This window comes from Microvirga flocculans ATCC BAA-817 (assembly GCF_000518665.1).
GTDB lineage: Bacteria > Pseudomonadota > Alphaproteobacteria > Rhizobiales > Beijerinckiaceae > Microvirga > Microvirga flocculans.
Genome location: NZ_JAEA01000014.1, coordinates 1 through 56,870 on the forward strand (window position 1 = coordinate 1; position 56,870 = coordinate 56,870).

The 56,870-nt window shown below is 63.2% G+C and carries 56 protein-coding genes (1 of these 56 running past the window's edge); 39 read left to right on the top strand and 17 right to left on the bottom strand.

Features of this window, described 5'->3' with window-relative positions; all coding sequences use genetic code 11:
• Window positions 1-430 (bottom strand): MarR family winged helix-turn-helix transcriptional regulator (locus L879_RS0115575; protein ID WP_027315705.1); only part of this gene is annotated, 430 nt, incomplete at its 3' end.
• Window positions 431-566: 136 nt separating this feature from the next.
• On the opposite strand from L879_RS0115575, the gene hmgA reads away from it, so the two are divergent.
• The 19 genes from hmgA to L879_RS0115670 all read left to right on the top strand — a co-directional run bounded on the left by hmgA (window position 567) and on the right by L879_RS0115670 (window position 22,754).
• Window positions 567-1,922, top strand: a complete 1,356-nt coding sequence (hmgA, locus tag L879_RS0115580; protein WP_027315142.1) for a homogentisate 1,2-dioxygenase — start codon at window positions 567-569, stop codon at window positions 1,920-1,922.
• Between the two features lie 9 nt (window positions 1,923-1,931).
• Complete coding sequence (gene fahA / locus L879_RS0115585; protein WP_027316929.1) at window positions 1,932-3,239, top strand: fumarylacetoacetase; 1,308 nt, start codon at window positions 1,932-1,934, stop codon at window positions 3,237-3,239.
• 11 nt (window positions 3,240-3,250) lie between these two features.
• Window positions 3,251-3,886: a maleylacetoacetate isomerase gene (gene maiA, locus L879_RS0115590; protein WP_027316930.1), complete on the top strand. Its 636-nt coding sequence runs from the start codon at window positions 3,251-3,253 to the stop codon at window positions 3,884-3,886.
• Between the two features lie 431 nt (window positions 3,887-4,317).
• Window positions 4,318-5,514 (top strand): ABC transporter substrate-binding protein, encoded by a 1,197-nt coding sequence (locus tag L879_RS0115595; RefSeq protein WP_027316931.1) that lies wholly within the window; start codon window positions 4,318-4,320, stop codon window positions 5,512-5,514.
• A gap of 72 nt (window positions 5,515-5,586) precedes the next feature.
• Window positions 5,587-6,507 carry a branched-chain amino acid ABC transporter permease gene (locus L879_RS0115600; RefSeq protein WP_027316932.1) on the top strand — a complete coding sequence of 307 codons (921 nt, stop codon included), beginning with the start codon at window positions 5,587-5,589 and terminating at the stop codon, window positions 6,505-6,507.
• Between the two features lie 5 nt (window positions 6,508-6,512).
• Window positions 6,513-8,291 (top strand): branched-chain amino acid ABC transporter ATP-binding protein/permease, encoded by a 1,779-nt coding sequence (locus L879_RS0115605; protein WP_027316933.1) that lies wholly within the window; start codon window positions 6,513-6,515, stop codon window positions 8,289-8,291.
• Window positions 8,292-8,306: 15 nt separating this feature from the next.
• Window positions 8,307-9,029, top strand: a complete 723-nt coding sequence (locus L879_RS0115610) for an ABC transporter ATP-binding protein (RefSeq protein WP_027316934.1) — start codon at window positions 8,307-8,309, stop codon at window positions 9,027-9,029.
• A 29-nt stretch (window positions 9,030-9,058) separates the two neighbouring features.
• On the top strand, window positions 9,059-9,919 hold the full coding sequence (locus L879_RS0115615; RefSeq protein WP_027316935.1) for an IclR family transcriptional regulator: 861 nt from the start codon (window positions 9,059-9,061) through the stop codon (window positions 9,917-9,919).
• Between the two features lie 209 nt (window positions 9,920-10,128).
• Window positions 10,129-10,878, top strand: coding sequence for an SDR family NAD(P)-dependent oxidoreductase (locus tag L879_RS0115620; RefSeq protein WP_027316936.1), 750 nt, complete (start codon window positions 10,129-10,131; stop codon window positions 10,876-10,878).
• 10 nt (window positions 10,879-10,888) lie between these two features.
• Window positions 10,889-11,581 (top strand): EthD domain-containing protein, encoded by a 693-nt coding sequence (locus L879_RS0115625; RefSeq protein ID WP_027316937.1) that lies wholly within the window; start codon window positions 10,889-10,891, stop codon window positions 11,579-11,581.
• 153 nt (window positions 11,582-11,734) lie between these two features.
• Complete coding sequence (locus tag L879_RS0115630) at window positions 11,735-13,471, top strand: FAD-dependent oxidoreductase (protein WP_027316938.1); 1,737 nt, start codon at window positions 11,735-11,737, stop codon at window positions 13,469-13,471.
• Between the two features lie 45 nt (window positions 13,472-13,516).
• On the top strand, window positions 13,517-14,704 hold the full coding sequence (locus tag L879_RS21865; RefSeq protein WP_035459832.1) for an NADH:flavin oxidoreductase/NADH oxidase: 1,188 nt from the start codon (window positions 13,517-13,519) through the stop codon (window positions 14,702-14,704).
• 15 nt (window positions 14,705-14,719) lie between these two features.
• Complete coding sequence (locus L879_RS0115640) at window positions 14,720-15,676, top strand: MBL fold metallo-hydrolase (RefSeq protein WP_027316939.1); 957 nt, start codon at window positions 14,720-14,722, stop codon at window positions 15,674-15,676.
• A gap of 83 nt (window positions 15,677-15,759) precedes the next feature.
• Window positions 15,760-16,425, top strand: coding sequence for an EthD family reductase (locus tag L879_RS22900; protein ID WP_027316940.1), 666 nt, complete (start codon window positions 15,760-15,762; stop codon window positions 16,423-16,425).
• A gap of 59 nt (window positions 16,426-16,484) precedes the next feature.
• On the top strand, window positions 16,485-17,420 hold the full coding sequence (locus tag L879_RS0115650) for a DMT family transporter (protein ID WP_084021074.1): 936 nt from the start codon (window positions 16,485-16,487) through the stop codon (window positions 17,418-17,420).
• Window positions 17,421-17,695: 275 nt separating this feature from the next.
• Window positions 17,696-18,721, top strand: a complete 1,026-nt coding sequence (locus L879_RS0115655) for an AraC family transcriptional regulator (RefSeq protein ID WP_035459834.1) — start codon at window positions 17,696-17,698, stop codon at window positions 18,719-18,721.
• Window positions 18,722-18,872: 151 nt separating this feature from the next.
• Window positions 18,873-21,083: a mechanosensitive ion channel family protein gene (locus L879_RS0115660; RefSeq protein ID WP_245265248.1), complete on the top strand. Its 2,211-nt coding sequence runs from the start codon at window positions 18,873-18,875 to the stop codon at window positions 21,081-21,083.
• 131 nt (window positions 21,084-21,214) lie between these two features.
• Complete coding sequence (locus L879_RS23330) at window positions 21,215-21,661, top strand: helix-turn-helix domain-containing protein (RefSeq protein ID WP_245265249.1); 447 nt, start codon at window positions 21,215-21,217, stop codon at window positions 21,659-21,661.
• Between the two features lie 751 nt (window positions 21,662-22,412).
• A complete protein-coding gene (locus L879_RS0115670) occupies window positions 22,413-22,754 on the top strand; it encodes a phasin family protein (protein WP_027316944.1) in 342 nt (113 codons plus the stop codon).
• 49 nt (window positions 22,755-22,803) lie between these two features.
• Here L879_RS0115670 and L879_RS0115675 read toward each other — a convergent pair whose 3' ends face one another.
• A complete protein-coding gene (locus L879_RS0115675) occupies window positions 22,804-23,130 on the bottom strand; it encodes a DUF1476 domain-containing protein (protein ID WP_027316945.1) in 327 nt (108 codons plus the stop codon).
• A gap of 912 nt (window positions 23,131-24,042) precedes the next feature.
• Here L879_RS0115675 and L879_RS0115680 point away from each other — a divergent pair.
• A complete protein-coding gene (locus L879_RS0115680; RefSeq protein ID WP_027316946.1) occupies window positions 24,043-25,281 on the top strand; it encodes an alpha/beta hydrolase in 1,239 nt (412 codons plus the stop codon).
• Between the two features lie 40 nt (window positions 25,282-25,321).
• Here the strand turns inward: L879_RS0115680 and L879_RS24370 are convergent, their stop codons facing one another.
• Window positions 25,322-25,459, bottom strand: coding sequence for a hypothetical protein (locus L879_RS24370; RefSeq protein ID WP_245265251.1), 138 nt, complete (start codon window positions 25,457-25,459; stop codon window positions 25,322-25,324).
• Window positions 25,460-26,387: 928 nt separating this feature from the next.
• Here L879_RS24370 and L879_RS23340 point away from each other — a divergent pair.
• From L879_RS23340 to L879_RS23885, 9 genes are all read left to right on the top strand, one after another.
• Window positions 26,388-27,029, top strand: coding sequence for a hypothetical protein (locus tag L879_RS23340; protein WP_183501411.1), 642 nt, complete (start codon window positions 26,388-26,390; stop codon window positions 27,027-27,029).
• Window positions 27,030-27,292: 263 nt separating this feature from the next.
• Complete coding sequence (locus L879_RS0115700; RefSeq protein ID WP_027316948.1) at window positions 27,293-27,586, top strand: hypothetical protein; 294 nt, start codon at window positions 27,293-27,295, stop codon at window positions 27,584-27,586.
• Window positions 27,587-27,695: 109 nt separating this feature from the next.
• A complete protein-coding gene (locus L879_RS0115705) occupies window positions 27,696-27,860 on the top strand; it encodes a periplasmic nitrate reductase, NapE protein (protein ID WP_027316949.1) in 165 nt (54 codons plus the stop codon).
• Window positions 27,861-27,999: 139 nt separating this feature from the next.
• Complete coding sequence (locus L879_RS24620) at window positions 28,000-28,170, top strand: 4Fe-4S binding protein (protein ID WP_368086326.1); 171 nt, start codon at window positions 28,000-28,002, stop codon at window positions 28,168-28,170.
• Window positions 28,160-28,417, top strand: coding sequence for a chaperone NapD (locus L879_RS0115715; RefSeq protein ID WP_027316951.1), 258 nt, complete (start codon window positions 28,160-28,162; stop codon window positions 28,415-28,417). The genes L879_RS24620 and L879_RS0115715 overlap by 11 nt, the downstream gene beginning before the upstream one ends.
• A 4-nt stretch (window positions 28,418-28,421) precedes the next feature.
• Window positions 28,422-30,941 (top strand): periplasmic nitrate reductase subunit alpha, encoded by a 2,520-nt coding sequence (napA, locus tag L879_RS0115720; RefSeq protein WP_027316952.1) that lies wholly within the window; start codon window positions 28,422-28,424, stop codon window positions 30,939-30,941.
• Entirely contained in the window at window positions 30,938-31,411 is a 474-nt protein-coding gene (locus L879_RS0115725; protein ID WP_027316953.1) for a nitrate reductase cytochrome c-type subunit, read from the top strand. The genes napA and L879_RS0115725 overlap by 4 nt, the downstream gene beginning before the upstream one ends.
• Window positions 31,411-32,028, top strand: a complete 618-nt coding sequence (locus L879_RS0115730) for a NapC/NirT family cytochrome c (protein ID WP_035459836.1) — start codon at window positions 31,411-31,413, stop codon at window positions 32,026-32,028. Before L879_RS0115725 ends, L879_RS0115730 begins: the two co-directional genes overlap by 1 nt.
• 4 nt (window positions 32,029-32,032) lie before the next feature.
• Entirely contained in the window at window positions 32,033-32,581 is a 549-nt protein-coding gene (locus tag L879_RS23885; protein ID WP_497006550.1) for a DUF4142 domain-containing protein, read from the top strand.
• Window positions 32,582-32,668: 87 nt separating this feature from the next.
• Here the strand turns inward: L879_RS23885 and nirK are convergent, their stop codons facing one another.
• Window positions 32,669-33,781, bottom strand: coding sequence for a copper-containing nitrite reductase (nirK, locus tag L879_RS21895; RefSeq protein ID WP_084021084.1), 1,113 nt, complete (start codon window positions 33,779-33,781; stop codon window positions 32,669-32,671).
• Window positions 33,782-33,995: 214 nt separating this feature from the next.
• Between nirK and L879_RS0115745 the strand changes: the two genes are divergently transcribed.
• Window positions 33,996-34,334, top strand: coding sequence for a DUF1858 domain-containing protein (locus tag L879_RS0115745; protein WP_368086324.1), 339 nt, complete (start codon window positions 33,996-33,998; stop codon window positions 34,332-34,334).
• Window positions 34,335-34,353: 19 nt separating this feature from the next.
• Here the strand turns inward: L879_RS0115745 and L879_RS0115750 are convergent, their stop codons facing one another.
• Complete coding sequence (locus L879_RS0115750; RefSeq protein ID WP_027316956.1) at window positions 34,354-35,052, bottom strand: Crp/Fnr family transcriptional regulator; 699 nt, start codon at window positions 35,050-35,052, stop codon at window positions 34,354-34,356.
• 342 nt (window positions 35,053-35,394) lie between these two features.
• On the opposite strand from L879_RS0115750, the gene L879_RS21900 reads away from it, so the two are divergent.
• From L879_RS21900 to L879_RS0115765, 3 genes are read left to right on the top strand one after another with little or no spacing between them, the layout of a single operon-like run.
• Complete coding sequence (locus L879_RS21900) at window positions 35,395-35,880, top strand: pseudoazurin (protein ID WP_051435352.1); 486 nt, start codon at window positions 35,395-35,397, stop codon at window positions 35,878-35,880.
• Window positions 35,881-35,919: 39 nt separating this feature from the next.
• Window positions 35,920-37,362: a cytochrome c oxidase accessory protein CcoG gene (gene ccoG, locus L879_RS0115760; protein ID WP_084021086.1), complete on the top strand. Its 1,443-nt coding sequence runs from the start codon at window positions 35,920-35,922 to the stop codon at window positions 37,360-37,362.
• Window positions 37,362-38,549: an NnrS family protein gene (locus tag L879_RS0115765; RefSeq protein ID WP_027316958.1), complete on the top strand. Its 1,188-nt coding sequence runs from the start codon at window positions 37,362-37,364 to the stop codon at window positions 38,547-38,549. Before ccoG ends, L879_RS0115765 begins: the two co-directional genes overlap by 1 nt.
• A 57-nt stretch (window positions 38,550-38,606) precedes the next feature.
• Here L879_RS0115765 and L879_RS0115770 read toward each other — a convergent pair whose 3' ends face one another.
• The 8 genes from L879_RS0115770 to L879_RS0115805 all read right to left on the bottom strand — a co-directional run bounded on the left by L879_RS0115770 (window position 38,607) and on the right by L879_RS0115805 (window position 45,722).
• A complete protein-coding gene (locus L879_RS0115770; protein WP_027316959.1) occupies window positions 38,607-39,065 on the bottom strand; it encodes a YbaK/EbsC family protein in 459 nt (152 codons plus the stop codon).
• 147 nt (window positions 39,066-39,212) lie between these two features.
• Entirely contained in the window at window positions 39,213-40,187 is a 975-nt protein-coding gene (locus tag L879_RS0115775) for an isoaspartyl peptidase/L-asparaginase family protein (protein WP_027316960.1), read from the bottom strand.
• A 26-nt stretch (window positions 40,188-40,213) separates the two neighbouring features.
• The gene (locus L879_RS0115780) at window positions 40,214-41,248 is read right to left on the bottom strand and encodes a DmpA family aminopeptidase (protein WP_027316961.1); all 1,035 of its coding nucleotides are present in this window, start codon (window positions 41,246-41,248) and stop codon (window positions 40,214-40,216) included.
• Window positions 41,248-42,144 carry a polysaccharide deacetylase family protein gene (locus L879_RS0115785; protein WP_027316962.1) on the bottom strand — a complete coding sequence of 299 codons (897 nt, stop codon included), beginning with the start codon at window positions 42,142-42,144 and terminating at the stop codon, window positions 41,248-41,250. Before L879_RS0115785 ends, L879_RS0115780 begins: the two co-directional genes overlap by 1 nt.
• A gap of 41 nt (window positions 42,145-42,185) precedes the next feature.
• On the bottom strand, window positions 42,186-42,941 hold the full coding sequence (locus L879_RS0115790) for an SDR family NAD(P)-dependent oxidoreductase (RefSeq protein WP_027316963.1): 756 nt from the start codon (window positions 42,939-42,941) through the stop codon (window positions 42,186-42,188).
• Window positions 42,938-43,954, bottom strand: coding sequence for a ketopantoate reductase family protein (locus tag L879_RS0115795; protein ID WP_035459838.1), 1,017 nt, complete (start codon window positions 43,952-43,954; stop codon window positions 42,938-42,940). Before L879_RS0115795 ends, L879_RS0115790 begins: the two co-directional genes overlap by 4 nt.
• Window positions 43,954-44,649 carry a creatininase family protein gene (locus tag L879_RS0115800; protein ID WP_027316965.1) on the bottom strand — a complete coding sequence of 232 codons (696 nt, stop codon included), beginning with the start codon at window positions 44,647-44,649 and terminating at the stop codon, window positions 43,954-43,956. Before L879_RS0115800 ends, L879_RS0115795 begins: the two co-directional genes overlap by 1 nt.
• Window positions 44,646-45,722, bottom strand: a complete 1,077-nt coding sequence (locus L879_RS0115805; RefSeq protein WP_051435353.1) for a GntR family transcriptional regulator — start codon at window positions 45,720-45,722, stop codon at window positions 44,646-44,648. Before L879_RS0115805 ends, L879_RS0115800 begins: the two co-directional genes overlap by 4 nt.
• A 96-nt stretch (window positions 45,723-45,818) precedes the next feature.
• Here L879_RS0115805 and L879_RS0115810 point away from each other — a divergent pair, with 96 nt between their 5' ends.
• From L879_RS0115810 to L879_RS0115835, 6 genes are all read left to right on the top strand, one after another.
• Complete coding sequence (locus L879_RS0115810) at window positions 45,819-47,399, top strand: ABC transporter substrate-binding protein (protein WP_027316967.1); 1,581 nt, start codon at window positions 45,819-45,821, stop codon at window positions 47,397-47,399.
• Between the two features lie 144 nt (window positions 47,400-47,543).
• Window positions 47,544-48,518, top strand: a complete 975-nt coding sequence (locus L879_RS0115815; protein ID WP_027316968.1) for an ABC transporter permease — start codon at window positions 47,544-47,546, stop codon at window positions 48,516-48,518.
• Window positions 48,515-49,426, top strand: coding sequence for an ABC transporter permease (locus L879_RS0115820; protein ID WP_027316969.1), 912 nt, complete (start codon window positions 48,515-48,517; stop codon window positions 49,424-49,426). The genes L879_RS0115815 and L879_RS0115820 overlap by 4 nt, the downstream gene beginning before the upstream one ends.
• Window positions 49,423-50,442: an ABC transporter ATP-binding protein gene (locus L879_RS0115825; protein WP_027316970.1), complete on the top strand. Its 1,020-nt coding sequence runs from the start codon at window positions 49,423-49,425 to the stop codon at window positions 50,440-50,442. The genes L879_RS0115820 and L879_RS0115825 overlap by 4 nt, the downstream gene beginning before the upstream one ends.
• A complete protein-coding gene (locus tag L879_RS0115830) occupies window positions 50,394-51,398 on the top strand; it encodes an ABC transporter ATP-binding protein (RefSeq protein ID WP_027316971.1) in 1,005 nt (334 codons plus the stop codon). Before L879_RS0115825 ends, L879_RS0115830 begins: the two co-directional genes overlap by 49 nt.
• Window positions 51,399-51,416: 18 nt before the next feature.
• Window positions 51,417-52,937 (top strand): carboxypeptidase M32, encoded by a 1,521-nt coding sequence (locus L879_RS0115835; RefSeq protein ID WP_027316972.1) that lies wholly within the window; start codon window positions 51,417-51,419, stop codon window positions 52,935-52,937.
• 31 nt (window positions 52,938-52,968) lie between these two features.
• Here L879_RS0115835 and L879_RS0115840 read toward each other — a convergent pair whose 3' ends face one another.
• From L879_RS0115840 to L879_RS0115855, 4 genes are all read right to left on the bottom strand, one after another.
• Complete coding sequence (locus L879_RS0115840) at window positions 52,969-53,448, bottom strand: opioid growth factor receptor-related protein (protein ID WP_027316973.1); 480 nt, start codon at window positions 53,446-53,448, stop codon at window positions 52,969-52,971.
• 41 nt (window positions 53,449-53,489) lie between these two features.
• Complete coding sequence (locus L879_RS0115845) at window positions 53,490-54,341, bottom strand: sulfite exporter TauE/SafE family protein (protein WP_027316974.1); 852 nt, start codon at window positions 54,339-54,341, stop codon at window positions 53,490-53,492.
• Between the two features lie 78 nt (window positions 54,342-54,419).
• A complete protein-coding gene (locus tag L879_RS0115850) occupies window positions 54,420-55,148 on the bottom strand; it encodes a DUF1028 domain-containing protein (protein ID WP_027316975.1) in 729 nt (242 codons plus the stop codon).
• 10 nt (window positions 55,149-55,158) lie between these two features.
• Window positions 55,159-56,870: the 3' portion of a gamma-glutamyltransferase family protein gene (locus L879_RS0115855; RefSeq protein WP_027316976.1), read on the bottom strand. It continues 82 nt past the right edge of the window; the window shows 1,712 of its 1,794 coding nt (coding positions 83-1,794); the start codon falls outside the window, past its right edge; its stop codon occupies window positions 55,159-55,161.

Below are 56,870 nucleotides of genomic sequence, written 5' to 3' on the forward strand. Positions count from 1 at the left end.
TTTCTTCGAAGATATTTTCGAGTTTTGCGATTGCGGTGAGGAGGTTTTTTGCGTCTGGGCCGAGGGCGTTGAGGATGCGGCGTTCGAAGGCGAGCGCCTTGGGGACGATGGCGCGGTAGGCGCGCCGGCCTGCGGGGGTGAGGCTGAGGATCTCCTCGCGCCGGTCGGCGGGGCTTTCGCGGCGGGCGAGCCAGCGCCGCTCCTCGAGCGCCCGCACCGCCCGGCTGACCTTGGTCTTGTGCATCGCCGAATGCCGCCCGATCGCCGTGGCGCCGAGGGCCTCGGCCTGGCCGAGCGTCGCCAGCACCCGCCATTCCGGGATCGTCAGGTCGTGATGCGGGCCGTAGACGGCGCGGAACTCCTGCGACACCGCCGCCGCGAGGCGGTTGAGCCGGTAGGGCAGGAAGCGTTCGAGGGCGAGCTCGGTCATGCGCTTGTTAGTTACAAAATCGACGGTTACGTCTGTAACCATTGCGGGCCGCGGGCGCAACCGCGGCTCCCCCGTTTTCGGCGGCGGCCCACGGCCCCCGTCGCGCTCCCAGCCCCGATCCGAGGAGGTCAGGTCCATGAACGTCCAGAACCCATCCCGGCCGCAGGCCGCCGCGCCCCTCGAGAGCGCGCTCCAGCCCGGCTACATGTCCGGCTTCGGCAACGGCTTCGAGACCGAGGCCCTGCCCGGCGCGCTGCCGATCGGGCGCAACTCGCCGCAGCAATGCGCCTACGGCCTGTATGCCGAGCAGCTCTCCGGCTCGCCGTTCACCGCGCCGCGCACCACCAACGAGCGCTCCTGGCTCTACCGCATCCGCCCGACGGTGACCCATTGGGGCCAGTTCACCAAGGCCGAGATCGGCCTGTGGCGCACCGCGCCGGCGGCCGAGGTCGAGCTGCCGATCGCGCCGATGCGCTGGGACCCGATCCCGCTGCCGGCCGCGCCGGTGTCGTTCCTCGAGGGCGTGCGCACCATGACCACGGCGGGCGATGCCGGCTCCCAGGCCGGCATGGGCGCGCATGTCTATCTCATCACCCGCTCGATGGCGGACGAGTATTTCTACAATGCCGACGGCGAGCTGCTGTTCGTGCCGCAGCAGGGCGCTTTGCGGCTGTGGACCGAGTTCGGCATCATCGACATCGAGCCGGGCGAGATCGCGGTGATCCCGCGCGGGGTGAAGATCCGGGTCGAACTCGTCGACGGGCCGGCGCGGGGCTATCTGTGCGAGAACTACGGCGGCGCCTTCACGCTGCCGGAGCGCGGGCCGATCGGGGCCAATTGCCTGGCCAATCCGCGCGACTTCCTGACCCCGGTGGCGGCCTATGAGGACAAGGACGCGCCGTCGAAGATGTACGTGAAGTGGGGCGGGGTGCTGTGGGTGGCGGAGATCGGGCATTCGCCGCTCGACGTGGTGGCCTGGCACGGCAATTACGCGCCCTACAAGTACGACCTGCGGCGCTACTCGCCGGTGGGTCCGATCCTGTACGACCATGCGGATCCGTCGATCTTCACGGTGCTGACCTCGCCGTCGGAGACGCCCGGCACGGCCAATATCGACTTCGTGATCTTCCCCGACCGCTGGCTGGTGGCGGAGAACACGTTCCGTCCGCCGTGGTACCACATGAACGTGATGAGCGAGTTCATGGGGCTGATCTACGGGGTGTACGACGCCAAGACCGGGGGCGGGTTCGTGCCCGGGGGCATGTCGCTGCACAACACGATGCTGCCGCACGGGCCGGACGTGGATGCGTTCGAGAAGGCGAGCCATGTGGAGCTCAAGCCGCACAAGCTCGAGGGCACGCTGGCCTTCATGTTCGAGACGCGCTTTCCGCAGAAGGTCACCGCCTTCGCCGCCGCGACCGACGCCCTGCAGAAAGACTACGCCGCATACGGACACAAACTCAAAAAACACTTCAACCCAAATAAGAGATAAAAAGTCGCGATGGCTCAACTAGATCAAACCCACGACCCGAAGCTCGAGAGTTGGGTGCAGTCGGCCAACGGTCATGCCGATTTCCCCATTCAGAATCTCCCTTTCGGCGTGTTCAGCCCTCGCAACGGCGGGGCGCGGGGCGGCGTCGCGATCGGCGACCGGATTCTCGATCTGTCGGCGGCTCTCGCTGCCGGCCTTTTCGCGGGTGAGGCGGCCAAGGCTGCCGAGGCTGCCTCCGGGGCGACGCTGAACGCCTTCCTCGCGCTCGGCGCCGGACCGCGGCAGGCCCTGAGGCTGAGATTGTCCGAGCTGCTGGCGAAAGGCAGTCCCGACCAGGCCAAGGTGGAGGCATGCCTGCACGCGGTCGAGGCCTGTACGTTGCACCTGCCGGCACGTATCGGCGACTACACCGATTTCTATGTCGGGATTCATCACGCCACCAGCGTCGGCAAGCTGTTCCGGCCCGACAATCCGCTGATGCCGAACTACAAGCATGTTCCCATCGGCTATCATGGCCGCGCATCGTCCATCAATGTGACGGGAACCCCGGTGCGGCGTCCGCGCGGTCAGACGAAGCCGCCGGATGCGGCTGGCCCGGTCTTCGGGCCGTGCCAACGGCTCGACTACGAGCTGGAGCTCGGCGTCTGGATCGGCACCGGCAATGCGCAGGGCGAGCCCATCGACATCGGCGAGGCGGCAGACCATGTGGGCGGCTTCTGCCTGCTCAACGACTGGTCGGCCCGCGATATCCAGGCCTGGGAATATCAGCCGCTCGGTCCGTTCCTGGCGAAGAACTTCGCCAGCACGATTTCCGCGTGGGTGATCACGCCCGAGGCCCTCGCGCCGTTCCGGATGGCTCAGCCGGGTCGCCCGGAAGGCGATCCCGCGCCGCTGCCCTACCTCACCGATGCCGCCGACCAGAAGGAAGGGGCCCTCGATATCGAAATCGAGGTGCTGCTGATGACCTCCGGCCTGCGGGCCAAGGGGTTGGCGCCCCACAGGCTCGGCCTGTCCCATGCCCGGCACATGTACTGGACCGTGGCCCAGATGATCGCGCACCACACCAGCAACGGCTGCAATCTCCAGCCGGGCGACCTGCTGGGTTCGGGAACGATCTCGGGGCCGGATCTGACGAGCTGCGGCAGCATCCTCGAGGCGACCGAGGGCGGGAAGAATCCGATCGTGCTCGCATCCGGTGAGGAGCGTCGCTTCCTCGAGGACGGCGACGAAGTCATCATGCGGGCGCGCGGCCGCCGGGAAGGCTTCGCCCCCATCGGATTCGGCGAGTGCCGCGCCCGGATCCTGCCGGCCGGGTGAGGAACAGGGGCATGAAGCTCTATACGTATTGGAGGTCCACCTCCTCCTACCGCGTGCGCATCGCTCTCGCCTTGAAGAATGTCGAGGCGGAGCAGGCTTTCGTGCATCTGGTCCGTAACGGCGGGGAGCAGAAGGCTCCCGCCTACCGGGCCATCAACCCTCAGGGACGCGTGCCTGCGCTCGAACTCGACGACGGCACCGTCCTCATCCAGTCTCCGGCGATCCTGGAATATCTCGAGGAGGTTTATCCCGAGCCTGCGCTTCTTCCTGTCGATCCGGTGGCAAGGACCAAGGTCAGGGCCGTGGCGTCGATCATCGGATGCGACATTCATCCGCTGCACAATGTCGGCCCGTTGAACCATCTCAGGACAATATTCGGACGCTCCGAGCCGGAGGTGGCCGATTGGATCGCCACATGGGTGGGGCAGGGGCTTGCAGCGGCTGAGGCGCTCATCGGGGACGAGGGCTTTTGCTTCGGCCCCGAACCGTCGCTGGCCGATGTCTATCTTCTGCCGCAGCTTTACGCGGCGCGGCGGTTTGCCGTTCCTCTGGACGCTTTCCCGCGCATCCTTCGCGTCGAGGCGCTGGCCGGAGAGCACGAGGCTTTCAAGAAAGCTCACCCGTCCGCCCAGCCGGATGCGGAGTGAGGCCACGCGACAGGCCCCGATATGGGGCTGTCATTCCAACCTTCGAGGCGGCCGCTCGCAATGTGAGCGGCCGCTTTCGCTTTAGGCGGTCCAGCCGGATATCTCCTGCGAAAGCCCGGCGCGGCCCTCACCGCTACGAAAGTCATTGCATTCGTCTATTGCAAACGCGTTCGCTATTGGGTACGAATATCAGCAAGCTCTGTTAAGAGAGCGAACCATACGAAATGCGGAAGGGAAGGGACGTCCGAAAGCCGAACCCGGCAACGCCGGGAAAGAACCGGCTTGCGCGCGCCAATGACAACCGGCGCTCTTCTTCCATCCCTTCGACCTTCAAACAGCGGCGGGCGCTGCCCGCCCAAAGCTCCGGGCGGGTTGCACGCATTGGGCGTCGCACCCGCAGCCGAAACGTACCCTGTGAGGGAAGGAACACCATGACGCCACACTACACAGCTCTGAAAGCAGCTCTTCTCGGCAGTGCGCTCGCCCTTTCGTCGGCGGCCTACGCCCAAGAGATCAAGATCGGGTTCAACGGCGATCTTTCGGCTTCGCCCTCCGCGCAGAGCGGGCAGGCCGGCGTGCTCGGCATCCAGGCCGCCATCGACGACATCAACGCTGCCGGCGGCATTCTCGGACGCAAGCTGGCGCTCGTGGTGCGTGACGACCTTTCGCAGCCGCCGAAGTCGATCCAGAACATGAGCGACCTCATCGACAATGAGAAGGTCGTCGCCGTGCTCGGCCCGACCAATTCCGGCAACGCGCTCGCCTGGAAGCACATTCCCAACCAGAAGAAGAATCCCTCCATCGGCTGCATCGGTTCGGCGACCGATATCACCAAGCCTGCTAGCCCCGGCGCCGAGAACTACATGTACCGCGTCTCCATGGTGGACCGGGCGCAGGTCGCCGGCCTCATCGCCTATGCGAAGAAGAACCCCGCCACCAAGAATGTCGGTTTCCTCGTCGAGACCACCGGCTACGGCCAGGGCGGCCTGAAGGATCTGCAGGAACTCGCCGAGGCGAAGGGACTGAAGCCCGTGGCGATCGAGAAGTTCGGCGTCAACGACACCGACATGACCTCTCAGCTCAACAAGATGAAGGCTGCGGGCGTCGATACGGTTCTCGTCTGGGCGCAGGGCACGCCGATCGGCCAGCTCGTGCGCAGCATGGAGAAGATCAACTACTTCCCCGTGACCCTGACCTCCTGGTCGTCCGACAATGCGAGCTTCTTCGACACGGCAGGCAAGACGCTGGCCGAGAAGCCGATCTTCATGCGCACCATCACCGAGGATCGCACGCCCAAGCAGCAGCAGCTCTACGACCGCCTCGCTCCGAAAATGGCCTCCAAGAGTGCCTTCAGCTTCGCGGCGCATTGCTATGATGCGCTCATGATCACGGCTGCCGCGATCAAGCAGGCCGGCAGCACGGAAGGTCCGAAGATGCGCGAGGCACTCGAGAGCCTCCAGGCTCCGGTCGAGGGCATCATGAAGACCTACAACAAGCCGTTCTCCGCCACCGAGCACGAGGCGCTGACCGCCGCCGACTATCGCTGGACGCACTGGAAGGACGGCAAGCTGGTCACCTACAGCGACGATGTGGTGAAGACCCTCCAGCCTTCCGACTTCGCGCAGTAACATCCTCATGACACGACCTGCCGGTTCCCGACCGGACCGGCAGGTCTCGCATTCTGCACCGTGGGAGCCCTTATGGACGTCTATATCCAGACCCTCCTCAGCGGCCTTGCCGTCGGCGGCGTCTATGCCCTGATCGCGCTTGGTTTCAGCATCACCTTCACCACCACGAAGACGCTGAACTTCGCTCAGGGCGAGTTCATCTCCTTCGGTGCCTTCGTCGGCGTGACGATGCTCCTTCTGCTGTCCGGCCTGACGAGCACGGTTACGGCCGTCCCCGGCGAGGCGGCTTCCGCCTGGCGCTACTCGGCCGCCGTCATCGGGGCCGGAGTCGTGGCCGGCTTCATGGGAATTCTCATCTTCCTGCTCGCCGTCCGGCCGTTTGCCGGCAAGGGCGGCATGAACTGGGTCATGAGCACCCTCGGCTTCGGCGTGATGCTCCAGAGCCTCGGTCTCGCGGTCTGGGGGCCTGCTCCCGTCATGGTGCCGTCGCCTTTAGGCGACGACGTGTTGCGCATCGCAGGGGCCGGCGTGCGCCCGCAGGAGCTTCTGGTGCTGGCCTGCGCCATCCTGATCATGGTCGCCCTCGACTTGGTCATGCGCCGCTCGCGCATCGGCAAGGCCATGATGGCGGTGGCGCATTCGCCCCAGACGGCCAGCCTCATGGGCATCAACGTGACCCTGGTGATGATCGGCGCATTCGCGCTGTCGAGCGGCCTTGCCGGCGTCGCAGGCGTCCTGATCGCTCCCATTGCCTCCGCCTCCCTGTTCATGGGTATGGGCTTTGCCCTCAAGGCCTTCTCGGGCGCCATCATCGGCGGCCTCAGCAATCCGCGCGGCTGCATTTATGGCGGCTTCATCCTGGGCGTTCTGGAATCCGCCGTCGGCCTCTGGCAGGCGCAATGGCGCGAGATCGTGGTGTTCGGCCTGATCATTCTGGTTCTGGCGTTCCGCCCGGCGGGCCTCTTCGGCCGGACCGCTGTCGACAAGGTTTAATTCGCATGCGCCATCTGATTGGATCCGTCGCTCTTGTAGCCGTCATCGCGGCGGCGGCCTCGTTCATCGAGAACGAGTTCTATCTGCGCACCCTGTTCATGATCTGCGTGTATTTCCTGTGCGCGGCAGGCATGAACGTGCTCCTCGGCTTCGCGGGGCAGAAGTCGCTCGGACAGGCCGGGCTGTTCGCGGCGGGCGCCTATGCGGTCGCCCTGCTGACCACGCGTTATGAGGTCGGCCCCTGGCTGGCGCTTCTTCTGGCCTGCGGCGTGTCGGCATTCTTCGGTATCCTTATTGCGATGCCTTCGCTGCGCGTGAAGGGGCCAAGCCTCGCCATGGTGACCCTGGCTTTCGGCGTCGTCATCGAGAAGCTCGTGACCGAAGGCTCCGAGGTGTTCGGCGGCGCGATGGGAATCTACGCGATCCAGCCGCTCACGTTGGGCGGCGTCCCGTTCACGATGCTGCAATGGGTGTGGTTCGGCCTGGGGCTCTGCCTCGTCGCCCATCTTCTCCTGCGCAACCTGCTGCAGGGCCGGTTCGGCCGCGCTTTCCTCTCGCTGCAGGCCGATGAGGTTGCGGCCGGCGCCGTGGGCGTCGCCGTGTACCGCTACAAGGTTCTCGCCTTCGTGATCGCCGCCGTGACCTGCGGCCTTGCGGGCGCGCTGGTGGCGCAGCAGAACCAGTACATCAATTCCGATTTCATCAACTTCCACCTGTCGATCTTCATCCTGCTCCTCGTGCTGTTCGGCGGCAGCGGATCGCTCTACGGGCCTCTGCTCGGTTCCGTGACGCTCGTCATCATCGGAGCGCTCGTGGCGCGCTGGACCTGGATCGAGCATTTCGTCAACGGTGCGCTGCTGCTGTTCGCGCTCTATGCCATGCCGAAGGGGCTCGCCGGTGTCTTCGGCTCACTGTTCCGTAAACTCGGCCTCGGCATGCGGTCGAGCGCCGGAGCGGAGCCGGCCCGCATCGCGCCGAAGCTGCCGACCCGGTCGGTCGAGCCCGGCGCTGCGGGCAGCCTGCTGAAGGCCGACAGCCTCAACAAGGCCTTCGGCGGCGTCGTGCCCGCCAAGGATGTGTCCGTCGCCCTGACGGAGGGACACATCCATGCGCTGATCGGGCCGAACGGCGCCGGAAAGAGCACGTTCATCAACATGCTGACCGGCATCATCCGGCCGGATCGCGGAACGGTGACGTTCCTGGGTAGGGAGATCACCCAGCAGACCGTGCACGGCATCTGCGATCACGGTGTCGCGCGCACCTTCCAGAACCTCAGACTGTTCAAGGATCTGTCCGTGCGTGAGAACGTGCTGCTCGGACAGCACTCCCGGATGCAGAACGGTTTCGTCGCCTCGCTCCTCGGACTTCCCAAGGCGCGCCGGGAAGAGGCGAAGGCGCTCGGGAAGGTCAACGACATTCTCGCCTTCACGGGGCTCTCTCAATATGCCGACGCCCCGGCCGGAAGCCTTGCCTACGGTCTCCAGAGGCGCGTCGAGCTTGCCCGTGCGCTGGCATCGGAGCCGCTGCTGCTGCTCCTCGACGAGCCTGCGGCCGGCTTGAATCCGCAGGAGACGGCGGAGCTCGGACAGCTTCTGGTGCGAATCCGCAACGAAGGAATCACGATCCTTCTGATCGAACATCACATGGATCTCGTCATGACGATCTCCGATCATGTGATCGTTCTCGATTACGGCCAGAAGATCGCCGAGGGCACGCCCGGCAAGATTCAGGAGGATCCGCGGGTGATGGAGGCCTATCTCGGCACCTCCATCGAGGCAGCCTAAGGCAGGGGGATGCGCATGTTGACTCTGAAGGACGTAGATCTCGCCTATGGGCCGATTGCGGCGGTCCGCAAGGCTTCCATCGAAGTCGCGGCCGGCGAAGTGGTCGCCATCGTCGGCGGCAATGGAGCCGGCAAGAGCACGCTGCTCAAGGGCATTGCCGGACTGATGCCGGTAGGCTCGGGCCAGATCGTCTTCGACGGTGAGGAGATTTCCCGGGTTGCGCCCCACAGGCGGGTCGCGCGGGGCATCGCCCTGTCGCCCGAGGGACGGCAGGTCTTCCCCGACCAGACCGTGTACGACAACCTGACTTTGGGCGCCTATTTCCGGCACCTGCCCAACGATGCGCTCGATGCCGAGGTGGAGGAGCAGTTCAAGCTGTTCCCCCGCCTGCGGGAGCGGCGCGATCAGCTCGCCGTGACCCTCTCCGGCGGCGAGCAGCAGATGCTGGCGATCGCGCGAGCCTTGATGGGCAAGCCGCGGCTGCTCCTCCTCGACGAGCCCTCCCTCGGTCTCGCGCCGAAGATCATTCAGGAAATCTTCGAGATCATCGTGTCCCTGCGGCGGTCCGGGATCACCATTCTCCTTGTGGAACAGATGGCCAATATGGCCCTTGCCATTGCGGACCGGGCTTATGTCCTGGAAACAGGGAGTGTAACGTTGTCCGGAACCGGGCAGCAGCTCCTGCACGACCCCAAGGTCCGCGCGGCGTATCTCGGGGGTTCGCACGGAGCCGGATGAGCCGGGCCATCGATGAGACTGGGTAGGTTATGAGCATAGACGGACGCGGCGTACAATCGGTCGAGGTCGGAGGGCGGATCCTCTCGGCGCTGGTCAAGGCAGGAAAACCCTTGATGCTGCGCGAACTTGCGACCATGGCCGATGTCGCGCCCGCTCAGGCTCACGCTTACCTCGTGAGCTTCCGCAAGCTCGAACTCGTCGAGCAGGATGCCGCGAGCGGGCGCTATCAGCTCGGCCCCTTCGCCCTCCAGCTCGGAATCGCCCGGCTGCGCAGCTTCGATCCTCTGCGTCTCGCGGGACATGCTATCGTCGACTTCGCGGAAGAGGTTGGCCTCATGGTCACCATTGCCGTCTGGGGTACGCATGGTCCCACCATCGTTCAGGTGCAGGAGGGCAGCGATCAGGTGCACGTGAACGTGCGCACCGGAACGGTCTTCTCCATCACCGGAACGGCGACCGGCAAAGTTTTTGCAGCCTTCATGCCGCCGAAAGTCATCGCGACCCAGCTCAATGAAGAGCTGCGCAAGGGCGCCCGTATCCAGGGCATCGGCACGGCCACGTCGCGCAAGGAACTCGAAGCTGAAGTCGCGACCGCCCGAAGCTTTGGTTACGCGCCTACGGAGGGCAGGCCCGTCACGGGGATCAATGCCATCGCCGCGCCGGTGTTCGACTACAGCGGGCAGATGCAGCTCGCCATTACGATCATCGGCCCGAAGGGCGTTCTCGATGTCGGTCCCGCCAGCTCCCATACGAAAGCGCTTCTGGCCTTCACGCATAAATTGTCGGCACAGCTTGGCTATGCGCCCCATGCCACGGACGAGACCGAGCAGGAAGAAACCGTGCAGGTTGCGAGAGCCGAGGCGCCCGTGAAGCGCCGCCGCCGCGCATAGCGTTTCCAGACGACAGCGATCAATCCGCCGGTCTTTAGGCGCGCGTTTTGCGAACTGCGAAGCGTGCGTTTTCGCGTCGTGGATGGAATGAATTTTTGCGGTTACGACTATTCGCCATTTGCGAACGCGTTCGTCATATGCTTATCTTGCCTTAGCCCCCACGATGTCAGAAGGGGCGGTCTTCTCATCAGGTCAGGGAGCCGAAACGGATGCTGCTCAAAGGGCGTATTGCGCTTGTCACGGGTGCCGGTCAGGGCAACGGTGCCGCCATTGCACGAGGCCTCGCGAAGGAAGGGGCGCGGGTCATTGCGACCGACCTGAATGGCGAGGCTGCCGCGCGGACGGCCAAAGGAATCGTGGACGAAGGCGGAGAGGCGTGGTCCTACCCGCTCGACGTCGCCGATGCGGAGGCATGCCGCGCCCTGGCGCGTGATGTGGAGGCATCCATCGGCCAGGTTTCGGTTCTGGTGAACAATGCCGGCATATGCCCGCGCAACACCATCGACAGCCCGGATGTGATGCGCTCCTGGGATGCGGCGATGCAGGTCAATCTCAACGGCACGCTGAATGTGACGCTCGCTTTCGTCCCGGCTTTGAGAGCCACGAAGGGAGCGGTTGTCAACATGGCCTCTATTGCATCCTTCGTCTCGACGTCGACCTCGATCAGCTACTCGACCTCGAAGGCGGCCGTGCGCATGCTCACCCAGAACCTGGCGCAGGAGCTGGCCAAGGACGGCGTGCGCGTGAATGCCATCGCGCCCGGTACGCTCAACACGCCGATGACGGAAGCCACGCGCACCAATCCCGAGCGCGCCGAGCGCTTCCTCGCACGCATTCCGCTCGGGCGCTTCGGCGAGCCGGAGGAGCTGATCGGCCCCACCGTGTTCCTTGCATCCGACATGTCGAGCTATGTGACCGGAACCACCCTCGTCGTCGACGGCGGCTACCTGGCTGTTTGAGGAGGCTGCGATGATCGTTCGTATGGGGCTTCTCACGCGCAGGCCTGAGGTGAGTCAGGCCGATTTCAGGCGGCACTGGCGCGAGGTGCATGGTCCGCTGGCGGCGCGCCTGCCGGGCCTGCGGCGGTATCACCAGAACCATGTCGTCGACACCCGGCAGCTCGCGATCGATCACGCCCGCGGATCCTGGTCCATCGATGGCATTTCGGAACTGTGGTTCGACAGCGATGAGGACATGAACAGAGCCCTGTCGTCCGAGGAGTACATGGAGGTTGCCCGCGACCACCATCTCTTCGTCGGCCAGACGGGTTTGATCACGGCGGTCCAGAACGTCGTGGTGCCTGTCGATCCCGCGGCCGGCCTTCTCGTGAAGCGCATGTCGATCCTGACGCGAAAGGCGGGTCTGACGCCCGAGCAGTTCAAGGAAGAATGGTGGGGTTTCCACGCCGAAGCCGTCGGCAAGTTTCCGAACCTCATGGGCTACACGCAGAACCTCGTTACCGGGCGAAGTGCAGGCCTCGGGCAGCCCGCATCCTACGAGGCTCTTCCCATCGACGGCATGGTGGAGATGTGGTTCCGCTCCGTTGCCGATATCGAGGCCGCCTTCCGCTCTCCGGCGGCGGATGTCTCGCAGACCCATGCTCTCAGTTTCATTGCTGAAATCACGACGTTTCTCGTCGAGACGCATGAGGTCCTGCCCTAGGAGAGTGCAGGGGAACCGGAAGCGCAAAGCTGCCAAAGTATCTTGAATAGACGAATGCGTTCGTCTAAAACAAATTAACGAACGCATTCGCAAATGTTGAATCAAAAGTCCTCCCGGCGCGCTTGAAGGCCGGTTCGAGATGCGAGGAACGCCATGAAGCCAACGAAAACTGTCACATGCGATGTCCTTGTCGTGGGGTCTGGAGCGGGCGGGTTCGCGACCGCGCTGACGGCTCGCCATCACGGGCTCGACGTCATCGTGACGGAGAAGGAGCCCGTCTTCGGCGGAACGACCGCGCGCTCCGGCGGATGGATGTGGATCCCCTGCAATCCGCTGGCCCAGAAGGAAGGCTTCAAGGATTCCAAGGAAGCCGCCCGCACCTATCTCCAGCACGAGGCGGGCAATCACTTCGATGCGGGCCGTGTGGATGCGTTCCTTGAGAACGGGCCGAAGATGGTCGAGTTCTTCGAGAAGAATACGGAGATGGAATTCACCCTCGGGCCGGCCTTCTCGGATTACCACCCCGATGCCCCTGGCGGCATGCCCGGCGGCCGTTCCGTCGTGGCGACGCCCTATGACGGCCGAAAGCTCGGCAAGGATATTGCGCGCCTGCGTCCGCCGCTGCAGGAGATCACCTTTCTCGGCATGATGATCGGCTCCGGCAAGGAGCTCCTGCACTTCTTCAATGTGACCCGTTCCATCAAGTCGGCGGCCTATGTGGGCGTGTTGCTGGCGAAGTACGGGCGCGATCTCGTCACGCATGGACGCGCGATGCGTCTGACCAACGGCAATGCCCTCATCGGCAGGCTTGCGAAATCCGCCCTCGATCAGAAAATCCCGATCTGGACGTCCTCGCCCGTGAAGGACCTGATCGTGGAGAACGGGGCGGTCAAGGGCGCCCTGGTGCAGACCAAGGACGGCATCACCGAGGTCCGCACACGCCGCGGTGTCGTGCTCGCCGCCGGCGGCTTCCCGCAGGACGTTCTGCGTCGCAAGGAACTCTTCCCGCATGCGCCCACCGGCCAGGAGCACTGGTCCCCGGCCCCTCCCGGAAACACGGGCGACGGCATTCGGCTCGGCGAGAAAGTCGGCGGGCGTGCGGTCGAGGGACTGCCGAACGCGGCGGCCTGGGTCCCGGTCTCGCTGGTTCCGCGCCGCGACGGCACGTCGGGTCCCTTCCCGCACTTCATCGATCGCGGCAAGCCCGGCGTCATCGCCGTCACACGCAACGGCAAGCGCTTCACCAACGAGTCCAACTCCTATCACGATTTCATTCAGGCGATGGTCAGCGCCTGCGGGAACGATGCTGAAAAGGCAGCCTGGCTGATCGTCGACCATCCGACAATCCGCCGCTACGGCCTCGGCTTCGTGAAGCCGTTTCCGGTGCCGCTCACGCCTTATCTGCAGAACGGATACCTGCTTAAAGGGCGCACCCTGCGTGAGCTTGCGCAGAAGGCAGGAATCGATCCGGCCGCCTTCGAGCAGACGGTGGAAACCTTCAACCGCGATGCGCGCAAGGGCGAAGATCCGCAGTTCAAGCGCGGCAGCACCGCCTATAACCGCTATCTCGGCGATCCGGACCACAAGCCTAACCCTTGCGTCGGCCCCATCGAGCGCGGCCCCTTCTACGCCGTCAAGGTGGTGCCTGGCGATCTCGGCACCTTCGCAGGTCTGCGGACCGACCCGAATGCACGGGTCATCGATGAGAACGGTCAAGTCATTCCGGGGCTCTATGCGGCCGGCAATGACATGGCGAGCATCATGGGCGGCAACTATCCCGGCGGCGGCATCACGCTCGGCCCTGCCATGACGTTCGGCTACATCGCTGGCCGTCATCTGGCGGGCGTGTCCGATGAAAGCGGTTCCGTCGCGAACCGCCCAGCGGCTTAACTTCGCCATGGATTGCGAACGGTCACGACCAATCGGGAGACAACGATGACGGCATCGCATCGGCCCCGTTTGTTCGAGCCCCTGCAAATCCGGGGGCTCGAACTGAAGAACCGCGTGGTCATCTCTCCCATGTGCCAGCATTCGGCGGAAGGGCGGGGCCGCCCGGGTGCGTGGCACCTGGTCCATTTGAGCAAGTTCGCCCTCGGCGGGGCCGGATTGATCTTCGTCGAGAGCACGGCCGTGGACCCGGGTGCACGGATCGGCGTGCGGGACGTGGGACTCTGGTCCGACGAGCAGGTGGCTCCGTTCAAGGCCATCGTCGACTTCGTTCATGAGAACGGGGCGGCCATCGGTGTTCAGCTTGCCCATGCGGGCCGCAAGGCCGGATCGCAGGCCCTGTGGGAAGGCGGACGGGCGCTGACCATGGAGCAATTGCACGCGACGGGCGAACCATGGCGGCGGGTTGGTCCGAGCGCCGTGGCGGCGGGGCCGGAATGGTCTGTGCCCGAGGCGCTGACGCCCGACGGAATAGCCGAGATCCGACAGATGTTCGTTGCCGCGACGGAGCGGGCCGATCGGGCAGGGTTCGATGTAGTCGAACTACATTTCGGCCATGGCTATCTCATCGCATCCTTCCTGTCCCCGCATTCTAACCGTCGTGACGATGAATATGGCGGCTCGCGGGAAAATCGCATGCGGCTCGCTCTGGAAGTCGCCCGCGATGTCCGGGCGCGCTGGCCTCAGGAGAAGCCGCTCTTCGTACGCATCTCCGCCGTGGACGGCACAGAGGACGGGTGGGGGCTCGACGATTCCGTCGTGCTGGCGCGCGAACTCAAGGCCATCGGCGTGGACGTGTTCGATTGCTCGTCGGGAGGATTGTCCGATGAGACGCGCAACATGAACGTTCCGCGGGGACTCGGCTTCCAGGTTCCGTTCTCGGAACGCATCCGTCGTGAAGCGGACGTCATGACCCAGGCGGTCGGCGTCATTCTCGACGGCCCTCAGGCGGAAGCCATCCTGCAGGAGGGCAGGGCGGACCTGATCGCCGTCGGCCGTCAGGCGCTCTATGATCCCTATTGGGCTCACCATGCAGCTCACGCCCTCGGGCACGATCTCCGATTCGAGGGCTGGCCTACTCAGCATGGACCATGGCTCGCGAAGCGTGCGCCGTTAATGGAAAAACTTCAGTCGATGGACAACAGTGCCGGACGCCTCGCGGGCGCCGGTCGATAGCGGGAGAAACGGAAGATGAGCAGCAAGTCCTTTGCCTCGACGGGGGATATGTCCGACAAGACGGTGTCGTTCACCGAGATCGGGCCGGACCTTTACGCCTATACCGCCGAGGGCGATCCCAATTCCGGCATCATCGTCGGCGATGACGGCTGCATGGTCATCGATGCCCAGGCCACGCCGATGATGGCCGAGGACGTGATCGCCCGCGTGCGCAAGGTCACCGACAAGCCGATCAAGTATGTCGTCCTCTCGCACTATCATGCCGTGCGCGTGCTCGGCGCCTCGGCTTACAAGGCGCAAGGGATCATCGCCTCAAATGCCACCTATGACCTCATCGTCGAGCGCGGAGAGCAGGACAAGGCATCCGAGATCGGCCGCTTTCCGCGCCTGTTCAAGGGCGAGAGCAGCATCCCGGAGGGCCTCACATGGCCGACGATGACCTTCGAGAGCGGCATGTCGGTGTTCCTCGGCAAGCGCGAAGTCAAGCTGTTCCATCTCGGCGCCGGACACACGGCGGGCGACATCGTGGCCTGGGTTCCGGATGCCGAGGTGATGTTCACCGGCGACCTCGTCGAGTACCACTCGGCCTGCTATTGCGGTGACGCGCATCTGCGCGAGTGGCCCCAGACCCTCGACGCCATTCTCGACTTCCAGCCCAAGGCGATTGCACCGGGGCGCGGTGATGCGCTGCAAGGGCAGAGCCAGGTGCGCGAGGCGGTGGCGATGACGCGGGACTTCGTTACGACCCTTTACAGCGCGGCCGAAATCTCGGTGGCCCGGGGGCGTTCGCTGAAGGAGACCTTCGCCGCGACGCGCGAAGTGATGGACCCGAAATTCGGGAACTTCGCGATCTACGAGCACTGCCTGCCGTTCAACGTCTCCCGCGCCTTCGACGAAGCCTCCGGCATCGACAACCCGGTGATCTGGACCGCCGAGCGCGACCGCGAGATGTGGGCTGCCCTCCAGGGCTGAGCACCGAAGCCGTAGGAGAGGGGAGGTGCAGAGCCTCCCCCTTTCATATTGCCCGGCAGGGCAGATGATCGGGGCGACTGTACGTGATTATCCGCAGCGGCCTCATCCGCAATCGCGACGGTGTCGATTCCGCCGCTTTCTCCGAGCACTGGCGTCATGTGCACGGTCCGCTTGCCTTGCGTGTCGAGGCTATGAGGGCCTATCGGCAGAACCGCATCGTCGCACGCCTGCCGGCTTCGCAGGGTGACAAGCTGCACAGGATCGACGGCATCTCGCAGCTCTGGTTCGACGATGCCGAGTCCATGCGTGTCGCCATGGAATCCGACGAACAGCGCGCCTGCATCGAGGATATTCGCGGCTTCCTCAGCAACGTGACGATCCTGATTCAGAAGGAAGGGGAAACACGGCTCCACGGTCGTGCGGATCGGCTGCCGGTGAAGTTTATTCACCTTCTTTCCGGGCCGGAAATGGCGTTGCAGGAAACGGCGGAAAATCTCTTCGCCGATCTCGCCCTTTGCTGCGATAGCGTAGCGCTTCGCATCAATCCTGTCGTCGATAAGAGTTTCTCCGTGGACCCGGCCGTGCCGGCAGGCAATCAGATCATCGATGCCGTAATGGAAATCTGGCTGCCGGAGAAAGCGCACGATGCGGCATTTCGGAGTGTTTCCCCGGAGCATCCTGAAATCGGACTCGTCGGATCTTTCCAAGTCGACGAGTTGGTCCTGAAAGAAACCGGACACGGTGAATGATCGTCCCGTGTCCTCCCACAGTCTGAATAAGCGAGCGCTCGTGCGCGAAGGTTCCATGCATGTCCCTTGCCAGAGCGAGCGATGACCGGACGAAGAACTGGAAAGCCGTTACCACTGGGATCATGTGGGGATTGACCGCCGCATTGGCCTGGGCGGGGTACAATGTCGGTTCGCGGCTCGGGCGAATGGATGGGCTTTCCGCCATGGACATGTCCATGGTTCGCTTTGGCATCGCGGCCCTCGTGTTGGTTCCGTTCGTTCTGTCCCGCCGCAATGAGCATAAACTGGGATGGGGGCGCCTCCTGGTGCTCCTCGCCTTGGCAGGACCGCTGTTCGGCCTCCTGATCAACACGGCTTTCGGACTGGCGCCCCTGTCGCACGCGGTTGTGCTGACCGCGGGCGCGACGATGGTGAGCGCTACCGGCCTCGCATGGATCATCGACCACAAGGCTCCGCCTGTCTTCCGGCTTCTGGGAATGGCCGTTCTCATCGCAGGCCTGGTCGTGATCGCCGCGGGCCAGGATGGGCAGGAGCCTCAATCCTCAGCCCGCATATGGCTGGGGGACCTGTGCTTCGCCGCAGCCGGGACGCTCTGGGGCATCTTCACTTATCTCATCGGGCGCTGGAAGGTCGATCCCGTCGTCGGCATCGGTCATGTCTCGATCCTGTCCACGCTCGCCTTCCTTCCGTTCTTCCTGACCTTGCACACCGGCGGCTCCGCAACGTCCGGCGCCTGGCTCAGCCAGGTCTTCTTTCAGGGGATTTTGGGCGGGTGCCTGGGCCCCATCGCCATTGCCAAGGCCATCTCGCACCTGGGAGCGCCGGAGGCCTCGCTTTTTCCGTCCCTGGTTCCTTCAGGAGCGCTCCTGCTCGCCATTCCCCTGCTCGGCGAGTGGCCAACCTCTTCGGAGGTCCTGGGCGTGGCCATCTGTACGCTCGGACTGCTCACAGCGTTCAACATCATGCGGCTTTTCCGCGACATGCTGTCCCGTTGAGCGTCCGTTGCCCTTCACAAGGCTGCCGATAGGCGATCTTCCGAAGACGGTCGGCGAGGCAAGGGGCCAAATGGATCATTCCCGATGACCGGGAGCCGGAACAGGTCGTGTTGATTGACGAAAGTCAAGTTACGGCCTTCCCAGTGTGACAATCATATCCCCGCGACAAGATTCCGTTCATGAATGTTGCGAGGCAGCCCGTGGCGATGTTCGATATCGTTCAGTCTCAGCTCGGGGGGAGCGGTCAACAGAGTTCGAACTCATGGCTCCATAACATGATGGAAGTGGGACGGACACTTCCTCCCGGCTATATCCATCTCGGCGTCGCGAAGGAAATCCTGCCTTGCCTCCGCAGCTTTGGCATCGATCCCATACCGCTCATCCGGGAGGCGGGCCTCGATCCAAGCTTGTTCGAGGACGATTCCAACATCATCCCCCATACCGCCTTGGGGCAACTGCTCACGTTGAGCGTAGCCCGCACGGGCTGTTCCTATTTCGGGTTTCTCGTCGGGCAGCGCGCGACCATTCTGTCTCTCGGAATAATCGGCCGCTTGATGCTGCATTCCGAGACCGTGGGCGATGCCTTGCACAGCCTGGTGTCGAGCCTGAGCATTCAGGATCGGGGAGCGGTTCCGGCGCTGACGATGTACCATGGTTCGGCATTGCTCACGTATTCCGTCTACCAGCCCGATGTCGAAAGCGCGGAGCAGATTTCGGACGGCGCCCTTGCCGTGGCGGTCAATGCCCTGCGCGCGCTCTGCGGAAGCGAATGGAATCCTGCGGAGGTACTTCTGCCGCGCACGGCCCCTGCGGATTGCGAGCCATACCGGCGCTTCTTCCACGCTCCGGTCCGGTTCAACCAGGAAAGTGCGACGCTTGTCTTTCCTGAATCCGACCTGAGCCGCCGCATCGCCGGTGCGGATGCCCTGTTGCGCAGCGTTCTGGAGGAACGGATCGGACATCTCAAGCGATTGGCCGGATCCGAGTTCACGGACGACATTCGGAGGATCCTTCGCACACGTCTGATGAGCAGGCGCTGTTCCGCCGAGGACATCGCCGACCTCCTGGCGATGCATCGGCGGACCCTGAGCCGCCGACTGAAAGGCAGCGGGGTGGGGTATCGGGTGATCGCGAATGAAACCCGTTTCGAGATAGCTCGTCAGTTGCTCGAGGACACGGAAGTGTCTTTGACGCAGATCGCGGCGGCGCTCGGCTATTCGGAGGCGAGCGCCTTCACCCGTGCTTTCCGGCGGTGGTCAGGGCAGACCCCGACGGCCTGGCGCGAAGGCCGCCACGAGTGAAAGCCGGAAGAAGGAGCAAAGCCGTTTAGGACAAGGGGGCGGTTCACGTTATGCAACATTGATGCTGAAGGGGCTGTCCGGAGGGGGAAGCCCCTCATTGTATCGATCCCGATTGTCGGCAGGTTGAGAATCCCTCTGGGCAGATTGACCAATGCTGCCCATAATTACCCTGGCTGGAATGCCGATGGAGGCCGGAGCGGTTGTGACGGCAGAGACGCGGACGACATGGGTGAACGCCCTTTGGGGGGTGATGCTCCTGATCCTGGTTCAGGTTGGCATCAGTCCCGCCTGCGCGCAGTCGCCTTCGGCCCCTGCCTCGCCACCGCCGCAGGTCGAGCAATTGCTGCGGCTGCTCCAGGATCCGGCCGTGCGGGACTGGATCGACCGTCAGCGGCAGGCGCAACCGGCACCTGTCGAGGCCGCGCCGCAGACCGAGGCCTCCGAGATGATGGCAGGACGCGTCTCAGCGATCCGGGAGCACCTGATTTCCCTCGTAGGCGCTGTTCCCCGGTTGCCTGGCGAGGCTCGCCAGGCGGCCGATCTCCTGTCGGCGGAACTTCAAAGCCGGCCGCTTTACGATATTCTTTGGCTCGTTCTCGGCTTTGCCGGACTAGGCGCTGGGCTGGAATGGGTTTTTCGCAGGGCTACATCAGCAGCCTACGAACGGGCTTTTTCGCATCCAGCCGGTTCGATGCGCGACCGTCTGCGCACGATCGGCATGCGGCTGGGTTTCGGCCTGGCCCATGTGGCAATCTTTGCGCTCGGAAGCATCGGGGCCTTTCTGATCTTCGACTGGCCTCCGCTGTTGAGGAAGATCGTACTTGCCTACCTCTCCGCCGCTCTTCTGTTGCGGCTCGTTCTTCTGGCTGGCCGGATTCTGCTTGCACCCCGAAGCCCCTCTCGTGCAGGAGACGGCTTTTTCCGCGTCATTCCTCTTACGGATGAGGCCGCTGCGTTCTGGCACCGACGCATGGCTCTCTTCGTCGGCTGGTTCATCGTCGGCTGGGCCAGCGTCGAGAGCCTGCACACGCTTGGATTTTCACCGAGCAGCTTGAGGCTCGTGGCCTATATCCTCGGCATCGGTCTTCTCGTCATAGCCATCGAGGCCGTATGGCGTTCCCCTCGGGCGCGCACGGAAGCTGTTGACGCATCGCAGCCTCCCGGCCGGCATCACGTCCTTGGCACATGGCTTTTGTCGCTCTATCTGGTCATGCTGTGGGGATTGTGGGTTGCTGGCATGAACGGGCTGTTCTGGCTGTTTGCCATCGCGATCCTGCTGCCGAAGGCCGTGACTGTGACACGCGCGGCTGCGCATCATCTGCTGCGTCCCGAGCAAGACAGTGAGGCTGCCCTCGAGCCTGAGATGGGAGCGCTCTATGTCGATCGGGCCGTGCGTGCGCTCCTGATCGTCGGTGCCGCTCTGTTCCTCGCGCGTGTCTGGCAAATCGATCTTGTTGAACTGACAAGCCGGGATACGGCCGCCACGCGCCTGCTTCGCGGTGCGCTCAGCAGTGTCGTGATCCTGCTAGTCGCAGACCTGATCTGGCAGATCGTGAAGACACAGATCGACGGCAGGCTTGCACGCATGCAGATTGCCGCTCCTCCCGGCACGGAAGAGGCCCTTCGGCAAGCACGCCTGCGTACCCTGCTGCCGATCTTTCGCATGATCGCGTTCATCGTTCTGGCAGCCGTCGCGTTGCTGATGACGCTTTCCTCCCTGGGTGTCGAGATTGCGCCCCTGATCGCAGGCGCGGGAATCGTGGGCGTTGCTGTAGGTTTCGGTTCGCAGACGCTGGTGAAGGACGTCATCAGCGGGGTCTTCTACCTGCTCGACGATGCATTCCGGGTGGGTGAGTATATTCAGAGCGGCAGCTACAAGGGCACTGTCGAGAAGCTCGGCTTTCGATCCGTGAAGCTCCGGCATCATCGTGGCCCGATCTACACGGTGCCATATGGGCAGCTCGGGGCTGTCCAGAACATGAGCCGTGACTGGGTCATCGACAAGATGACCATCAACGTGACCTACGATACGGATCTCGACAAGGCGAAGAAGATCATCAAGCAGGTGGGAAAGGAACTCGCCGCCGATCCGGACGTTGCGCCGAACCTTCTCGAACCGCTCAAGATGCAGGGGGTCGAGCAGTTCGGCGACTTCGCCATTCAACTGCGCATGAAGATGATGACCCGTCCGGGAGAGCAATTCGTCATTCGGCGGAAGGCTTATGCGATGCTCAAGAAGGCCTTCGACGAGAACGGGATCAAGTTCGCCTTTCCGACCGTGCAGGTTACCGGTCATGACGAGAGCGAGCCGGCGGCGGCCCAGCAGGCGCTCAAACTCGTTAAGGGGGTCCAGCCCGAGTAGTTTAGGCGCAGGAACCTTCCGAAGAACCCAAATGTCAAGAGAAAGTCTCAACCGGTCAAGCACACCGGCCGGGGCCGACTATGATGAAGCCTGTCCGGCAGCTCAACGCTGCCGGGAAGGGGGAGGGAGTCATGGAGATGCCGTCCGTCCGCCGGGAAGACGGGCCTCAACCGACTGATCGCGGTGCCAGCCCGCTTACAAAGGATCTTCGCCGCGTTCTCCGGATCGAGCTGCTCAAGGATTCCTGCTCGGCTGCTGAGATTGCGCGCCTGTTCTCGATCAACCGACGAACCTTGCATCGCCATTTGCGTGCCGAAGGTCTGGCATTCCGACAGGTTGCCAATGAGATCCGTTTCGAGATCGCATGTGACCTGCTCGAAAACACGGACATGGAGCTCAATCAAGTCGCCGCCGTCCTCAAGTATTCCGAGCTGAGCGCTTTCACGCGAGCGTTCCGGCGCTGGTCAGGACAAACCCCCTCGGCATGGCGCATGAGTCATTCGCGTCTTCGCAAGACGCCAGGGTTGCGGCCAATGCGTCTTCCTCGCCTGGGCCGGAAACAGGACGGTTCGCCTTAAAGTCCCGGAAGGATTCTCCCGCGCTAAATCAGCTTACTCCACATGATTGTCCCAAAAGGTCAATGAAATCGCCCAACAGCTCAAGCAGCCGCGATGCGGGTGGCATGAGAGAAAAAGGACGCGGCAGAATGTGAAGGCAGAGTAAAGGGATATTTGCAATGGCTTACATGCCCTTTTCATCTGGATTGCGCGTTGACATCGCAATATCCGCTTTCTTCCTAGCAGGCGTTATCCTGGCTCAAGATCCAAGCTCTCAGCTTGGCTTGACAAAGCGCCGGCAGCCAATTCCATCTGCTATGCAGAAACAGGAGAGTCAGCAAACGGACGCTGACAGGAGCAGGGCAGAGGCTGACCGAAAGGTGCGCGAGTGGGATCGCCGGATGAACCGCACGCTGCGCAGTATCTGCAACGGCTGCTGAGGTATTCACGTAGTGGACAAACTTACGCTCCCTTCAATCGCGATTGGAGAGATGTCATTTGTCCAGCATTCTGCTCGAACCGATCTCTCCGGAACGCGTTCTAGTTTCAGAAGAGGCACGTGCGGTCATGCTGCGCCACCGATGTTCGGTGGTATGGTCATCGGGCCCCTTCGTCGGAAAACGCCCCCGGGACTGCCTCGACGAGGAGACTCTGCGGCTGAAAGTCCATGCGGCACAGTAAGGCAGTACGTGCAGTAAACTTCGCCATTAGCCACCTCGACCAATTAACAGTGACGCTTTCATTCTGAAAGATGTGTCAAGGAGGATGAACCATGGCCACGATGCCCAAGAGCTCGGCAGTGTCCGGCGCAGTGCGCAGCACTCAGGAAACCGCTTTGTTGGGGGATAACGCCCGCAATCTGTCTAAGGCCGCGGAGGCGTGGTTTTTCGCGACGACAGAGTGCAATCGCGAGATGATTGGCTTTGTCTCGAAGCGTCTCGAGAAGGATGCCGAGACGTTCCGTCAGATGCTGGGCTGCAAGAACTTTTCGGATGCCTCAAGTCTTCACTCGCGATGGGTGGAAGAAACCCTGCGGGATTACAATACCGAAATGAGCAAGCTCATGACTATCTACACGAAGTCCATCGATAGAGGAAAGCATTCGGGCGACTGACGCCTAGCCGGAAGAGTGGCACAAAGATGCGTCATCTACGCCGAAGCAATCACCATTCGCTTGAACGGACCTGCCTGATGGCGATGGCCATCAGTTCGGCCATCTTCTCTCGAATCTGCTCGTCCGACAGGTCGATTCCTTTCGCGGCAAAATCGGCTTGGATCTTTAGGGTAAGGCTTTCATCGATCACGTGAGCCACAAGACTCCCGCTGATCTCAGCAATATAAAAATCCGATTTATCACCCTTGAGGCCAAGCTGCGCGGCGGCCCATTGTCCAAGGAGCTTATTGCGTCTTGCCAAAGCCCTGAAGCGGGCTTCTTCGTCATGTGCGAACATCTGCTCGAATGCCCGTTCGCGGTCCTGGAAAAGCGTCATGAGATCCCCTCAGGGCGACACCTGAAATTCATTGCGCAACCATCGTATCTAGTAAATTGGCGCTTGTCCGGTACGCGTCAACGGGGCGGAAAAGAGCGCATGAGATCATAAGGGCCAAATTGTCAAAGCGTTGTCACTTTCGGTCAAGCACGACCATTGGGTGGCGCTACACTATCATACCCGTTGATGGAGATTCAGGTGTCAATGTCTCCCAGGCAATCGGAGATATCTCTATCACTCTTAGCAAGAGCGATGGGTAGTTGGATACATCTGGGATGTTGATGAGGAGGGATCCATGAGAACGCTAATGATCATTTCGACGGCGGGCTTCATTGTGTTCACTGGGCTCGGAGCCACCCAAGCTCAACAGCCCAATCCCGTTCAGGGAACGCCGGGCTCTCTCTTTCCATTTGCGGCGCCTCACGAAGTCCAGATCATCAATGGGGTTCCATGCAGGACGGTGTATGACCGGCAGATGAGAATCCGGGTCCCGGTCCAGTGTGCGGGTGGGGTTCCGGTCCGGAGGGTGGATGTCGGTACGACTGGCAGCACAGGTCCCGCTACCCGAGGCGGCGTTCCCATTGCAGGCACGCCCGGATCCCTTTTCCCCTACGCGGCACCTCATGAAATCCGAATGATCAACGGCGTTCCATGCCGAACAATTTATGACAGGCAGTCCAAGACCCGCGTGCCCGTTGCATGCGCGGGCGACGTTGCTGTGCCTGGAGTTCGTTGATCCTGCTAGACTTGACGGTACCGAGGCTGACCGTTTCATTGTGTCCGCACCGGTATCGTCGAACGGTCTGGCTTGCGCTCGCGCTGGCAGTCGGCCTTCGGAACCGTTATGGTTGGGCCAAAGAGAGGTTCGGTTCCAAGGGAGGTTCCGTGCGTATCGCCCATACCCTTTCCTGGATGAGACCGGCGCGGGGGTGGCTCCTTCGAGTCGCCCTGACCGTTTCCCTGGCTTTGTCCGTCGGAGCCTGTTCAACTTTGCAGGGCGTGCTGGTTCCCGTGGACGAGCCTGTTCCCGGGACGAGCCAGGTGGATATGCTGGTGGCCACCACGCGCAAAAAGGTCGATCCCGTGCAAATGTTCTCGGGGGATCGGGGGCCAGGGGCCGCCTTTGCCAATATCACGGTTTCGATTCCGCCTGCTTCGGCCCGGCAGGTCGGGGAGGTGCAATGGCCCAGCAAGGTGCCGGGCAACCCGGCTAAGGATTTCGTCACGCTCAAGGCCGATGTGATCGATCGCGCGCAGGCACTCGCCTGGTTCCATCGCACTTTGCGAAAAACGCCGAAGCGGCAGGTCCTGGTTTTCATTCACGGATTCAACAACCGCTTCGAAGATGCGGTTTTCCGCTTCGCGCAGATCGTACACGATTCCCAGGCTCCCGTCGTGCCGATCCTCTTTACCTGGCCCTCCCGCGGCAGTGTCCTGGCCTATGGTTATGACCGGGAGAGCACAGCATATTCCCGCAACGCCCTCGAGAACCTGCTAAAGGCGATCTCAAGCGATCCTTCTGTCGGCGAAATATCGATCCTGGCCCATTCCATGGGGAACTCGCTCGCGCTCGAGACCCTGCGTCAGATGGCGATCCGTGACGGGCGGGTCGCGTCCAAGATCCGCAACGTGCTGCTGGCGGCACCGGATGTCGATGTCGATCTCGCGCGGGAGGCAATTGCCGATATGGGGTCGAAGGGGAGCCGCCCTTCATTCACTCTTTTCGTCTCGCAGGATGATCGGGCCTTGGCTCTTTCCCGGCGTGTCTGGGGCAGCGCAGCGCGCCTGGGCGCGATCAATCCCGATCAGGAGCCGTACCGGACGCAGCTCGAACAGGCGAATGTCACCGTCCTCGACCTGACCAAGCTCCAGGCGGGCGACGCGCTCAATCACGGCAAGTTCGCCGAGAGCCCGGAGGTCGTTCAGCTTATCGGGAAGCGCCTGGCCGAGGGGCAGACGGTGACGGATTCCCGGATGGGGCTGGGCGATCGCATCATCCAGGTGACAGCCGGAGCCGCTGCCGCGGTCGGGACGGCCGCAGGCCTTGCGGTTTCGGCTCCCGTCGCCGTCGTCGATCCGCAGACGCGGCAAACCTTCGGCGATCATGTCCAGGAGCTGGGGAACTCCGCTGCCAGCGTCGTAACCCCTTAACCAGACATCATGGAGTGCCATGTTGACGAGGCGCTTCGTCTCAGGGCGAGCAGCGCTGATACCGGCTGCCGATCGTATCCTCGGCGTTGAAATACCGGACGAGCGATCCGTCGGGAGCTGTAGACATAAGGACCGTCACGTCGCTCGACGATATTGTGTTCGTGCAGTCCAGGGTCATGAGGTGGCGGTCCCCCGCTGGCTTGATGGACCTGACCCGGCAGGATGCCGCAGGGGTTCTCAGGCGGTTTCCCGAGATGATGAAGGCCGGAGCAAAGATGTCGATCGGCTGCTTGAAGGAGACGCCTTTTCCTCCTGACGAGTAAACGTCAGCGCAGGAGGATCCCTGAGCCAGCCAGGCTCCCTGGTAGGTCGTGTGTGCCTGCTCGGCGGCTTGCGCGCCGGTCAAGCTTAGAATGAGAGCGACAAGGCATATCGATCCCATTCGCCCACTTGGCCGATGCATCCCGCCATGATTGATGTTCGCCATCGTCAAGACCTCATTCCCTGAATTCTGCGAGACAACATTCTTCCGACAGACCCTGCAGGACATGCAGATGAACGGTTAAGCTACTCTATCGCGCGTCCAGCCTGACGCTTGATCGTTTGAGACATGTTCTTGACAGATTGGGGCGTTCACGGCGGCAGCCGCCATGCCCATTCGGATGAGTTGCCATTGCGAGAAGAGAGTGCTGCTGGATGCCGCGGTCTCGCGCATGCCCCTGGCCCAAAATGTCAAGAGATTGTCATCGCCGATCAAGCGCGGATTGCAAGGGGAGTTAGACTGGCAGGGAAAGCTGGATGAACGATGGTTGCATGTGTTCAAGCTGTCTTCCCGATCCTGAGCATGACCTATGCCCGGACCGGAGAAAACATGACATTCCACAGCGTGGCCGCAGGGGGAATTAAAGCGTTCAAGCAGGCGTCAATCCCATTCGCGCCATTGTCGCAACTCCCGCAACTGTATCGTCCATCTGAACGGAAGACCGTCCCCTTGTCATCAAGTCTCTGCCCGCCAACTACCTTCATGAAGTGGAGGGAGAGCACGGCGCGCATATTCTCGGTCAGGGGCCCATGGATTCATCTTCCGCCAATCCAGGAGAACGGCGATGAACAAGCTTATCGTTGCATTGGGCATTATTGCCACAGGTGCATTTCTTGTTCCTGACGGGGCCTCGGCCCAGCACGGCGGAGGCTTCCGGGGTGGCGCACCGAGCTTTCGCGGCGGCGGGTTCGGCGGTGGCGGCATGATACGACCGCCGATGATGGGCGGTGGCATGATGGGCGGCGGGATGAGAGGTGGATTCGCGGGGCCCGGCATGGGAGGGTTCCGTGCGGCGGCCATCGCCCGTCCCGGCGTCTCCGGCGGCTTCTATCGCCCTAACGCGGTCTTCCGTCCCGGCTTCGGAGGCTACGGCGTCCGCACTCCCTATTATGGCGTTCGCACTCCCTATTACGGCCGCGTCTACGGAGCCTACCGCCCCTATTATCGCGGGTATTACGGACGCGGTTGGCGATATCCTTATTACGGCGGCTATTACGGCTGGGGTTATCCATATTACGGCTACGGGACGGCCCTGGCGGCTGGCCTTGCCTTGGGAACGCTCGCCTATCCCTATTCCTACGGCTACTACGACTATCCCAATTATTACGGCACCGCCTCTTACGAGGATTGCTACTGGGTGCGTCGCCGCATCGTCGGACGGGATGGCCGGATTTACATCCGTCGGGTTCAGGTCTGTGAATACTGATGCTGGGCGCCTGAGCGAAGATGCTTGGTCTGCCGTCAGTCGATGAGCCAGGCGCGAGATCCGAGGTTAGTGCATCATGCGCTTGGGTTCGATCTGCGCTCTATTACCGGCCCACGATCATGACGACGCTATGCCTGAAAGCCATCGACGGCCCGGCAAAAAGCAGGAGGCTTTTCGATGCGAAGGACCGTTACGCCCGGCAACCGGCGCCTAGGGCGGTTCATCGCCCTTGAGGAGACTTGAGGAGAATAGAGGAGGGCGACTTGAAGCGAGCCTTGATCCTGTTGGCTGTGGCGGCCTTTGCGTCTGACGCCCAGGCACAATCGCGCCCCTCTACCGTGGCCATGACCTGTAGCGCCAGCCGCCAGCTGGTGATGTCGCGCGGTGCCGTTGTGCTCGGGACGGGCGGATATACGTATGACAGGTTCGTCCGTGACGGCTCGTTCTGTCTGGTTGGCGAATATACCCAGACGGCCTTCGTTCCAAGCCTCGATACGCCCCAATGCTTCGTCGGCTACCGCTGCAAGGCCGGGCCGCGGGATCTGTTTGGCGACTAGCAGACCTAGCCGACGCACTGCCCGCAGATTCTTTTCACATCGGGACGGAACTTCCGCCAGATTGAAGCGTTGCCATTTACCCGTGGCCTCTCTTCTGAACGTCCCAATCATGCGCTCGGAAACAATAGAACACGGCAGAAAGAAACGTGAGGTTTTCACTTTTCTCATTCTTGCCGTCCTGATCTGGCCCTTCATTGCTGTCGGCGTCGTCGCGGGCTGGGGCTTCATCATCTGGATGTATTACCTGTTTACCGGCCCCCCAGGCCCGGTTTGAGGCGCGGTCTATGGCGGAGGTTGTAGATCGGAAGCGTCGAGGCTTACTGCTCGGCCCATTCGCCCGGGAACGGAGCGCCGACACCTCCCTCAATGCCGTTATCGGCGCGTCCTGTCTCGCTTTCCAAGGCATCGCCTGCATGAGTTGCCGCGATGCCTGTACCCCCGCTGCCATCTGCTTCGATCTTGCTTTCGGAGGCGCTCGCCCCAGCATCGTCATGGATACTTGCACCGGCTGCGGAGACTGCGTTCAGGCATGCCCGGCCGATGCCATTCAGCTCTGTGCACGAGAGGTCGCCCATGAGCCGTGAATGTCACATCTCCAGCCTCGTGGTTCACAGCCGGCCGGATCGGGTGGCCTCCGTCGTCGACGGCATCGGTGCGATCGAGGGCGCGGAGGTCCATGGTGGCGAAGAGGCGGGTAAGCTGATCGTCACCCTTGAAACGGAAACGGAGAACCAGGTCGTCGAGCGCGTCAATGCCATCCAGTTGCTCGACGGAGTCCTGGCCGCGACTCTTGTCTTTCATCATTTCGAGCCCGTTCCAGAGCTGGAGTAGAACGATGGATCTTACGCGCCGCGCGCTTCTCAAGGCACAGGCGGCCGCTGCGGCAGCAGCGGCGGCGAACGTCGCTCTTCCCGCAAAGGCGCAGAACATCGCGACGGGCGAGGATCTCCATCTCCAATGGTCGAAAGCGCCCTGCCGCTTCTGCGGCACGGGCTGCGGCGTGATGGTTGCGGTAAAGGATGGCCGTGTCGTCGCTACGCATGGCGATATGCAGGCGGAGGTCAATCGCGGCCTCAACTGCGTGAAGGGCTACTTCCTGTCGAAGATCATGTATGGCAGCGACCGGCTTACCCAACCGCTCATGCGCATGAAGAACGGTCAATTCGCCAAGGACGGCGAATTCCAGCCCGTTTCCTGGGAACGCGCCTTCGACGAGATGGCCAGCCAGTGGAAGCGGGTGCTCAAGGAGAGGGGACCGGAGGCCGTCGGCATGTTCGGTTCCGGCCAATGGACGATGTGGGAGGGCTACGCCGCATCCAAGCTGATGCGGGCGGGGTTCCGCTCCAATAATCTCGACCCGAATGCCCGCCATTGCATGGCATCCGCTGCCGTGACCTTCATCCGCACCTTCGGCATGGACGAGCCGATGGGATGCTACGACGATTTCGAGAACGCGGACGCCTTCGTGCTCTGGGGCTCGAACATGGCCGAGATGCACCCGATCCTCTGGACGCGCGTGACCGACCGCCGACTGAGCCACCCGCATGTAAAGATCGCAACGCTCTCCACCTATGAGCACCGGACGACCGATCTGTCCGACATGACCTTGATCTTCAAGCCCGGATCCGACTTGGCGATTCTCAATTACATCGCGAACTACATCATCCGGAACGGTGCCGTTAACCGCGATTTCGTGGAGAAACATTGCAACTTCCGGCTGGCGAATACCGATATCGGCTACGGCCTGCGGCCCGAGCATGTCCTGGAGCAGCGGGCGCAGCATGCCAACGATGCGCAGGTCTCCCAGGCGGCGAGCTTCGAGGATTATGCGAAGCTCATGAGCGAATACACGGTCGAGAAAGCTTCGGACCTGTCGGGCATCCCAAAGGAGCGGCTCGAGGCTCTGGCGCGGCTCTATGCTGACCCGAAGACCAAGGTGATGTCGCTCTGGACCATGGGATTCAACCAGCATGTCCGCGGCGTCTGGGCGAACCACATGGTCTATAACCTGCACCTGCTCACGGGAAAGATCGCAGAGCCCGGCAATTCCCCGTTCTCGCTGACGGGGCAGCCCTCGGCCTGCGGAACGGCCCGCGAGGTCGGCACGTTCAGCCATCGCCTGCCGGCCGACATGCAGGTCACCAATCCCGAGCACCGCAAGCATGCGGAAGAGATCTGGAAGCTTCCTCACGGCCTCCTGCCCGACAAGGTCGGCTATCATGCCGTGCAGCAGGACCGCATGCTCAAGGACGGCAAGCTCAACGCCTACTGGATCATGGTCAACAACAATCTCCAGACGGCGCCGAACACGAACAACGAGACCTATCCCGGCTACCGCAATCCCGCGAATTTCGTGGTGGTGTCGGATGCCTATCCAACCGTGACCGCCATGGCGGCGGACCTGATCCTGCCGGCCGCCATGTGGGTTGAAAAGGAAGGTTCCTACGGCAATGCGGAGAGGCGCACGCATTTCTGGCATCAGCTCGTCAATGCACCGGGCGAAGCCCGCTCGGACCTCTGGCAGCTGATGGAATTCTCGAAGCGATTCACCACCGACGAGGTGTGGCCGGCGCAGATCCTCGACGCCAATCCGGATTACAAGGGAAAGAACCTGTTCGATGTTCTCTTCAAGAACGGCGCCGTCGACAGGTTTCCTTTGTCAGAGCTTGATCCGGCTTACGAAAATCATGAATCCAAGGCGTTCGGCTTCTATGTCCAGAAGGGGCTGTTCGAGGAATATGCCGGCTTCGGGCGCGGTCACGGTCACGATTATGCGCCCTTCGACATGTATCACGAGGCGCGTGGTCTCCGCTGGCCCGTGGTGAACGGTCAGGAGACGCGCTGGCGCTATCGGGAAGGCTACGACCCCTATGTCGAGAAAGGCAGCGGGGTGCAGTTCTACGGTAATCCGGACAAGAAGGCCAATATCATGGGCGCGCCCTACGAACCGCCCGCCGAATCTCCCGATGCGGAATACGATCTCTGGCTCGTGACGGGCAGGGTTCTCGAGCATTGGCACTCGGGCTCCATGACCTTGCGCGTTCCCGAACTCTACAAGGCCTTTCCCGGCGCGGTGGTCTTCATGCATCCCGATGACGCGGCCAAGCGGCATCTCAGGAGAGGGCAGGAGGTGAGGGTGGTTTCGCGACGCGGGGAAATCCGCAGCCGTGTAGAGACTCGCGGACGCAACCGCGTTCCGCCGGGGCTGATCTTCGTGCCCTTCTTCGATGCCAGCCAGCTGATCAACAAGGTCACGCTCGACGCGACGGATCCGATCTCGAAGCAGACGGACTTCAAGAAATGCGCGGTCAAGGTCGTCGCGGCAGCCATGGCGGATGCGGGAGAACAGCCATGAGGCGCAGTATCTTCGCCGCCTTGCTCGCCTTTGGGCCCTGCCTGGCGGCTGGGGCGATCCTGGCGCAGGATGCGCCGCGCCTGCGAGGTCCTGATCCCTTCTCCAAAGAAATTCCGGCCCCTCCGATGCAGCGGCAGGTCACGGACGATCTGCGCGTGATGCGCAACTACCCGGATCAGCCACCCGTGATCCCGCATGCCATCGAAGGCTACGCCGTCGACCTGAATGCGAACAAGTGCATGTCCTGTCACGCACGCAAATTCACGGAGCAGAGTCAGGCTCCGATGATCAGCGTGACGCATTACCAGGACAGGGCAGGCAACACCCTCGGCGGGTTGTCTCCCAGGCGCTATCTGTGCGTGTCCTGCCACGTGCCGCAGACAACGGCGAAGCCTCTCGTCGAGAATACCTTTGCCGATATGGATGCTCTGACCGAGCCTGAGCGGCAGCCAGCACGAGGGCGAAACTGATGGCGGCCGGAATCGCACGTGCATGGGGCTGGTTTCGGGGAAATGCCTGGGTCAAGACGGCGCTCGGCCCGCCCCTCTATCTGAGCCTGGCTTTTCTCACCCTTGGAGGATTCGTGGCCGGCGTCGCCTTTTGGGGCGCGTTCAACACGGCCCTGGAGGCCACGAACACGGAGACATTCTGCACGAGCTGCCACGAGATGGAGGCCAACGTATTCGAGGAGCTGAAAGGAACCATTCACTTCACGAACCGGTCCGGCGTGCGCGCCACATGCCCGGATTGCCATGTTCCCCACCAATGGACGAACAAGATCGCCCGCAAGATGCAGGCCTCGAAGGAGGTCTGGGGCCATATCTTCGGCTCGATCAATACGCGGGAGAAGTTCCTGGCCATGCGTAAGCATCTGGCCGAACGCGAGTGGGCGCGCATGAAGGCGAACGATTCGCTCGAGTGCCGCAACTGTCACAGCTCCGAATCCATGGATCTGACGAAGCAGAACCCGCGCGCGGCCTCGGCGCATGAGCGCTTCCTCTTTAGCGGTGAGAGAACCTGCATCGACTGTCACAAGGGCATCGCGCATCGCCTGCCTGACATGTCGGGCGTTCCGGGATGGCAGTAAGATCATGAATGCCTTCAAATCGCTGGCAACGGCATTCCTTATTGGATGGTTGCTCCCATGGCCTGCTCCCCACGCCTGGGCTCAGGGGCAGGCAACGAGCGGCAATGCGACACAGCCCCGTTCCATCGAGCCGATGGAATTCATCCGGCTGGCCCATAGCTCCTCCTCATTTCAGGAAAGTGCTGCCAAGCTGGCGGCCGGCCGCGAGACGAGGCCCGAGGTCAAGAGCTACGCGGCTGCCGCCGCCGACTTCCGTGCCGGTCTCCTGAAGCGGCTCGAAACCTTCGCAGGTGAGCGGAACATGCCGGTGCCCTCCATGAAGGAATTCGAACATCAGATCATCCTCGAAAACCTGGAACCTCTCGACTTCCTCGCCTTGAGCCGGCGCTACGCGGAGGTTCAGATTCAGGCTCTCGATCAGGAACTGACCGTCTACCGAGCGGCAAGCCTGGGCCCGAATGAGGAGGTCAAGGCGTTCGCCGCTCAAGTCCTGCCCGAGCTGCAGCGGCAGCGTGAGGAGGCGCAGAAGATGTACGAGGCGATCAAGCCCTGATGTCGTTCTCTCGCTTTTCGCCTAATCGAATGCGACAACCCGGGCTTGCGCCCGGGTTAGCGGATCAACCCATCCGTTCTGCGGCTATCAGTGACCGCCGGTCGATTCAGCCGATTTCTGCGGATCGTAATCCTTGAAGATGGCCTCGTTCTCCGGCCCTTCGACCTGAAGGACACCCGCCAGTCCACGCTCGACACGGCTCAGGGCATGGTCGACGAGGATATAGTTGCCGGGAACCTCGACCTTGAAGTCGACCACGCTGGCGCCTCCGGGAGGGGTCGTGATCGTCTGGACATCTTTCAGGGGCGAGCTGAGCGAGGCCAGCGGATAGGCTTTGTCGAAGATCTCGCCGATCACATGGAAGGACGATGTATAGTTCGGCCCGCCTACACCGAAATAGATCCGCACGCTCTCGCCGACTTTCGCCTTGAGCGGGTTCTTCTTCAGAGCGTCGGTGCTGCCGTTGAAGATGAAGTACTCGGGCCGTTCGCTCAAGAGCTTGTCGATGCTCTCCTCCGCATGTCCTTTCGTGCCGTAGGGCTGCTCCGTATAAAGCTCACCCTGCATCACGTAGAATTCATGATCGACCTTCGGCAAACCCTCTTCAGGTTCCACCAGGATCAGGCCGTACATGCCGTTGGCGATGTGCTGGGCCACCGTGGGCGTTGCGCAGTGATACACATAGAGGCCGGGATTCATCGCCTTGAATTCGAAACCTCGCGTCTCGCCAGGAGCCGCTTCCGTGGCCCTTGCGCCACCGCCGGGGCCCGTGACGGCATGGAAGTCGACATTGTGCATCATGAGGCTTCCGTCGTCGTTCTTGAGCTTGACCTCGACGGTGTCGCCGACCTTCACGCGGACGAACGGACCTGGAACCTTGTTGTTGAAAGTCCAGTAGTGATAGGTCGTGCCATCGGCGAGTTCGCCCGTGACTTCGGTCGTGTTCAGATCGACCTTCATCCGCTGAGGTCCGCGCTTGCCGATGGGGCCGGGGAGGTCGGTCGGAAGGCGCACAATGTTGACGGGAGCAGCAGCCGCGCCACTGACATCCGTGCTCATGTGCATGTGAGGTGTCGCAGCCGCGAGCTTGTCGCCGGCATGGGCGGGCAGAGGCTGGGCGAGCAGGGCTGCCGCACCAAGGGCAAGAACAGCAGCCGTCGCAAGCAGCGGCCGGCGTCCCGAGATCGTCATGGTCTTCATCGTCGTCTCCTGTATGGGACCGCCTGGCGGATCGTTTCAGTCCGTCATCGGATGAAGACTTTGTAAGGCGATTGCCGGCAGGCTTATTTGTCGCGGCGCAAAGAGAACGACGGATATGGGTAAGGAGAAATACGGAGGCCGACAGTCATCGGTTCCAGAAAATGGAGAGGATCACGATCATGACCGGTCATTCGTTTCCTGGCCAAGGCAATGGATGACAGATCCCATCTTGATTGACGTGGCGCAAAGACCATTATCGTGCAGATGGCATGATTATTTCTACGTTGAACGAAGGATGGAGGGTGCGATGCCTGTGGAGGCCACCCAGCTTGTCGATGATGTCATGAGACGCTGGCCCGCGACGATCCGGGTCTTTCTGAATCACAAGATGCATTGTGTCGGGTGCCCGATCACATGCTTTCATACCGTGGCCGATGCTTGCCGCGAGCATAACGTGAACCAGACGGGTTTCCTAGCGGAGCTGAACGCCATGATCGGGCAGAAAGCCCCTTCATCAGGCGAAGGCCAGCCCGGCGCAACGGCGATCTGCTGAGCAGAAGAGAGAAAGGAATTCAGCCTGCCGGAGGCTCTGCAAGCAGAAAGAGCTTGTGAGGATTCCTGATCGATATTCTCTGGCGTCCGCTGTCGACGAGGCCCTGATCCTCCCATGCGCTCAGGATACGGCTGACCGTGTGAAGGGTGGTTCCCGTCATCTCGGCGACATCCTGCCGTGAGATTGGAAAGTCGATCTGGATTCCGTCCTCGCCCTTCCGGCCCGCCTGCTGGGCCAGCCGCAACAGCGCATGGGCGATCCGTCGCTCGACCTGTTCGGTCGACATCTCGATCACGCGGGTATGCGCCTCCTGGAGGCGGCTGCCTACGGTTTGGATCGCATTGACGGCAAGGGACGGATGCTTGGCGACGAGGCGGGGCCAGGCAGGGGAAGGCCAGACGAGGGCGACGCTGTCGACCACGGCGAGAGCTGACGCCGGATAGGTCGTCCGTCCCATCGCCATGGCAATCCCGAAGATTTCGCCGGGGGTCACGAAGCGAACCACGACCTGTTGTCCATCGGGCGTGACCTTCATCACGCGCAGATGGCCATGGAGCAGGACGAAAAAGGAATGGGCGTCCTCATCCTGCTGGAAGACGCTCGCTCCCTTCGGGTAGCGGATGGATTGCGCTTCCTTCAGGATCGCACCCACATCGTCATCGCCGAGGCCCGCGAACATGGGCAGGTCAGCAACCAGGGACTTGTCCAGGCTCGGCATGGGACTGGCTCCGGTTCATCGAAGGTGTGTCTGGGAAACTCGCTTGGACATCTTGAGATCCATGAAGGCCGCACCGATCGAAGGTGCGAAATCCATTTTTCGGCGTAGCCTTTTGAAAGGCTCTATCATGCTCGGGTTCAAGGGGAATTGAGCTATCTCAAAAGGTTCTCCAGCCTTGCTTCTAGGCCGGATTAAGGGATTGCCCTTAGGAATATACCTGAGAGGCCGGCAATGTGCGCCTTGTTTGTTGCAGCGCAAATATCCGCTCGCGAATGGGCCTATGACATCTCCTCAAGAGCCGGGCGGCTCACGGATATCGCATCCGGAATGAGGAGAAAGATCATGCGGAAGGTTATTGTTCTCGGCGTTCTCGCGGTTGCTTTTGGGGCCGTTGGAGCCGCCAGCGCCGCCGAGGTCGAGGTGAGGATGCTCAACAAGGGCGCCGAGGGTGTGATGGTGTTCGAGCCGGCCTTCGTGAAACTCAACCCTGGAGACACGGTCAAGTTCGTAGCCGCGGACAAGGGGCACAATGTCGAGAGCGTCGAGGGAATGATCCCTGAGGGTGGCAAGCCTTTCATCGGTAAGATGAACGAGGAGCTTGCGGTCACCTTCGACCAGCCGGGCGTCTATGGCTACAAGTGCAAGCCGCATTACGGAATGGGCATGGTGGGCATGGTCGTCGTCGAGCCGACGAACGTCGATCAGGCCAAGGCTGCAACCCATCCCGGCAAGGCCAAGCAGATCTTTGCAGGCCTGTTCGACAGGCTTGCCGCCACCAAGACGGCAGCGAAGTTACGGCTTCCACGTGACCCCGCCCGCCGCGTTTAGACGCGGCGGCGCTACCCATTCCGACCATTTTGAAATGTCATGGCTACGCTCGATATCAGCTTCAAACCGGAACGGGCTCACCTGCGCAAGCCGAAGCGCGGCGTGATCGCCGAAAAGGTTGTCCCACAATCCGTCTCGGGCCGTTATCGACGGCTGAAATGGGCAGCGCTGATCGCTTGCTTGGCGCTCTATTACATCCTGCCCTTCATTCGGTGGGACCGTGGGCCGAGCCAGCCGGACCAGGCGGTGCTCCTCGATGTCGAGCGTGGACGCCTCTACGTCTTCTTCATCGAGATATGGCCACAGGAGGTCTATTACCTCACGGGCCTGCTGATCCTCGCCACACTGGTCCTTATCTGGCTCAATGCGGTCGCGGGGCGCGTCTGGTGCGGCTATTTCTGCCCCCAGACCGTCTGGACGGATCTGTTCCTTCTGGTCGAGCGCTGGATCGAGGGCGACCGCAGGGAGCGCCTGAAGAAACAGGGAGCCGCGCTGACGCCGAGGCGCGCATGCGAGATCGGGCTCAAGCATGCGACCTGGCTTCTCATCGCCATGGGAACGGGAGGCGCTTTCGTTCTTTATTTCACGGATGCTCCGACCCTGCTCGCCGATCTCGCCTTGGGCCGGGCCTCCGCCGTCGCCTATGCCTGGGTCGCCATCCTGACCGGCACGACCTATACCCTGGCCGGGTTCGCGCGCGAGCAGGTGTGCACGTGGATGTGCCCGTGGCCGCGGCTCCAAGGGGCGATCTGGGATCCGGAGGCGCTCACGGTCAATTACCGCGACTATCGGGGCGAACCGCGCGGCTCGGCCAAGAAGGCTGCCGAGTTGAAAGCGAGCGGTGCTCCTGCGGGCGACTGCGTCGATTGCATGCAATGCGTGAATGTCTGCCCGATCGGAATCGACATTCGCGAGGGACCCAACTTCGCGTGCATCAACTGCGGATTGTGCGTGGATGCCTGCGACAGCGTGATGACGAAGCTGTCCCGCCCTCGCGGCCTGATCGATTACGAGGCCTGGGCGAATATCGAGCGGGGACGCCGCAACGAGGCTCCCCGGCGCCGCGTGATCAGGCCGAAGACCGTCGGTCTCGGACTTGCCGTCGTGACGCTGACGGGACTGATGGGCGTGAGCCTTGCCCTGCGCGGCGACGCCAAGATCACGGTCATTCACGATCGCAACCCGGTGGCCGTGAGATTGTCGGACGGCCAGACCCGAAACGGTTACGCGGTGCGCCTCTACAACAAGGCGGGCCAGGAACGCTCGTTCCGCCTGGACGTGACGGGATTGCAGGGGCTCGTCGAGATCGTCGGCGAGGAGGGCCCGGTCGGCGTTGCCTCGGATGCGACCCGTGAGTTGCGCGTGCTCGTCACGGCCCCCATCGATGAGAGGCAAGCTGTCACCTTCACGGCCACCGATGTCGAGACGGGAAAAGTCGTGTCAGCGCAAGACGTCTTCATACCAGTCGATGGAGGCCGATGATGGCTCCGATCCCTCGCTTGCGGGATTACAATGGACCCGCTCTCCTGTCCTATGGCTTCCGCCCGTTCTTCCTTTTCGGCTCGCTCTACGCGGGCGCGGCGATCCTCGCATGGTTGCCGGTTTTCCATGGCGAGCTCGAGCTGGCGAGCGTCTTCGCGCCCCGGGACTGGCACATTCACGAGATGCTCTACGGCTATCTCGCCGCCGTGATCACGGGTTTCCTGCTGACGGCGGTTCCGAACTGGACCGGGCGCATGCCGCTTCAGGGGCGGCCATTGCTCATTCTCGTCCTGGTCTGGGCCACGGGTCGCTTCGCCGTGACCCTGTCGTCCTGGATCGGCTGGGGGCCTGCCGCCATCATCGACAATGCGTTCCTGGTTCTCGTCGCAGCCGCCATCGGCCGGGAGATCGTGAAAGGAAGGAACTGGCGCAATCTCAAGGTACTGATTGCGCTCGCGATCCTCGTAGCGGGAAATCTCATCTTTCATGTCGAGGCGCATGTCTTCGGGGGCGCCGATTATGGCATCCGGTTCGGGATTGCTTCCGTCATGATGCTGATCATGCTGATCGGGGGGCGCATCGTGCCGAGCTTCACGCGCAACTGGCTCGCCAGGGAAAATCCCGGTCGCCTGCCGGCAGCGTTCGGGGCCTTCGATATCGCCTCGATGACCGGCGCAGGACTCGCTCTTTTGGCTTGGATCGCTTTTCCCGATCGGCCCGTCACCGGCGCGGCGCTGATCGCCGCTGGCCTCCTTCAGGCCGTACGGCTGGCGCGGTGGGCGGGCGAGCGCACATGGCGCGACCGGCTCGTTCTCATACTGCATGTCGGCTATGCCTTCGTGCCGCTCGGCTTCGTTCTCCTGGGGCTGGCGGCTTTGGGAGTTCTGCCGGCTGCGGCGGGCATCCATGCCTGGACAGGGGGAGCCATGGGAATCATGACCCTGGCCGTCATGTCCAGGGCCAGTCTCGGGCATACGGGAAGGGCGCTTGTCGCGAGCGTGGCGACCCAGGGGCTCTACCTGTTGCTCATCGCCGCCGCTCTCGCTCGGGTCTGCGCGGCGATCCACCCCGATTGGAGCGGCGCCCTCCTGCATGTGGCGGGCGGCGCATGGGCCGGCGCCTTTGCAGGGTTCGCGCTGCTTTACTGGAAGGTCTTCATTGGGCCGAAGGTCTCTTCAGGGCGCTGACGGGACGCTTCTCAAGCCGTCGGTCCCGCTGCACAGTGGCTCGTGGCCATCCATGCGTTACTGGCAGACATCCACCCACTCCGCTCCGACGAGGTCCGCCATGCGCTGCGGATTGATGCGCACGGCCGCGTGGATGGAGCCCGCGGCCGGAACGACCTCGTCGAAGGCCTTCAGGGATATGTCGCAATAGACCGGAAGGGGCGTCGCCAAGCCGAAAGGGCAAACGCCGCCTACCGGATGCCCGGTCAGGGCTTGAACCTGTTCCGCGTCCAGCATGGAAGCCTTACCGCCGAAGGTCGCCTTGACCTTGCGGTTGTCCAACCGTGCAGTCCCGCTGGCGACGACGAGGAAGCTTTTATCTCCGACCCGCAGGGAGAGAGTCTTGGCGATCCTCTCAGGACCCACGCCATGCGCTTCAGCCGCCTGGGCGACGGTTGCGGTGCTCGTCTCCATTTCGATTATCTCGAGATCCGGTGCATTCCGGGCCAGAAAGGCGCGAACGGATTCAAGGCTCATGGCCGAGGGACTCCTTTCGTGATGGCATGACGAGCGAAGGCCTGGCCGCAGCGACGCAGGCCCTCACCGGAAAGATCTTCCATCTTAGCCGCCAGGGCGGGACAGGCGCAAATCGGGACGTGGCAATGCCTGCTTCCCGCCGTTGCTTCAGGCTTTCGAATACTCGATCAGCGGCTCGTCGTAGATCGCCGTGAGAAGCTTGCCGTCGCCCTTAACGACGCCGCGATACATGCCGGAACAGTTGAAGGGCAGGGATACGTTTCCGGCACGGTCTACGGCGATGATGCCGCCCGAGCCGCCTGCCGGAGCGAGCGTGTCGATCACGACCGCGTGCGATGCCTCTTCGAGCGATTGCCCGGCATAGCGCATGCGGGATGCGATCTCGTGCGCTGCGGCGTAACGGATGAAGATTTCGCCATGGCCGGTCGCAGAGACGGCGCAGGTTTCGTTGTCGGCCCAGGTGCCTGCGCCGATCACGGGGCTGTCGCCGACCCGGCCCGGGCTTTTGGCCGTCATGCCGCCGGTGGAGGTTGCGGCAGCGAGGTTGCCGTGCCGGTCGCGGGCCACCGCGCCGACGGTGCCGTGCTTGCGCGACTCGTCCTGATCCTCCGCGCCGCTCCGGCGCATGGCGAGGGTCTCCTGGAGGGCGTTCCAGCGCTGCTCGGTGTAGAAATAGGCAGGCTCCTCGAAGGAGAGGCCATGATGACGGCAGAACTCTATGGCGCTTTCGCCTATGAGGAGGACGTGGCCGGAATGCTCCATGACAGCCCGCGCGGCGAGAACCGGATTGCGCGGGCCGCAGATGCCGGCGACGGCTCCGGCGGCGTGATCGCGGCCGTCCATGACGGCCGCATCCATCTCCTGCTTGCCCGCGCTGGTATAGACCGCGCCGCGTCCGGCATTGAAGAGAGGCTCGTCCTCCAGCGCCATGACCGCTGATGTCACCGCATCGAGCGCCGTGCCGCCATCGGCGAGAACGAAGCGTCCCGCATCGAGGGCTCGGCGCAGGCCCGCATGATAGGCGGCCTCCCGTTCGGGCGTCATCTGGCTGCGCAGGATCGTTCCCGCGCCGCCATGGATGGCAAGGGCGAAGTCATTCTTGGATGAGGTGCTGCTGGTCATGATTTCAGGCGTTCCGATGAGAGGAATTAGAGGACATCGACAAGGGCAGGCCGGTAATGGCCGGACCGTCCGGTCATGGAGCCCGCCGCGACGAGTGCGTCGAGAACGGCCTCCTGCGTGGCATCGGCCATGGCCTCGAAAAGCAGGTCGATGCGCTCCTCGTTGAGAATGCGCAGATCGACCAGGGCGGATGTCTCGTCGTGCGAGAGCATGTTGGCGGTGGTGAAGCCCAGCGCGATGTCGCCGCTGCCGTGGCCCCAGAAAGATCCGAGCCGCGCCAGTCCGACGCCGGAGCGGCGGATCACGCGCTTGAGCTGGCGGTCGCTGAGCGGAATGTCGGTCGCTGCGATGATGATGATCGAGCCCTTTTCGGGAGCCTTCTGATCGGCCGGAGCCTTAGGCGGCGCGACAACCCTTCCATCGGGGAGGCGAAGGTCGCCGGCCCGGCCGAAATTCGACAGGACGAGCACCCCGAAGTGATAGCCCGTGCCATCGAACGTGATGCGGCGCGAGGACGTTCCGATGCCGCCCTTGAAGCCGAAGGTGCTCATGCCGCAACCTGCGCCGACGGAGCCGACCTGCACCTGTGTCGAGGCATTGTCGAGGGCCGCACGGGCATCGTCTTCCGTAACGGCGAGGGCTTGGATGTCGTTGAGATAGCCGTCGTTGCACTCGAAGACGACCGGGTTCACCGTCGCGGTCCTGCGCCCGATGTCCGGATTGTGCTCGATGGCATGGCGCACAAGGGCGGTGCAGCAGGTGCCGACCGAAAGGGTATTGGTGAGAAGGATCGGCGTCTCGATGGTGCCGAGCTCTTCCACCTGCACGAGCCCGGCGCTCTTGCCGAACCCGTTGAGCACATCGACGGCTGCCACGAGCTTCTTGCGATAAAGATTGCCTCCGTGAGGAACGATGGCCGTCACGCCAGTGCGGATTTCGCCCTCGATCCGCGTGTGGTGCCCGATCCGCACGCCCGGCACGTCCGCAAGGCTGTTGAGTTCTCCGGTAGGGAGCTGGCCACAGGCAAGGCCGAAGGTCCGGGCGCGGGCAGGGCGTGTCATCAGGGGCACTCCGCTTTGACGAAGGCTGCGATCTCGGCATGGGTCGCTACCCAGACATCCGGGCGCCTGGCGATCTCCTCCAGGAGCTTCTCCAGGATCCAGATGCGCGACCGGTAACCGGTCACGTGCGGATGCATGGTCAGCAGGAACAGGCCGCCTTCCTCATAGGCCCGTTCGAATTCCCGGTAGAAGATATCATAGACTGCAGCGGGAGGTGTATGGGGACGAAGGCCCGTAAACCTGTGCATATTGAAATACACGGCATCGTCGCGAATCCACTCCACGGGAAGCTCCACGATCCCCGTCGGTTCGCCCCGTTCGAGCAGCTCGTAGGGGTCGTCGTCGGCCATGAGCGAGGAATCGTAGAGCAGGCCGAGCTCGCGCTCGATGCGAAGCGTGCTCGGGCTGAAATCCCAGGATGGGGTGCGCAGGCCCACCGGGCGGACACCGGTGATCCGTTCGAGCGTGTCGGCGGCGCGGAACATGAGATCCCGCTCGATTTCGTAGGGCAGCTGGCTGTTCAGCTCGTGGATCCATCCGTGAATGCCGATCTCGTGGCCCTCCGCCACGACGCGGCGCTGCTCGTCCTCATAGAGGAGCGCGGCGACGGCAGGCACGAAGAAGGTCGCTTTCGCGCCGTACTTCGCCAGGGCGTCGAGAATGCGCGGCACGCCCTGACGGTTGCCGTACTGGCCCTGGGACATCCGCCCGATGGACTTGCCGCCATCGCGCAACTCGTTGGTTTCGTGGTCAGAATCGAAGGAGAGGGCAACCGCGCAGCGTGCGCCGTTCTTCCATTTCGCCGGCTTCATGGAGCGCCCGGCGCGCACATGCTCCACCTTGCTGCGCCAGGTCTGCTCGTCCCAGGCCCAGGGCTGGGTGCTCATATCGTCCATGGTGCTCAAATCCTTTTGTGAAACGATCCGGATGGTGAGCGTCAGGAACGCCCGCCATCGACGGATATGATCTGCCCGGAGATCCAAGCAGCCGCGTCGGATGCCAGGAACATCACGGCATTCGCGATATCCTGCGGATAGCCCAGGCGATGCGTATGGATGCTCTCGAGCAGGCGGGCCTGCCCTTCGGGACCGTAGCTTTCCCACTGACGCTGGGTTGCGGGGTTGGAAAGCACGAAGCCGGGAGCGACGCTGTTCACGGTGATGCCGAAGGGGCCGAGTTCGAAACTGAGCTGCTTGGTCAGGCCGACGAGCGCGTGCTTGGACGCCGTATAGGCCTGAATCCCGGTGAGGCTCGGGCGCAGGCCCGCGCCGGACGAGATGTTGACGATGCGGCCGAACTTCTGGCGCTTCATGTGCGGCGCTGCGGCCTGCGAGCACCAGAACGCGCCATGCACATTGGCTTCGAACAGAACGAGCCAATCCTGCTCGCTGACTTCCTCGATGGGCCTCGCCACCTGCCCGCGGACGCCGCCGGCGCAGTTGACGAGAATGTCGATGCCGTCGAGCGTCTCCGCCATTTCGGCAAAGACGCGGGAGACGGCGGCGCGATCTGACAGATCGAGAGCTCGCGTGGCAACGGCCCCCGCCTCGGCAGCCATGCGCAGGCCAGCCTCGTCGAGATCGAGAGCCCACACCCGGGCGCCTTCGGCGGCCAGGGACTGGACGATCCCGCGTCCTATGCCTTGCGCGGCGCCCGTGACGGCCACGCGGCGATTGGAGAAATCGAGATTCATAGGGTGAGCATTTCGTCGAGAGTGGACCAGGATTGCTCGCGCCGCCCATCCTCGATGTCATGGATCAGGCCGACGAGCTTGCGGATGGCAGGGGTCGGAACGCCGGATTCCTGCCCGAGCGTCGCGATGATGGCGATCTGGGCATCGACCTCGGTCTTGCGCTTGCGCACGGCGAGATCGCGCCAGATTCCCGAATGGGTCTTGGCGGTGTGCCGATTGAACTCCGCCATGTCGGCCACGGAGCGCCGCGCGGCGTCCTCGTCCGCTCCCGGCATGAAGGCGTCGGGATTGAAACCGTTGAAGCCCAAAGGCTTCACGCCGCGGGCCTTGGCCACTGCCATGACCTCCTGGCCGAGGCGGCGATAGACCGGAAAATGGCGCTCGGAGGCGAGGTTCTCCGACATCGACGCATTCGTCAGCGCCGTTGCGAAAAGCAGGGAACCGTATCCCAGCTTCCCCCAGAGATAGCCCCAGATATTGTCCGTCAGCACCGCTTTCGGCTCGAAGATCGAGAGCAGGCGATGATAGTCGCGCACGGCATCCGTCGCCTTGCCGTCGAGCGCGCCGACAGCCACCGCAGCGCGGTTGCCAAAGAGAATGCGGCCGGGCTCAAGCCAGTCGGCCCCGAAATTGACGAAACAGCCGACGGTGCGTTCCGCACCGACCTCTTCGGCGATGGCGATCTCGTTGAGGCCGTTCTGAGCGGACAGCACGGTGCCGTCCGCCGCGAGGTGCGGCTTCAAAGCCCGCACAGCTTCACGGGTATGATGCGCCTTCACGGCCAGGATGATGCGCTTGAACTCTCCCTTCACCTCGGAGGGAAGAGCGGCCCGCACGGATTGCCGGAAGGTTTCGACAGGGCCTTCGATCGAAAGGCCCTCCCGGTTCATGGCTTCCACATGCGGCTCGACGATGTCGACGAGCAGGACATCCTCGCCGGCGCGGGCGAAATAGGCGCCCAGGGTTCCGCCTATCGCGCCGGCGCCCCAGATCAGAATCGTGTTCTCGTTCATTACCATTTCTCGATCAGGGCGCGGGTTTCGTCGATGGCGACCGACCAGATGGCGTTCATTTCATCGTCAGAGCGCTGGAAATAGCCCCCGAAGTTGCCTTCCTGCAGAATTTCGCGAACGCCTTCCGGGTCGAAGGTGCGCATGCGCTCGAGATCGACCATGGGCTTCTGATGGGTCGGCTGCTCGATGCCGGGCAGGCGCGTCCACGGAAAGTTCTCCATCCAGGAGGCATGCGACGCGACGGGGTCGATCTCCTTCACCTTCTCGAAGGTGCGCGGAGCGTTCCACCAGTTGTGGAAGCGCACGCGGCAATCGGGGTTCTGCCCCATCCATTCGATGGCCGCCGTCTGGCCGGGCGTGTTTCCGCCATGGCCATTGACGAACAGGATACGGCGGAAGCCCGTCCGCTTGAGCGAGTCGAGAATGTCCGTGATGATGCGCAGGTAGGTGTCGGCCTTCAGCGAGACCGTGCCGGGATACGCCATGAAATAGGGCGTGATGCCGTAGGCCTGAACGGGGAAAACAGGAACGCCTGTGGGCGCCGCCGCTTCCAGGGCGACGCGCTCGGCAAGGATGCTGTCCACCGACAGGCTCAAATAGGCATGCTGCTCGGTGCAGCCCAGCGGAACGACGGCGCGATCATCCGTTTTCAGGTATTCCTCGACCTGAAGCCAGTTCATCTCACAGATTTTCATGAAGCTTCTTCCTCTTGCGAAGCGATGGACGAGCGCAGGCGCTCGATGATGGGGAGCAGAGTGGCGCGGATCGCATGCGGATCCGGCACGTAACGGAACTCCATGGCCTGACGGTCCGGCGGCAGCAGCTTGCGCACGGTCGCCTCCGCGCCGCTGGCATAGACCGCCACGTCGACCTCGGAGAGAAAGGCCTTGAGATCGGGCGCCGTGATCAGGCGCACATCCACATCCGAAACATGCGGCGCGAATCGCAGGACGCCGGGTTTCATCAGCGCGGTGAATTCGGGAAAGATCGAGACGATTCCGATGCGCGCCATCGGATCGATCATCGCCAGCTGCGCCCGTGTCTCCTCCGCGGGTATGAAGCTCATGCCGACGACCGGGATGCCGCTGGGCACGAGATGTTCCACCTCGCCGCGGCGATGCGCCAGCGTCACGCAGATATCGCAGGGCAGGGGGAAGGTTTCTCCCGCATGCAGTGAATCCACGGTCGTCACGACGATGGTGTCGTCGGGGCCGAGATAGTCCTGAATCCGGTTTGCATATTGCTGGGTCGTTTCAACGAAGTTGCCGACCATGACGAGCCGCAGGGGGCGCGAAGGTGTAGGGCCGCGCGCGGCGCGGGCGTTCACAAGCGACGAGACGACCGAGGGCGCCAGGCCAAGCTGTTCGGCTTCGTTGAACAGGGCCTCGATGCGGCGCTGGAGCTTGCGGACGGCACGGGAGCGCAGGCCGTCGCTATTGTGCCCATCCCCCACATAAGTGCCTGCGCCGGGCTTTGCCTCGAGAAGACCGGCCTCACGCAACTCGCGGTACACGGTCGCGACGGTCATGTGCGCGACGCCGGCGCGTTCCGCCAATTCGCGCACGGACGGCAGACGCTGGCCGGTCGGCAGTTCACCCAGCGCGATGCCGAACTCGATCAGGCCGCGCAGTTGGATGCCGAGCGGTACCGGCAGCGAACGGTCGAGCGCTCCCGCGAGGTTGGCAAGGATACGTTCCTCGGGCGTCTGTTCCGTTTCATTATAACGGATGCCTTCGGAAGCGTCAGAAGATGATTGAGGTTTAGGCACGACGCTGTTGACTTTTCGGAACCGAGTGACCTACCGTTCTAATCGATAAGAACACCTTGGACGAAAAGCCAGGGTCTTAGCAAGAGGGGAAGTGAAGTGACACAAAATTTCAAGCTTGGCGGTGCGCTGGCAGCGGCTCTCGTTCTTGGAACCATTCTCGGCGGCAGCGTCTCCGCCCAGACCCTGACCATGGGTCTGCGTGCAGGCCCCGACTCGATCGATCCTCACTGGTCGACCTTGGGCAGCCAGGCTGAGGCCCTGCGGCATATCTTCGATACGCTCGTCATGTCCGACGAGAACCTGGGCCTGAAGCCCGGTCTCGCGACATCGTGGAAGCCGATCGACGACACGACCTGGGAGTTCAAGATTCGCGAGGGCGTGAAATTCCACGACGGGTCCGAGCTCACGGCCGAGGACGTGAAGTTCTCCATCGACCGCATTCCGGTCGTGACCGGCCCCATGAGCATGACGATCTACACGAAGCAGGTCGAATCGACGAGCGTCGCCGACAAGTACACCTTGCACGTGAAGACGAAGAAGCCTGCGCCGACGCTGCCGAACGACTTCATCCGCCTCTTCGTCGTGTCGAAGAACATCGGCATGGAAGCCCGCAACGAGCAGTTCAACTCCGGCAAGGCAGCCATCGGTACCGGTCCCTACAAGTTCGTCTCCTGGGAGCCGAAGGGTGATCTGGTTCTCGAGCGCAACGATAACTACTGGGGCGGCAAGCAGCCGTGGGCGAAGGTCATCCGCAAGGAAATCCCGAGCGACCCGGCGCGCATGGCGGCCCTCAAGTCCGGTCAGGTCGATCTCGTGAACTACGTGCCGGCCACCGATTATGCCGCGATGCAGAAGGATAAGTCGGTCGATACCTTCGTCGCCGATTCGGTATACTTCCTGAACCTCACGCCCAACGTGAAGGAGACGCTTCCGAAGAAGGCGAAGGTCGACGGCAAGGAGATCGATGCTAACCCGCTGCGCGATCCCAAGGTGCGCGAGGCCCTCGATCTCGCCATCGACCGCAAGACGCTCGTGCGCGTCGTGCTGGAAGGTTTGGGCCGTCCTGCCAACCAGCTGATGCCCTCGAATTTCTTCGGCGGCAGCAAGAGCCTGCCGGAGCGCCCCTATGACGTGGCGAAGGCCAAGCAGCTTCTCGCGGATGCCGGCTACCCGAAGGGTTTCGAGCTCGACTTCCACTGCACGAACAACCGCCTGCCGGGCGATGCGGCCGTGTGCGAGGCTCTCTCGCAGATGTGGGCGCGCGCGGGCTTGAAGGTGAACGCGAATGCGCTCAACGGCACCGTGTTCTTCCCCGCTCAGCAGAAGGGCGAGTTCTCCCTGTGGATGAGCGGCTGGGGCACGCTGACGGGCGAAGCGAGCTACACCTACGGGTCCCTGGTGCACACGGCGGATCCGGCGATCGGCCTCGGCGCCTTCAACAAGCAGGGCTACTCCAATCCGGAGGTGGACAAGCTTCTCCAGGAGGGAAGCCGCACCATGGACGACGCCAAGCGTCGCGCCCTCTTCGAGAAGGTGACGGAGATCTCCATGAACGACCGCGCGCTGATCCCGACGGTTCAGCTCCAGACGGTGTGGGCTGCCAAGAAAGGCATGCTCACGATCCCGGCGCGCGTCGACCAGGAGACCCTGGCCTACGAGATCAAGCCGAAGAGCTGATCCAAAAAAACATCCGGCCGGAGCAATCCGGCCGGTCCGTTCGGAGGGAGAGCGTTTTCCCTCCGAATTTTTGATGGAAGCACAGCTGGAGGGCATGGCTGACGTGCCCGGCCCTCCGGTTCTGAACACCCTGCAAGAGACAGCATGATCGGTTTTATTATCCAGCGTGTCCTGCAGGCGCTCATGGTGGTGATCGCAATGTCGATCATCGTTTTCCTGGGCGTCTACGCCATCGGCAATCCGATCGACGTGATGATCGATCCAGGTTCCGATCAGGCCCTGCGCGAGGCCTTGATCCAGCGCTACGGGCTCGACCGCCCATTGTTCGAGCAATACTTCGTGTTCATGAACAACATGCTGCACGGGGATCTCGGCGAATCCTTCATTTACCGCTTGCCTGTGCTCAGCCTGATCTGGTCGCGCTTCCCGGCAACGCTGGAGCTGGCGCTCACGGCCATGCTCATCGCCACCTGTCTCGGCATCCCGCTGGGCCTCTGGGCGGGCTACAAGCCGGAATCCCTTTCGGCCAAGGCCATCATGGCGTTTTCGGTTCTCGGCTTCAGCGTCCCGAGCTTCTGGGTGGGTCTTCTGCTGATCATGACCTTCGCGGTCGAGCTCGGCTGGCTCCCTTCGGGCGGACGAGGGCCGACCACCGAAGTGCTCGGGATGAACTTGTCGATCACGTCGCTCGAGGGGTGGAGCTACATCATCCTACCGGCCTTCAACCTCGCTCTCTTCAAGCTCGGTCTCCTCATCCGCCTCACGCGGGCGGGCACCGTCGAGGTGATGAGCTCGGACTTCGTACGTTTCGCCCGCGCTCAGGGTCTATCGGAGGCGAAGGTCGTCGGCCTTCATGTGCTCAAGAACATCTCCATTCCCATCGTGACGGTCTTCGGTCTCGAGCTCGGCTCGACGCTCGCCTTCGCCGTGGTGACGGAGACGGTGTTCAACTGGCCCGGCATGGGCAAGCTCATCATCGACTCGATCACCGTGCTCGATCGTCCCGTGATGGTCGCCTATCTCATTCTCGTAGTGTTCCTCTTCGTTCTGATCAATCTCGTCGTCGATCTGGTTTATGGCCAGCTCGATCCCCGCATTCGCGTGAAGGCCGCGTCATGAGCCAGTCTCCCGCCCTGACCTTGCCGGCGGAAACCGGCTGGACCCGTCTTGCCAATTTCTGGTCCGATTTCCGCCAGAGCCCTGTCGCCATCGCCGCTCTAATCGTGGTGGTCGCCATCGTTCTCATGGCGGTCCTCGCGCCCTTCGTGGCGCCGCAGGATCCCTACAACCAGGAAGCGCTCGATCTGTTCGATGCCCGCCTGGAGCCCGGCGAAATCGGCTCCGGCGGCTATGTGCACTGGCTCGGCACCGATGCCGCCGGGCGCGATATCTTCTCCGCGATCCTCTACGGATTGCGCACGAGCCTGATCGTCGGCGTCATGGCCGGCAGCCTGGCCCTGGTCCTCGGCACGACGGTCGGCCTCATCGCCGCCTATTACGGGGGGCGCGTCGAAGCGTTGATCATGCGCGTCATCGACCTGCAGCTCTCGTTGCCTGCAATCCTGTTGGCGCTGGTGCTCGTCGCCATGCTGGGGCAGGGGCTGATGCAGCTCGTCGCTGCTCTGGTCGCCGCGCAATATGCTTATTTCGCGCGCACCACCCATGGCGCGGCCAGCGCGGAGCGGCGCAAGGATTACATCGAGGCGGCGCTTTCGACGCCGCTCCCGGCCCGCCACGTGCTGTTCCGGCATCTTCTTCCCAATGCGTTGCCGCCGCTGATCGTCGTGGCGACCGTGCAGGTGGCCAACTCCATCGCCCTCGAGGCGACGTTATCCTTCCTCGGCCTGGGTCTTCCCCTCACGCAGCCCTCGCTCGGCTCGCTGATTTCCAATGGCTTCCAGTTCCTGCTGTCGGGCCGTTACTGGATCTCGATCTACCCTGGCATCGCCCTGATGCTGACCGTCGTCGCCATCAATCTGGTTGGCGACCAGGTTCGCAACGTTCTGAATCCGAGGCGCAGCCGATGAGTGAACCCGTTCTCCGCGTCAAGGATCTTCAGACGCAGTTCCAGACCCGTGCCGGTATCCTCAAGGCCGTGGACGGTGTCAGCTTCGAGGTGGGCCGTGGCCGCATCCTCGGTCTTGTGGGCGAGTCCGGCTCCGGAAAGAGCGTGACGGGCTACTCGATCCTCGGCCTGATCGAGCCGCCCGGCCGCGTGGCCGGCGGCGAGGTTCTCCTGAACGGCAAGGATCTCACCCGTCTCAAGGGTGAAGCCATGCGCAAGGTCCGGGGAGCCCAGATCGCCATGGTCTTCCAGGACCCGATGATGACACTCAACCCGGTTCTCAAGATCGGCACGCAGATGATCGCGGCCGTGCGGGCGCATGACAGGGTCTCCGGGAAGGTTGCCCGTGACAGGGCCCGCGATGCGCTGGCCAAGGTCGGCATACCGAGCCCTGAGGAACGGCTGGAGGCGTATCCTCATCAGCTGTCCGGCGGCATGCGCCAGCGCGTGGCGATTGCCATTGCCCTGTTGCACAACCCTGCGGTCATCATCGCCGACGAGCCGACGACGGCGCTCGACGTGTCGATCCAGGGACAGATCCTCGCCGAGGTTCGTCGTCTCGCGGACGAAACCGGAACGGCTTTCGTGTGGGTGACGCACGATCTGGCCGTGGTGTCGAGCCTCGCGGACGATATCTGCGTCATGTACGCTGGACGCGTGGTCGAGAGCGGTCCGGCCGCCGATGTCATCGCCGCGCCGCGTCATCCTTATACTGCGGGGCTTCTTGCCTCCGTTCCGGCGGAGCACGAGCCCGGAACGAAGCTTCCGCAGGTTCCCGGTTCGACGCCTTCTCTGGCGAACCTGCCGCCGGGCTGCGCCTTTGCGCCCCGCTGCGCCAAGGCAGGTCCCGCCTGCACGACTACACCGCCTGTCCGGCAGTTCGAAGACGGACGCACCGCCCTTTGTCATTATCCGATCGAGCCCGTTTCATGTCAGCCGCCATCCTCGACATCGACCACGTATCGAAGCGCTTCGTAAAGCGTCCCAACCTGGGAGAGCGCATTGCCGGTCTTCTTGGCGCAGGCCAGAAGATGGAGGTTGTGCGCGCCGTGTCGGATGTCAGCCTCTCCGTCGCCAAGGGTGAGGTTGTCGGCCTTGTCGGCGAGTCCGGATGCGGCAAGTCCACCCTCGGGCGTATCATCGCCGGCATCTATACGCCGAGCGATGGAAAGATCCTGTTCCGCAACGCGCCCGTCGCCAAGGAGCAGGGCCGCCGCACGCAGAAGCTGACGACACAGGTTCAGATGATCCATCAGGATCCGTTCGCGAGCCTCAATCCGCGCATGCGCATCGGCGATACGGTGGCGGAAGGCCCCGTGGCGCATAACATCGTCAAGGCGCGCGACGCGGATGCCTATGTAGCCGACCTGCTCGGACGTGTGGGGCTCGACCCCAGCTATCGCAGGCGCTTTCCGCATCAGTTCTCGGGCGGGCAGCGCCAACGCATCGCCATCGCGCGGGCGCTCGCCATGAAGCCGGACCTGCTCGTTCTCGACGAGCCGGTGGCCTCCCTGGACGTGTCGATCCAGGCTCAGGTGCTCAACCTGTTCATGGATCTGCGCCAGGATCTCGACCTGACGGGCATCTTCATCAGCCACGATCTCGGCGTGGTGCGCCATGTGTCGGACCGGGTCGCGATCATGTATCTCGGCCGCATTGTGGAACTGGCGCCGACGGCGGAACTCTACGCCCAGCCGAACCATCCCTATACCCGTGCGCTCTTCGAGAGCGTGCCGCGGATCGGTGTCGGCAAGAAGAGCTTTCATCCCATCGCCGGTGAAATTCCCTCGCCGCTCAATCCGCCGAGCGGATGCCACTTCCATCCCCGCTGCCCCTTCGCCGGTCCGCGCTGCAAGCGGGAGGCCCCGCCGTTGGCTGCCATCGGTCCGGGGCGCTTCTCCGCCTGCCATCTCAACTCCGGTGGAACGGATTAATTCAGAGACGTGAGCATAATGTCCCAGCAAGCCTCCCTAGCGGCGCTCCACGAGCGCATCGCCGCCGTCAACGACGTGCTGAACGCGACCTCCCTGCTGACGTGGGATTCCCGCACGATGATGCCGTCAGGCGGTGCGGAGACCCGGGGCCAGCAGATTGCAACCCTGACCCGGATCGCCCGCGATCTGCTGCTTGCGCCCGAAACCGAGAAGGCGCTGGAGCAGGCGGAGAGGGCCGTCGAGGGCTTGCCTGAGGATGCCGCCGAGAAACGCATGGTCCGGCAGACGCGCCATGCGCTGGAGCATCACCGCAGCGTTCCCGCATCGCTGATCCAGGAACGGGCGGCTCTTCGCACGGTGGCGCAGGCCGCGTGGATCGAGGGGCGGTCGAAGAGCGATTTTTCGATCTTCGCTCCGCATCTCGCCAAGACGGTCGAGCTCTCCCGCGCCTATGCCGATTGCATCGGCTGGAGCGAGCATCCCTATGACGCCATGGTATCGATCTACGAGCCGGGCGAAACGGCCGCGAGCCTCAAGGCCCTGTTCGCGAAGCTCCGGGCCGGGCTGCTGCCGATCCTCGACGCTGCCCGGTCGCGGCCTCAGCCCCGTTCGGACTTCCTGTTCCGCGATTATCCGGAGGAAGGGCAGCGCGCTTTCGGCCTGACCCTGGCCGAAAAGCTCGGCTACGATTTCCGGCGCGGGCGTCTCGACACCACCGTGCATCCGTTCGAGGTGTCCTTCACGCGCAACGACGTGCGCATCACCACCCGCTATACCCGGAACTATCTCCCGGCCTCCATCTTCGGGACGGCTCACGAAACCGGCCATGCGCTCTATGAGCAGGGCGCCGATCCGGCCTATGTCCGCACGACGCTCGCGACCGATCTCGTGGGACTCTATGCGGTCAGCGGCACGAGCTTCGGCGCACACGAATCCCAGTCGCGGCTTTGGGAAAACCACATCGTCCGCAGCCGCACCTTCTGGCAGCGGAACTTCCCAGAGCTGCAGCGGCATTTTCCGGAACAGCTCGGCGATGTGACTGCGGAGGAGTTCTATCGCGCCGTCACGCGGGTCGAGCCCGGATTCATCCGCGTCGAGGCCGATGAGCTGACCTATGATTTCCACATCATGCTGCGCACGGATATCGAATGCGCATTGATGGACGGATCGCTGCCCGTTTCGGACCTTCCCGATGCCTGGAACGCGGCGATCAAGCGCGATCTCGGGCTGACGGTTCCGAACGACGCCAAGGGCGTGTTGCAGGACGTGCACTGGTCCACGGGCTATATCGGTTCCTTCCCGACCTATACCGTCGGCAATGTCATGGGGGCTCAGGTGATGGAGACCCTTCGCCAGCAGAACCCGTCGCTCGACGCTGCCATTGAGGCGGGCGAGTATGGCGCTCTGGCGGAAGAGCTGCGCGCGAGGATCTGGCAGCATGGCCGCCGCTACACGCGCGACGAGCTCTTGGAGCGCGAGACGGGCCGGCGGCTCGATCCGGCGCCTTACCTGGCCTATCTTCAGACGAAGTACGCATAATGAGGCGGGGGCTATTGGCCCCCGTTTCTCTTTATGGCGTGGCTTCGCCTGCGGCTTGCGCCCAGAAGCGCAGGCTGCGCCGATTCACCGGGCTTCCGGCCTCCTCATGGAGCTGGAGGATTGCACGGTAAAATCGCTGGGCGTCTTCCGGGGCGGCGAGCAGCTTCAGGCTGTGCAGAATGCGCGTGATCCGCAGATGGTTGTGATCGTACGGTGTGAGCCACCAGGCCGTATTCCGATAGAAGCGGCGTATGCGCTCCTCGGCCTTCCTCAAGGTTTCGGCAGCGCGCGGATCGGCCCTGATGGCGTCGATCTCGCCTTGCGTGAGGACGGGCGCGTGAGGCTGCGCGGCGCTGCGGGTGGTCAGGGGAAACAGCCACTGGATATAGTCGTGAACCGCTTCCAGTTCCTCGTCGGAAAAGGCCAGCACGTCGGCGGCAAGACGTCCTTGTCCGTCCCGCCCGCTGCCGGCGAGATAGGCATGGAGATGTCCTGCGCTCGATCCCGACATGGGGAGCTCCAATCCGGCGAAGATTGGAGCTCATCCATGGCTTAAGTGAGGAGGCTTACCGCGAAACGGGCGCAGATGATGAGAAGGAAGAGGCCGAAGGCGACTTCGAGCCTGCGCTTGGACAGGCGGTGGGCCAGGCGCGCGCCGATCGGCGCCATCCACGCGCTGGTGGGGATGAAGAGCAGGAAGCCGAGGAGCGAGACATAGCCCAGCGCCAGCGGCGGCTGGAAGGCGATGACGTTTGGATAATCGGCCATGTGCGGCCAGCCGGCATAGACGTACCCGATCGCGCCGGGGATCGAGATGAGAATGCCGAGTCCCGAGGAGGTCGCCACCGCCTGATGGATCGGGCGGTTGTAGAAGGTCATGAACAGGTTCGAGAGCTGGCCGCCGCCGATGCCCATGAGCGCGGAGAGAATGCCGATGACCCAGCCATAGACAACCATGATCGGCTTGGCCGGCATATCGAGGCCGAAACGCCAGGTATCCTTGCCGAAGAGCAGGCGGATCGCCGAGATGCCGGCGACGACCACGAACACGGCCTTGAACAGGTCGGCCGGCGCATAGCGGGCGATGATGCTGCCCACGACGACGCCCAGCACCACCGGCACGGCCCAGACACGCAGGATCGTCATATCCACCGCGCCCTTGGCCCTGTGAGCGTTGAAGGAGCGGATGGAGGTGGGGATGATGATGGCAAGCGACGTGCCGACGCAGAGCGGCATGCGGACTTCCTCCGGCACCTCCAGAATGCGGAAGAGCTCATAGAGGATCGGTACGGCAACCGCGCCGCCGCCCACGCCGAAGACGCCCGCGAGCAGGCCCGTAACGGCACCGGCTGCCAGGAGTGCGGCCACGAGCCATGCCAAATCGAAGAGAGGGATGCCGAACATCGCAAGGTCCATTGCTGAAAAGCACATCTGCCGTAGGATCTTTTGGGTCCTGCGGCAAGTGATAGTATTGCTGGCGCCTCAGGAGGAGGAGAGGCTCTTCCCGAGCCGCGCCTGGTATTCCCGGGCTCGCTGGTCGATCCAGGAACGGTCCGTGATGCCGCCGGGATTGGCGCGGGTCGCCATGGCGTCCATGAAGGCGAGGAAGCGCTCATGGGCGACGCCGTAAAGCCGGCGCAGCTCGTCCAAGGGCTCCGGATGATCGTCGACGCGCAGGTCGAGGACCGGGTAGGGCTCGTCGCGCCAGATCTTGAGCGCGGCCGATTGCTTGCCCCGCTTGTCGCCGCCCTCCGCCTGTCCGGCATCGAGGGCCGCCAGCAGGCGGTCCGCGAAGGGCAGGTCCATGCGCCGCTTATAGGTGTCGAGGGTGGCCTCGATCACGGCAGGGCCGGCGAGCATGTTGCCCGCGACCGAGACGCCCTCGTCGCTGAGATGACCGCACCAGTCGATGCAATCCTTCCCCGTATGGGCCGCAGTGCGACCCTCCCGGTCGATCACGTGAAGCTGGCGCGTTTCCCGCCCGGGATCGCCCGCCGTGAGCATGGTCACGATCTCATGGGCGCTGCGGCCCTCGGCAAGAAGGCGAATGCCGTCCGTGCCATAAAGCGGGTTGACGAGCGCCTGCGTGGCGAGCGCGCCGATCCGCGCCGCGCCATGGGGGCAGAGCGCTCCCACGGCGAAGAACTTGGTGGTGACGGCAACCCCGAAGGCGCCGGTCTCGGGGTCCTTCGCGATGATCGACCAGGTCATGGCCTACTCCTCAGCGGCCGACCGCATAGGCCTGCATGAGGCGCGGCGTCGCGGCCCCGTGCAGCAGCCCGTCCTTGTCGCGGCTTGCCGCAACGAGACGTCCGACGGTCCAGGCGGGCGCGACCTCGACGTCATGGCCGCGGGCGCGGAGATCGTCGAGGACTTCGGCTCCGTAGGTTTCCTCGGCCATGAGGTGGCCGGGCTTCTGCTCACGCGGATAGAAGGATGAGGGGAAATGCGCCGTGTGCGACATGGGCAGGTCGATGGCCTCCTGCAGGTTCAGCCCGTGATGGGCATGGCGCAGGAAGAGAAGCAGCTGCCACTGCTCCTGCTGGTCGCCGCCGGGCGAGCCGAAGACCATGTAGGGCTCGCCGTCCTTTTCCGCGAGGGTCGGGGTGAGCGTGGTGCGCGGGCGCTTGCCCGGCGCGAGGCTCGCGGGCAGGTTCTCTTCGAGCCAGAACATCTGCGCCCGGGAATTGAGCATGAAGCCGAGCTCGGGAATGACGGGCGAGGATTGCAGCCAGCCGCCCGAAGGCATGGCCGCGATCATGTTGCCGAAGCGGTCCACCACGTCGATATGCACCGTATCGCCACGGCGCGCCGAGCGCATGGACTGGAGCGTCGGCTCGCCGCCGGACACCTTGCGGTCCGTGGTGGAGAGGTCGCGTAGCGCCTTCAGGGTGCGCTCGACCTGATCCTCGTAGCCCTCGACGCGGCCGGGGCGAAGCTCCAGCGAAGCCTTGTCGGCGATCAGCTTGCGGCGCTCATCGTTGTAGGCGTCCGACAGCAGGGTCTCGATCGGAACGTCGATGAAGTTCGGATCGCCGTAATAGGCCTCGCGGTCCGCGAAGGCGAGCTTCATGGCTTCGACGACCGTGTGCACGAACGCGGCGCTGGTCGGGCCCATGGCGGCGAGATCGAAGCCTTTCAGCAGCGCCAGGGTCTGCAGGAAGACCGGACCCTGGCCCCAGGGCCTGATCTTGTTGACCCGGAAGTTGTGATACTCGTAGGTCTGGGGCGTGTCGTAGGAGGCCTGCCACTTCGCCATGTCGTCGGCCGTCAGCACTCCACGATGGCGCGAGCCGCTCTGGTCCATCACCTCCGTCTTGCGCACGAAGGCATCGATGGCCTCGGCCACGAAGCCCTTGTAGAAGGCATGACGCGCAGCCTCGATCTGGGCCTCGCGGTCGCTGCCCTTGGCCTCGGCCTCGCGGATGATGCGCTTCCAGGTATCCGCGAGCTGCGGGTTGCGAAACAGCTGACGGGGCTTTGGAACCTCTCCGCCCGGCAGATAGACCGCCGCGGAGGTTGGCCATTCTGTTTCGAAGAACTCCTTCAGGCCCTTGATCGTATCCGCCACGCGCGGCAGGAGCGGATGGCCTTGCTCGGCATAATAGATGGCGGGCTCCAGCACGTCCCTGAGCGAGAGAAGCCCGTGATCGCGCAGCAGCAGCATCCAGGCGTCGAACGCGCCGGGCACGACGGTGGCGAGCATGCCGTTGCCGGGGATCAGCTTGAGCCCCTCGCCCCTGTAATGTGCGATGGTCGCGCCCTGCGGCGCCGTGCCCTGGCCGCACAGCACTTCGACCTTTTTGGTCCTGGCCGAATAGAAGACGGCGGGGACCTCGCCCGAAGGGCCTACCAGATGCGGCTCGACCACCTGCAGCACGAAGGCCGAGGCGACGCAGGCATCGAAGGCGTTGCCGCCCTTTTCGAGCATCG

Coding starts and splice junctions, on each gene's coding strand:
- L879_RS0115670 (WP_027316944.1), top strand. CDS start 22,413: ATGGCCACGATGCCCAAGAGCTCGGCAGTGTCCGGCGCAGTGCGCAGC.
- L879_RS0115605 (WP_027316933.1), top strand. CDS start 6,513: ATGCGCCATCTGATTGGATCCGTCGCTCTTGTAGCCGTCATCGCGGCG.
- L879_RS0115845 (WP_027316974.1), bottom strand. CDS start 54,341: ATGTTCGGCATCCCTCTCTTCGATTTGGCATGGCTCGTGGCCGCACTC.
- L879_RS0115800 (WP_027316965.1), bottom strand. CDS start 44,649: ATGAAAATCTGTGAGATGAACTGGCTTCAGGTCGAGGAATACCTGAAA.
- L879_RS0115815 (WP_027316968.1), top strand. CDS start 47,544: ATGATCGGTTTTATTATCCAGCGTGTCCTGCAGGCGCTCATGGTGGTG.
- L879_RS23330 (WP_245265249.1), top strand. CDS start 21,215: ATGGAGATGCCGTCCGTCCGCCGGGAAGACGGGCCTCAACCGACTGAT.
- L879_RS0115725 (WP_027316953.1), top strand. CDS start 30,938: ATGAGGCGCAGTATCTTCGCCGCCTTGCTCGCCTTTGGGCCCTGCCTG.
- L879_RS24370 (WP_245265251.1), bottom strand. CDS start 25,459: ATGACCCTGGACTGCACGAACACAATATCGTCGAGCGACGTGACGGTC.
- L879_RS0115730 (WP_035459836.1), top strand. CDS start 31,411: ATGGCGGCCGGAATCGCACGTGCATGGGGCTGGTTTCGGGGAAATGCC.
- L879_RS0115625 (WP_027316937.1), top strand. CDS start 10,889: ATGATCGTTCGTATGGGGCTTCTCACGCGCAGGCCTGAGGTGAGTCAG.
- nirK (WP_084021084.1), bottom strand. CDS start 33,781: ATGAAGACCATGACGATCTCGGGACGCCGGCCGCTGCTTGCGACGGCT.
- L879_RS0115640 (WP_027316939.1), top strand. CDS start 14,720: ATGAGCAGCAAGTCCTTTGCCTCGACGGGGGATATGTCCGACAAGACG.
- napA (WP_027316952.1), top strand. CDS start 28,422: ATGGATCTTACGCGCCGCGCGCTTCTCAAGGCACAGGCGGCCGCTGCG.
- L879_RS23885 (WP_497006550.1), top strand. CDS start 32,033: ATGAATGCCTTCAAATCGCTGGCAACGGCATTCCTTATTGGATGGTTG.
- L879_RS0115660 (WP_245265248.1), top strand. CDS start 18,873: ATGCTGCCCATAATTACCCTGGCTGGAATGCCGATGGAGGCCGGAGCG.
- L879_RS0115655 (WP_035459834.1), top strand. CDS start 17,696: ATGATGGAAGTGGGACGGACACTTCCTCCCGGCTATATCCATCTCGGC.
- L879_RS0115825 (WP_027316970.1), top strand. CDS start 49,423: ATGAGTGAACCCGTTCTCCGCGTCAAGGATCTTCAGACGCAGTTCCAG.
- L879_RS0115820 (WP_027316969.1), top strand. CDS start 48,515: ATGAGCCAGTCTCCCGCCCTGACCTTGCCGGCGGAAACCGGCTGGACC.
- L879_RS0115650 (WP_084021074.1), top strand. CDS start 16,485: ATGTCCCTTGCCAGAGCGAGCGATGACCGGACGAAGAACTGGAAAGCC.
- L879_RS0115765 (WP_027316958.1), top strand. CDS start 37,362: ATGGCTCCGATCCCTCGCTTGCGGGATTACAATGGACCCGCTCTCCTG.
- L879_RS21865 (WP_035459832.1), top strand. CDS start 13,517: ATGACGGCATCGCATCGGCCCCGTTTGTTCGAGCCCCTGCAAATCCGG.
- L879_RS0115795 (WP_035459838.1), bottom strand. CDS start 43,954: ATGAACGAGAACACGATTCTGATCTGGGGCGCCGGCGCGATAGGCGGA.
- L879_RS24620 (WP_368086326.1), top strand. CDS start 28,000: ATGAGTTGCCGCGATGCCTGTACCCCCGCTGCCATCTGCTTCGATCTT.
- L879_RS0115830 (WP_027316971.1), top strand. CDS start 50,394: ATGTCAGCCGCCATCCTCGACATCGACCACGTATCGAAGCGCTTCGTA.
- L879_RS0115630 (WP_027316938.1), top strand. CDS start 11,735: ATGAAGCCAACGAAAACTGTCACATGCGATGTCCTTGTCGTGGGGTCT.
- L879_RS0115745 (WP_368086324.1), top strand. CDS start 33,996: ATGACAGATCCCATCTTGATTGACGTGGCGCAAAGACCATTATCGTGC.
- L879_RS0115790 (WP_027316963.1), bottom strand. CDS start 42,941: ATGAATCTCGATTTCTCCAATCGCCGCGTGGCCGTCACGGGCGCCGCG.
- L879_RS0115850 (WP_027316975.1), bottom strand. CDS start 55,148: ATGACCTGGTCGATCATCGCGAAGGACCCCGAGACCGGCGCCTTCGGG.
- L879_RS0115675 (WP_027316945.1), bottom strand. CDS start 23,130: ATGACGCTTTTCCAGGACCGCGAACGGGCATTCGAGCAGATGTTCGCA.
- L879_RS23340 (WP_183501411.1), top strand. CDS start 26,388: ATGAACAAGCTTATCGTTGCATTGGGCATTATTGCCACAGGTGCATTT.
- L879_RS0115595 (WP_027316931.1), top strand. CDS start 4,318: ATGACGCCACACTACACAGCTCTGAAAGCAGCTCTTCTCGGCAGTGCG.
- L879_RS0115840 (WP_027316973.1), bottom strand. CDS start 53,448: ATGTCGGGATCGAGCGCAGGACATCTCCATGCCTATCTCGCCGGCAGC.
- L879_RS0115705 (WP_027316949.1), top strand. CDS start 27,696: ATGCGCTCGGAAACAATAGAACACGGCAGAAAGAAACGTGAGGTTTTC.
- L879_RS0115775 (WP_027316960.1), bottom strand. CDS start 40,187: ATGACCAGCAGCACCTCATCCAAGAATGACTTCGCCCTTGCCATCCAT.
- maiA (WP_027316930.1), top strand. CDS start 3,251: ATGAAGCTCTATACGTATTGGAGGTCCACCTCCTCCTACCGCGTGCGC.
- L879_RS21900 (WP_051435352.1), top strand. CDS start 35,395: ATGCGGAAGGTTATTGTTCTCGGCGTTCTCGCGGTTGCTTTTGGGGCC.
- L879_RS0115750 (WP_027316956.1), bottom strand. CDS start 35,052: ATGCCGAGCCTGGACAAGTCCCTGGTTGCTGACCTGCCCATGTTCGCG.
- hmgA (WP_027315142.1), top strand. CDS start 567: ATGAACGTCCAGAACCCATCCCGGCCGCAGGCCGCCGCGCCCCTCGAG.
- L879_RS0115785 (WP_027316962.1), bottom strand. CDS start 42,144: ATGGACGATATGAGCACCCAGCCCTGGGCCTGGGACGAGCAGACCTGG.
- L879_RS0115770 (WP_027316959.1), bottom strand. CDS start 39,065: ATGAGCCTTGAATCCGTTCGCGCCTTTCTGGCCCGGAATGCACCGGAT.
- L879_RS0115715 (WP_027316951.1), top strand. CDS start 28,160: ATGAGCCGTGAATGTCACATCTCCAGCCTCGTGGTTCACAGCCGGCCG.
- L879_RS0115680 (WP_027316946.1), top strand. CDS start 24,043: ATGAGACCGGCGCGGGGGTGGCTCCTTCGAGTCGCCCTGACCGTTTCC.
- L879_RS0115615 (WP_027316935.1), top strand. CDS start 9,059: ATGAGCATAGACGGACGCGGCGTACAATCGGTCGAGGTCGGAGGGCGG.
- fahA (WP_027316929.1), top strand. CDS start 1,932: ATGGCTCAACTAGATCAAACCCACGACCCGAAGCTCGAGAGTTGGGTG.
- L879_RS0115780 (WP_027316961.1), bottom strand. CDS start 41,248: ATGACACGCCCTGCCCGCGCCCGGACCTTCGGCCTTGCCTGTGGCCAG.
- ccoG (WP_084021086.1), top strand. CDS start 35,920: ATGGCTACGCTCGATATCAGCTTCAAACCGGAACGGGCTCACCTGCGC.
- L879_RS0115600 (WP_027316932.1), top strand. CDS start 5,587: ATGGACGTCTATATCCAGACCCTCCTCAGCGGCCTTGCCGTCGGCGGC.
- L879_RS0115610 (WP_027316934.1), top strand. CDS start 8,307: ATGTTGACTCTGAAGGACGTAGATCTCGCCTATGGGCCGATTGCGGCG.
- L879_RS0115835 (WP_027316972.1), top strand. CDS start 51,417: ATGTCCCAGCAAGCCTCCCTAGCGGCGCTCCACGAGCGCATCGCCGCC.
- L879_RS0115620 (WP_027316936.1), top strand. CDS start 10,129: ATGCTGCTCAAAGGGCGTATTGCGCTTGTCACGGGTGCCGGTCAGGGC.